This is a genomic window from Xenorhabdus sp. BG5, assembly GCF_015163665.1.
Classification (GTDB): domain Bacteria; phylum Pseudomonadota; class Gammaproteobacteria; order Enterobacterales; family Enterobacteriaceae; genus Xenorhabdus.
The window spans coordinates 1-57,671 of the sequence record NZ_JADEUG010000007.1 but is presented as its reverse complement, the minus strand read 5'-3'; the positions used below and the strand labels follow the sequence as shown (position 1 = coordinate 57,671).

Here is a 57,671-nt window from a genome sequence, read left to right as displayed (position 1 = left end):
CTCCATCCCCAATACGACAGGCAACAAGAAATATGTCCAGAAAATCAGCATAATGACCGGAATAGCGCGAAAGAAACCCAGTATTGCTGCCAATAAATTGGCCCAAAAACCGCGCAACATCGCCAGAGCAACGCCACCCAGAATACCCAATACGATGGAGATCGTCCCCGCTATGATGCTGATGACTAGCGTCAATGCCGCCCCTTCCAACGGCCCATCGGGAAAGGTTCCTAATAACAAGTAACGCCAGTTTTCTGCAATAACAGTAAAGTCCATATCAAGACCCTCTCGCCAATGTTCTCTGTTGGCGCCATTGTCCCCAGCCTTCCATCACAACAATAATGGCGATGTAGAGTACTGTCGCCACACCAAATGCCTCAAAGGTTTGTAAGGATTGGGTTTCCACCTGACGAGAAGCATAGGAGAGTTCTGCCACACCAATCGCCATGGTTAATGATGAATTTTTGACAATATTCATGTATTGCCCCAATAAGGGTGGCATAGCTATTTTCAATGCCTGTGGCAATACAACGTGACGCATGGCCTGCCAGCCCGTTAAACCCAATGCATGGGCGGCATATTTTTGCCCGCGTCCGACTCCCTGAATGCCCGCACGCAATTCTTCTGCAACAAACGGAGCTGAATAGAGAGTGAGTCCGATGAATCCCGCCAGAAATTCAAAGGATGGCCATTCCAGCGTCAAACCGAAAATTATTGTGTCGTGGGGCGTGTTCAGCCATATCATCGCCGCTTGTGGCAAAATTTGCCCGGATGCGAAGTACCAGAAAAACAGCTGTACCAACAAAGGCGTGTTACGAAATACCGTAGTGTAAGCCGTAACCAGCCAGCGCAGTGGCTTGATTTGGCTATCCCGTACCGCCGCAATCATAAAACCCAGTAAAGTGGAGGAGATAATGACACAGGCAGAAAGCCACAAGGTGATCAGAAATCCCTGCCAAAGCCATAGAAGATATTCAGGAGCCAGTAAATGCTCGGTAATAAATTGCTCAAACATATCATTCACCGCATAAACAAACAGCAAAGCCCCGCAATAACGGGGCTAATCAATTGGTGTTCTTAATTGGAAGCACTAAACAAACATTACTGTTTTGCCTGATCTGCTAACGGAGCAAATTTAAAATCACCCCGCGGTTGAGCGGATTTCGTTTCCGGGCCAAACCAGCGGTTATAGATTTTCTCTGCTTCACCCTCTTTTTCCAATTTCAGTAAGGTTTGGTTAACCGAATCAACCAATCGTGTTTCCCCTTTGGCGGCCGCAACTGATTGATATTCACGAGTAATGCTAAAAGGCGAAATTTCAAAATCGGCTTTCTGTGCTTCCGGTACGTTTGCCAGCAAGCCAACCAGTTTCGCATCATCCTGGGTGATCGCCTGGACATTGCCATTTCTCAGAGCCGCAAATGCCAACGGTGTATCGTCATAAGAGATCACTTTGGCTGTTGGATAACGCTCACGTAAGGTGATTTCCTGTACCGTTCCCTTGTCTGCACCAATACGCAATTTGGCAATATCGTCCGGTTTAGTCAAAACACCTTTGCGGGCAATGAATTTCTGACCAGTCGCAAAATAAGGGATGGAAAAATCAACTTGTTTTGCACGTTCACCAGTGATCGTGAAGTTAGCAGCAATTAAGTCAATTTTTTTGGAAGAAAGCAGAGGAATTCGGTTTGCTGGATTCGTTGGCCGCAGCTCCAGCTTCACGCCTAAATCTTTGGCAATCGCATTGGCGATATCGACATCATAGCCTGCCAATTTTTTCGTTTGAGGATCGATAAAACCAAATGGTGGGTTACTGTCAAATACCGCAATACGTACCGTACCAGCTTTTTTAATGTCATCAAGTTTATCGGCTTTTGCCACTCCTGAAACCAATGCCAAGCTGGTCAGCAGAGCAGTAACCGCTACGCGAGATTTGTTGCCAATCTTCATTGTACACCCCTGTTGGTTATTAATTTTTATATATCAACAAAAGCTATCAATTTAGATATAGCACCTGAAATAATATAAAGTACTATATTTATTCGATTTTAGAATAATAACTATTCTTTTTGAGTCAGTAATTTTTCCAGATTGTCACCACCAATATGGCGAAAGTCCTGTCCTTTGACGTAATAGAAGATAAATTCACAAATATTCTGGCAACGGTCACCAATGCGCTCAATAGAGCGGGCACAAAAGAGCGCCGTCATGACATTCGGAATGGTTCTGGGATCTTCCATCATGTAAGTCATGAGCTGGCGAATAATACTTTCGTACTCCTGATCGACTTTTTTGTCTTCACGGTAGATACGGATGGCTTCTTGCAGATCCATACGGGCAAAAGCATCCAACACATCATGCAACATTTGGATTGTATGGCGCCCCAGTGATTCCAGGCTAACCAGCAAAGATTGCTGTTGATGTGAAAATCTTTCAAGCGCAGTCTTGCAAATCTTATTGGCAACATCGCCAATGCGCTCCAGTTCAGCAATGGTCTTTGAAATAACCATGATCAGGCGCAGGTCACTGGCCGTCGGTTGGCGTTTTGCAATGATGCGAACACACGCTTCATCAATCGCCACTTCCATCATATTGACCTTCTGGTCATCCTCAATCACTTGCCGTGCCAATATTTCATCCTGGTTGTGCATCGCCAGAATCGCCTTACTGAGCTGCTCTTCCACCAAACCGCCCATTGTCATCAATTCTGTACGAATATGTTCCAACTCAGCAGTGAATTGACCAGAGATATGTTTGCTGAGATTCAGATTGTCCATATTATGCTATCCCCCGTATTAACCGTAACGGCCAGTAATATAATCTTCGGTCTGTTTCATCTTTGGTGTGGTAAACAATCTATCGGTATCGCTAAATTCAATCAGTTCACCCAGGTACATAAATGCGGTGTAATCCGAACAGCGAGCCGCCTGCTGCATATTGTGGGTGACGATCACGACGGTATATTCCGATTTCAGTTCACTGATCAACTCTTCAATGCGTCCTGTCGAGATGGGATCAAGTGCCGAACAAGGTTCATCCAACAGCAAGATCTCTGGACGAATGGCAATACCACGGGCGATGCACAGACGCTGTTGCTGGCCACCAGAAAGGCTATGCCCACTCTGGTGTAATTTATCTTTGGTTTCATTCCACAATGCCGCTTTGGTCAATGCCCATTGGACTCGTTCATCCATCTCTGTTCTGAGCAGTTTTTCAAACAGGCGTACCCCGAAAGCAATATTGTCGTAAATGGACATCGGGAATGGTGTCGGTTTCTGGAAGACCATCCCAACTTTAGCACGTAGTAAGGCAACATCTTGCTTGTCTGTCAGGATATTAGTGTCATCCAGAATAATTTCACCTTCAGCGCGCTGATCACCGTATAATTCATACATTTTGTTGAAAGTACGCAATAATGTGGACTTGCCACAGCCCGATGGCCCGATGAATGCCGTTACCTTATTTTGTGCGATATCCAGCGTAATATTTTTCAGTGCATGAAACTTGCCATAATAGAAATTCAGATCACGTACCTGAATTTTACTTTCTGTGATTTTGTTTACTGAAATAACGTCATTAGCTTTATTCATCAGTATTTGTCTCTTTAATACCTTCTGCTTTTATTCCGTTGAAACAATATTAGTGCTTTTTCTTCGCAAACAGCGCACGCGCCACAATATTAATGAGCAATACACACAGGGTGATCAGCAATACCCCCGCCCATGCCAACTGCTGCCAATCAGAGAATGGGCTCATGGCAAACTTGAAAATAGTGACAGGCAAGTTTGCCATCGGCTGGTTAAGATCGGTACTCCAGAACTGATTGGAAAGCGAGGTGAACAACAATGGCGCCGTTTCACCCGCGATACGCGCAATAGCCAGTAACACACCGGTCATAATGCCTGATATCGAGGCTTTCAACGTAATGGCAGAGATCATTTTCCATTTCGGTGTTCCCAAGGCATAAGCGGCTTCACGCAAGTTATCCGGCACTAATTTCAGCATATTTTCCGTCGTGCGAATCACAATAGGGATCTGCAACAGTGCCAGTGCCATGACTCCAGCCCACCCCGAAAAGTGTTGCATCTTCGTTACCACAACGGTGTAGACAAATAATCCGACAACAATCGAAGGGGCTGAAAGCAGGATGTCATTAATAAAACGGATGATCTCTGCCAGCCATGAACGGCGACCATACTCCGCCAGATAAATGCCCGCCATAATTCCCAATGGCGTACCAAACATTGTCGCCCAGAAGATCAGCAAGCCACTACCCACAATGGCGTTTGCCAATCCACCGCCTTCGGTATTGGGAGGTGGTGTCATTTCAGTAAACAACGCCAACGACATACCATCGATACCTTTAGTGACGGTGGAGATCAAAATCCAGCCCAGCCAGAATAAACCGAATGCCATCGTCATCATAGATAGCATCAGCGCCAGCCAATTTTTCTGACGACGCCATGACTGCATACGGCGACGGCTTTTCATCTCCGCTTCGTTTACTGTATCGACGAAATATGAAGGTTGCTCATTGATGGTTGTCATCTCAGCGCTGCCCCTCATTTTTTGCCAGACGCATAATCATTAATTTTGACAACGCCAGAACAATAAAGGTGATGACAAATAAAATCAGTCCCAGTTCCATCAATGCGGCAGTATGCAGGCCAGATTCAGCCTCAGCAAATTCATTTGCCAATGCAGAAGTAATACTGTTCCCCGGCATGTACAGAGACAAACTATCAAGTTGGTAGGTATTACCGATAATAAAGGTGACCGCCATTGTTTCTCCCAATGCCCGGCCAAGCCCCAACATTACACCACCAATCACACCATTCTTGGTATACGGCAAGACGATATGCCAAATCACTTCCCATGTTGTGCAACCGATGCCATAAGCAGACTCTTTCATCATCACAGGAGACTGTTCAAACACATCGCGCATGACCGAAGCGATATAGGGGATAATCATGATAGCAAGAATAACACCCGCCGCCAGAATGCCGATGCCAAAGGCAGGACCGGAGAATAGCGCACCCACGATGGGAATACTGGAGAGCACGTCACCAACGGGTTGCTGGAAATAGGTGGCAAACAGCGGGGCAAAAACAAACAGCCCCCACATGCCATAAACAATGCTGGGGATCGCCGCCAATAACTCAATCGCCATACCCAATGGACGTTTTAACCAGTTTGGTGATAATTCTGTCAGAAACAAGGCGATACCAAAACTCACGGGAACCGCAATAATCAGGGCAACTAATGAAGTCATCAATGTGCCATAAATCGGTACCAATGCGCCAAACACCCCTGCCGGTGCATCCCACTCTTTGCTCCATAAGAAAGCAAAACCAAATGCTTGTATACTCGGCCAGGAAGCAATGATCAGCGAAATGATAATGCCTCCCAGCAGAAATAAAGTTAACAGCGCCGCTAACTTAACCAAGGCGCTAAAGATAATGTCACCCTTTCTGCTCGGTGCTTTCAGTGCCGTTTTACGTTCGGCCATACGCTTCATTCTCATTTTAGGTTATTTCCCCTTAATAAAAGGGGAGATTGCTCTTCCATGCTGCACGCACCTGACTGACCACGTCTTCCGGCAGGGTGGCATAATCCAGATCTTTCGCCTGTTGTTTGCCGTTGTTATAAGCCCAATCGAAGAAGTTCAGCACTGCGATACCATTGTCAGCATTTGCCTGTTGCTTGTGGATAAGAATGAATGTAGTCGAGGTAATTGGCCACGCATTATCGCCTTTCTGGTTTGTCAGATCCTGCGCAAAACTGCGGCTCCAATCCGCACCTTTGGCCGCTGCACTAAAGTTCTCTTCGGTCGGCGCTAGCACGGCACCATCCGCTGAAACCAGTTTGGTATAAGCAAGGTGATTCTGCTTCGCATAGGCATATTCGACATAACCAATCGAACCCGGCAGACGCTGAACAAATGCAGCAATCCCATCATTACCTTTACCGCCCAATCCTGTTGGCCATTTGACGGTCGAGCCCGTCCCTACTTTTTGTTTCCAATCGCTGTTAACTTTGGACAGGTAACTCGTGAAAACGTAGGAAGTCCCTGAGCCGTCAGCGCGACGAATCACGGCAATGTTTTGTTCTGGCAGTTTGAGAGCGGGATTCAACTTTGCAATTGCCGGATCATTCCATTTCCTGATATTACCCAGATAAATATCACCAAGCGTTTTACCATCCAGAACCAACTGACCGGCTTTAACACCGGTAATGTTCACCGCCAGCACAATTCCACCGATGACCGTTGGAAACTGGAACAAGCCATCAGTCGTCAATTTTTCATCAGAAAGCGGGGCATCAGAGGCACCAAAATCGACCGTATTGGCAACAATCTGTTTTACACCACCAGAAGAGCCAATGCCTTGATAATTGATTTTGTTGCCCGTTTCTTTCTGATAAGAATCCGCCCATTGGGTATATATCGGAGCAGGAAATGTCGCACCCGCCCCCGTCAAGCTGGTGGCCGCGAATGAAGACAGGGATGTCATGGCAAATACAACAACCATGATACTCGCCACGGTGGTACGCATTAATTTCATACTATCTCCTGTTGGATTTCCTACTGGGATACGCATCATTAATGAAACACAAATGTCAGGTATCACTGACAGTCTGATTTTTAGGTAACAAAATGATTCAATAATGAAAATAGGCGAATTCAATGACAATAAGATGTATGAATGATGACATTTTTATGACAGGTGGTTTCGGCAGTGCCTTATTTTGCGTTCAATGATGTTCTCATCTTGCACTCAACGGAATATATACGCGAATGGACAACCCCTGTTTTTCACTGCTCCCCACCTGAATATCTCCCCCGTGGTTATCAATGATACGGCAGATGATCGCCAGCCCCAGCCCCACGCCACTATTTATTTCGCGTCTATTATTTCCCTGCATAAAAGGCTGGAATAAAACAGCGGCTTCTTCTTTTGTCATTCCAGTGCCGTTGTCCTCAACTTGAAACCAGCCAAATTTTTCTGTTGAACCACTACTGATGCGGATCCATCCATTGCCGTAACGACGGGCATTAGTAAACAAATTGACCAGTACACGTTTGATGGAAAAGGGATGGGCTAAAATAAAAATCGAACTTGTCGCTAAACGATTTTCAATATCGGTATCTGCTGCACAACGCTGCTCTGCTGTAATCACCTCTTCAAGCAACCCATTCAATTCACAGCATGTCATCGGCATCTCCTGCCCTGCCCGCTGATAATCAATGAATTGATCAATCATGGCATTGCACTCTTCAATGTCCTGATGGACAGATTCTGTCAGAAAATCATCTTTTCCTTCCATCATTTCCATCGCCAGACGAATACGGGTAAGTGGAGTACGCAAGTCATGGCTCACGCCAGCCATTAATACCGCCTGATCGCTCTCCTGTGATTTCAGCTCCGCCGACAATTGGTTAAGCGCCCTAATGACGGAACGAATAGCGGGCATTCCCCTTTCAGGCACTGATGAACCTCTTCTTCCTTTTCCCATGTCGATAACGGCTTTCTGCATGGCTTTCAATGAATGTTTCTGGACAGCAGAATATCGACCGAACACCATGAACACGGACAGTGCCACCGCAAAAACACTGATAAAGAGATAGGGAAATACCGCGTTAAAAGGGAGCGCTTCTAATACCACCAGCAGTAAGGTAACCAGAGAGCTGAACAGCAAGCTGCCCAGCACTAAGTACAGAACACGGAAAAACAAAGTACGCAGAGAAAGCCAAAACTTTTTCATTCCGGGCTTTTTCATACCTTGTTTCCATCAGGAACAAAAACGTATCCCAATCCCCAGACCGTCTGGATATAACGCGGACGGGCAGGATCTTCTTCAATCAAGCGACGCAGACGGGAAATCTGAACATCAATGGAACGCTCCATCGCACCGTACTCTCGTCCCCGCGCCAAATTCATCAATTTATCCCGTGATAATGGCTCACGTGGGTGAGAAACCAACACCTTCAACACGGAAAATTCACCACTGGTCAAAGGTAACAATTCATCTCGATGAAACATTTCACGCGTTCCAAGATCAAGTTTAAATTTCCCAAACTTGATCACCGCATTATCCGGCGTCGGCGCCCCCGGCAATTCCTTCGCCTGTCGCCGCAGGACAGCACGCATACGTGCTAACAATTCACGCGGGTTAAAAGGCTTGGCAAGATAATCATCAGCGCCAATTTCAAGCCCAACAATCCGATCAACCTCTTCCCCTTTCGCGGATATCATGATGATCGGGATCGCGTTATGCTGACTTCTTAGCCTTCGACAGATAGATAACCCATCTTCACCCGGCAACATTAAATCCAGGACAATCAATTGGATGGATTCTCTGGTCAATAAACGATCCATCTGCTCTGCATTTGCGGCACTACGCACCTGGAACCCTTGTTCGGATAAATAACGTTCCAGTAACGCCCGCAAGCGCATATCATCATCAACAACAAGGATTTTATAACTCTCTTGCATGTTTCAGCTCCCAAGATGCTCCATGCCCGCAACATCCATCACTTTCACAGAAAACCCATAACGCCAATAGAGATTTAACCACATGTATTTTAAGGCGATTTATGCCAGAGGTTGATAGCTGATTTCCAGTATCCAGTAAGTCACCACGCCATTTGGTGTCATCACTGTGATCTCATCATCAACCTGCTTACCCAATAATGCCCTCGCCACCGGAGAATCAATGGAGATCCACTTTTTAGCCGGATCGAATTCATCCGGTCCCACCAAACGAAATAGGTGTTCTTCCTCATACTCATTTTCAACTTTTACCCATGCCCCAAAAAAGACTTTCCCTTCTTGTCGCGGGTCAGGATCGACAATTTGCAGGACATCCAGACGCTTGGACAAAAAACGCACTCGGCGGTCAATTTCCCTTAACCTTTTTTTACCATAAATGTACTCTGCATTCTCTGAACGATCCCCCAATGCAGCAGCATCTGAAACAGCTTGGGTCACTTTAGGGCGTTCAACTTTCCAAAGATATTTCAATTCCTGATCAAGTACATGCCAACCCTCTCGGGTAATATAGTGACTCTTGGCCATGAAAAACTCACTTGAGAAAAGATGATTAATGGCGCAGTACTATATCTTATCAACTCTCATCAACCCAATCCCAACTCAGAAGATATTTGATGAATTCTGCTGCAACATAATTGAAATATCGCGCTAAACTGGAAATTATCGCGCTCAGCACGTATAAATGGAGCCAGTTTGAACCATGCCGATACTGTTTCAGATGAAATTTGATCTTATCCGGCTCTGTCTGATGATGTCTCAGGATATCTACAGGCCCTAAAGAAGTTGAAGAAAACAGACCATGAATGAATCTTTAAGTCGAATCATTGCCGGTGAGCTACAGGCTCAACCACAGCAAATCCTAGCTGCCATCACCTTGCTCGATGAGGGGAATACGGTTCCCTTTATCGCCCGTTACCGTAAAGAGGCCACCGGTGGTCTGGATGACACACAGCTCCGCCAACTCGAAAGCCGACTCGGCTATCTGCGTGAACTGTCCAGCCGCCGTCAAACTATCCTGAAATCAATTGAGGAACAGGGAAAGCTAACCGTTGAGCTGGCAGAAGCGATTAACGCGACACTCAGCAAGACTGAGTTGGAAGATCTGTACCTGCCTTATAAACCTAAGCGCCGTACCCGTGGACAAACAGCCATCGAAGCCGGATTGGAGCCTCTGGCCGATCTGCTGTGGCAAGATCCACAGCAAGCGCCAGAACTGGCGGCGGTGGCCTATGTCAATGCTGACAAGGGCGTTGCTGATACCAAGGCAGCATTGGATGGCGCACGTTATATCCTGATGGAGCGTTTTGCCGAAGATGCAACCTTGCTGGCGAAGGTACGTGAATATTTATGGAAAAACGCTCACCTGGTTTCCAAGGTTATCGAAGGTAAAGAGGAAGAAGGCGCGAAATTCAGCGATTATTTCGATCACCACGAAGCCATCGCCACTGTTCCTTCCCACCGCGCCCTTGCTATGTTCCGTGGACGCAATGAAGGCATTCTGCAACTCTCTTTGAATGCGGATCCACAATTTGAGGAAGCGCCAAAAGAGAGCTACTGCGAACAAATTATTACCGATCACCTGAATCTGCGCCTGAACAATGCACCGGCTGACAATTGGCGCAAAGCCGTGGTGAGCTGGACATGGCGCATCAAGGTGCTGCTACATCTGGAAACCGAACTGATGGGCACCCTGCGTGAGAAAGCCGAAAACGAGGCGATTAACGTATTCGCCCGTAACCTGAATGACCTGCTAATGGCTGCGCCTGCGGGTATGCGCGCGACAATGGGTCTGGACCCAGGTTTGCGCACAGGAGTAAAAGTCGCCGTTGTTGACGCGACAGGCAAACTGATTGCCACCGATACCATTTATCCGCACACCGGACAGGAAAACAAAGCGGCTGCCATCGTCGCAGCGCTGTGCACCAAACACCAAGTGGAACTGGTTGCGATTGGCAACGGCACCGCATCCCGTGAAACAGAGCGTTTCTTTGTCAACGTTCAGAAACAGTATCCTGACGTTACGGCACAAAAAGTAGTGGTCAGCGAAGCGGGAGCTTCTGTCTATTCCGCCTCTGAATTGGCTGCACTGGAATTCCCTGATCTGGATGTTTCTCTGCGTGGCGCTGTCTCCATCGCTCGCCGCTTGCAAGATCCACTGGCTGAGCTGGTGAAAATCGAACCCAAATCCATCGGTGTTGGTCAATATCAGCATGATGTTAGCCAGACTTTGCTTGCCAAAAAACTGGATAACGTGGTCGAAGACTGTGTAAACAGCGTCGGTGTTGACCTGAATACCGCCTCTGTCGCTTTGCTGACTCGCGTTGCTGGCCTGACGCGCACTGTTGCTCAAAATATTGTTAACTGGCGCGATGAAAACGGTCGTTTCGACAACCGTAATCAACTATTGAAAGTGACCCGTCTGGGGCCAAAAGCCTTCCTGCAATGCGCGGGCTTCCTGCGCATCAATCAGGGTGATAACCCGCTGGACGCTTCAACGGTACACCCAGAAGCCTATCCAGTGGTTGAAAAGATCCTGGCAACAATCCAGCAAACCCTGCCTGAACTGATGGGCAACCCGGCTAATTTGCGTAACTTGAGCGCCCAGGAGTTCACGACCGAAAAATTTGGGATCCCGACCGTCACCGATATCCTGAAAGAGCTGGAAAAACCGGGTCGCGATCCGCGTCCTGAATTCAAGACCGCCACATTTGCCGATGGGGTTGAAACCATGAACGACCTGCAAGCGGGCATGATCTTGGAAGGTACGGTAACTAACGTGACCAATTTTGGTGCATTCGTGGATATCGGTGTCCATCAGGATGGCCTGGTTCATATCTCCTCCCTCTCCGATCGCTTTGTGGAAAATCCACACACCATCGTTAAGACAGGTGACATCGTGAAAGTGAAGGTGATGGATGTTGACCTCAACCGTAAGCGTATTGCATTGACCATGCGTCTTGATGAGCAGCCCGGTGAAACCCAAGCACGCCGTAGCGCCCAAGAAGGCAACCGTCAGGATCGCAATAATCGTAACGGCAATGGCAGAAACCGCCCTGTTTCGCGTTCCGGTTCTGCGCCTTTAGCCAACAGCGCCATGAGTGATGCATTGGCCGCTGCCTTTAGTAAAAAACGTTAATTAACAAAAAACGTTAGATGTCTTAAATAATGTCCTGAACTGGCCTAATTGTGCCAGTTCAGGATTTTTTAATATCCAAAAAATCGATGATTTTCATCATAATGATTCTGTTTATTGCTGACGTTATAAATTTGGATAAGTGATGACATCGGCATATTTTAATTAATTCTTCATTAATTTGATTAATATCAATTCATTTCCATATTATCCAATATAGATAACCAAAATCGCAGTTGCGTATTATTATCATTAACAACTATAATTCAGAGAAATTACCCTACTTTTTTCTTGTGGTTCTTCCGTTATTGAGGATAATAATTCTTATAATCACTTATTTTTTCAGTTAGAGTGGAGATTTATATGGTTCTTATTCCAGAACGTAGATATAAAATTCTGGGATTTTCTCCAAAGATTACCCCAGCTTACCGACAAAAATTATTGTCACTCGGCATGTTACCTGGCTCAACATTTCAGGTCATTCGCTTCGCTCCATTGGGCGACCCAATACAAATTGAAACACGCAGAGTTAACCTTACCCTTCGTAAACAAGACTTGGCATTTCTCATGTTGCATGAAGATCTGAATTAGCAAGGCCCTAAGTCAATTTGGTACTGAAAATATAACTCAGGTACGAAATTCACTTTCCTGATTGGCAGAAAGTATGATGAAACAATTAACCATTGGCCTGATTGGTAATCCCAATGCCGGCAAAACAACGCTTTTTAACCAGCTTACTGGCTCTCACCAACGTGTGGGAAACTGGGCTGGCGTTACCGTAGAACGCAAAACCGGCCACTTTACCACCAATAACCATCAGATCGAACTTGTCGACCTCCCTGGCACTTATTCGCTTACCACCATTTCCGAACAAACTTCCATTGATGAGCAAATCGCCTGCCACTATATCCTCAGTGGTGAAGCAGATATGCTGATCAATGTTGTTGATGCGTCTAATCTGGAACGTAACCTTTATCTCTCACTGCAATTGATTGAACTGGGTGTTCCCTGCATCATTGCACTAAACATGCTGGATATCGCCCAAAATCAACGCATCAATATTGATATTCCTGCACTGGAAAAACGCCTTGGCTGTCCGGTCATCCCGCTGGTTTCAACCCGTGCCACGGGGATAGATACGCTAAAAAAAACCATCGACAATTACCCACAGCATACCAGCCCTGTACAGGTTAATTACCCTGATGCGTTATTGCAGGAGATTTCCCACCTTTCCAGCCAGATCGCAGAAAAATTTACCCCACAACAGCGCCGCTGGCTGACTTTGCAAGTCCTTGAAGGGGATATTTACAGCCGTGGGGTATCCAACCTGACTCACACACAATTGGCTGAAAGCAAAGATCGTTTGCAAAAACAACAAATTGAAGAACCTGACCTTATCATCGCAGGCTCACGCTATCAAACCATCAGTGAAATTTGCCTGGCGGTTATTGATACCCGCGCAGCCACACCTAACAAACTGACCCAAGCGTTAGATACCGTTATCCTAAACCGCTGGTTGGGCCTACCTATCTTCTTGTTTGTCATGTACCTGATGTTTGTGCTGGCTATCAATATAGGGGGAGCTTTACAGCCTATCTTTGACGGCGCTTCCTCCGCCATTTTTATTGATGGAATGCAGTGGCTTGGCCATACTCTCCATTTCCCGCATTGGTTAACGGTGTTTCTTGCTCAGGGAATTGGTGGGGGCATCAATACAGTCCTGCCGCTGGTTCCCCAAATTGGCATGATGTACCTGTTCCTCTCCTTTCTGGAAGATTCCGGCTATATGGCACGGGCAGCATTTGTCATGGACAGGCTGATGCAAGCCATAGGATTACCAGGTAAATCCTTTGTCCCCCTGATTGTTGGCTTTGGTTGTAACGTACCTGCCGTGATGGGATCAAGGACGCTGGATGCCCCTCGTGAACGCTTGATTACCATCATGATGGCGCCGTTTATGTCCTGCGGGGCAAGGTTGGCGATCTTTGCCGTCTTTGCTGCGGCTTTCTTCGGCAAAGAGGGAGCCAGCATCGTTTTCTCCCTGTATATCCTGGGGATTGTCATCGCCATCCTGACAGGGCTGCTGCTGAAATTCACGCTAATGCGCGGTGAAGCATCGCCATTTGTTATGGAACTGCCGGTCTATCACGTTCCCCATGCCAAAACTCTGCTGCTCCAGACATGGCAGAGGCTGAAAGGTTTTGTCATCCGCGCTGGTAAAGTGATTGTCGCCGCGAGCATGTTGATTGGCGCCCTGAACAGTTTCTCCTTCTCCGGCAAGACCGTGGATAATATCAACCAATCGGCGCTGGCCTCCGTCAGTAAAGTGCTTACACCTGTGTTGCAACCTATCGGTGTGCATTCCGATAACTGGCAAGCCACCGTCGGGCTTATCACTGGCGCGATGGCAAAAGAAGTGGTCGTAGGAACCCTAAATACCCTCTATACCGCAGAAAACCTTGCTCAAGAGCCCTTTAATTCCGATGAATTTAATTTACTGGATCAACTAAAAGATTCGGTCGCAGAAACGTGGGATAGCCTGAAAGAAACCTTCACGTTGAGTGCGCTTTCTAACCCGATTGAAGCCAGCAAAGGTGATGGCAACATGGATCGCAGCTCTATGGGAACCATGAGCGCTAAATTTGGCTCTGCCATTTCCGCTTACAGTTACCTGATTTTCGTGTTGCTGTACGTGCCTTGTGTTTCCGTGATGGGTGCCATTGCCCGTGAAACCAGCCGTGGCTGGATGACATTCTCGATTCTGTGGGGATTAAACGTCGCTTATTCTCTGTCAGCACTGTTTTATCAAATCACCACGTTTTCAGCTCATCCACAAAGTAGCTTGATCACCATTCTGGCCGTGATCCTGTTTAACATTCTGATAGTGATTGGTTTACGCCGCGCACGCAGCCGAGTCACGGTGACATTCAGTAATGCCGCTGACCGCAGTTGCGAATGCTCAAACAATAGTTGTCACTAGCCGGAGCCATTGAGGAGCCATAAATGATTAACCTGCTGAAAATCAGAGATGCTGTTGCCCTCAACGGGCGTACCGATGCCAGATCATTGAGCCATCAGTTTTCAGCACCGCTGGCAATGGTGGAAGCCATGCTCAAGCAGCTTGTCATAATGGGTAAACTGGAGGAAGTGGATGCTTCCTCCTGCCTCAGCGGGGGTTGCAAGCAGTGCCCGGAAACACAAAAATGTGATACTAAAGCCTATCAGCTTGCCCTAAAAAAATAAGGAATTCCCTACGTTATCGCTATAATTACCTTGAAAGAGAATCCCTTCTAATAAGCGTTTAAAAAGAATACATAGATTAATTATCACTCTCTCTTTATTATCTGGGATGCGGTATCCCTATATTAATAACCTGAGGATAGTAATATGCCTAAAGCGTTATTCACTGCAACAGTTGAGTCAGTTAGCAATCTCAAAATGAAATGCTCATCGCGAGATTTTACCTTCCATATCGACGAACCCAAAAGCCTCGGTGGAACCGATGAGGCGATGAATCCAGTAGAAGCGTTACTTTCTGCATTTGGTGCATGTCAGTGCATTGTGGCAAAAAGCTTTGCCCGCAAGCACAAAATCAATTTGATCGATATTCAGGTTAAAATGGAAGGAGAACTGGATACCGATGGCTTCACAGGTAGAAATAAAAACGCCAAAATGGGATTTTCAAAAATCACCTCCAAATTTTATATTAAAGCCGATAATACCGAACAAGAGATCCGCGATTTTATTACTTTTGTCGAAAGTAATTGCCCTATTCTCGATACTATCGTCAATACGCCGGAAATTGTGACTGAGGTTTATCCGAATAAATAAATAGTTATAACAAGATGGTAAGCGTTTTTATTATCGATTGAATTACATCAAGAATGGAATAAACATATCAGTTGTGCAGTTTATTCCATTTATTGGTCAGATAGCAGAGTTAGTCATTAATAGACACATTAAGACCCCAGCTTTTGTTCCACCCATTGTGCGACCCGTTGTGCATCTCTGGCTGCACCAAGTAATAATTCAGAGCCACGGCTACTGAGCCATTTTCTGCCTACAATAAACAACCCTGGATAGGCTGTTTTTCCTCCATTAATATGACCACTTTCGCAGATAAAACCTTGCGAATTGCTAACGCCAGGCAAGGTTAACCAATCCGTGACTTCCTTATACCCTACACACCAAATCAATCCATCAATGTGATATTTTTTACCTTGTTGGTCATACAATGTTTCGTTTTCAGCCCTTACTAATTTTGGCGCTATCTGTACATTAAGCGCAGACAAACGCGGGTTATTAAGCTCACCACATGGAAGTGGATTACGTCGTTGTACTATTTTACCGACCAGGCTCGATGTATTTGCATACAATATCCTTGACTTATGCAGCCACCAGAACAAATCCTTACCCATAACCCGATTGGGTACAAGCGGGCGAGGGGAACCACAGAATAATGTCACCTTCATCGTGGAAGAAAGTTCTTGTGCTATCTGTCGGCCACTGGCGCCATCACCTATGACAGCAATCCGTGACCCCGCCTGAAATTGCTCGGGGTTCTGATAACGATCAGCCGTCAGTTGCTGGACAGAGGGAGATAAATCGCTCGCCATCTCAGGGATAATTGGTACTTGGTTAGCACCAGTGGCATTAACTAAACAAGGAGCAGAAAACTGCTCCCCTTTTTGCGTGGTCAGAGTAAACACCCCATCTTGATGTTTTACACTGATCACCTGCATGCCCGTCAATACGTGTAGATTATGATGATGTGCGTAACGTTCCAGATAATCCGCTATCTCATCCTTACCCGGATAGCCATCAGGAGAACCTGCCAAAGGAAAATCAGGCAGCTGGCTCATCATACGGGAAGTAAATAACAACATATTGTCAGGGCGCCGACGCCAAACATCACCAATACGCTGGTCTCGCTCCAGAATCAATGTGTTAATTTTTTTTTTGTTAAGGGTAACAGCCAGTGTTAGCCCCGCTTGCCCTGCACCAACGATTAAGCAATCGATTTTCATGGCGTCGGCTCCAATTGCAATATATGTTCAGCCAGAGCGTGGATAGTGGGGTATTCATAGCCAAGAATAGGATCCAATTTTCGCTGTAATGTTTTTTCTAACTGACTAATCAGTGTTACCCGGCTTGCAGAATCCAAGCCAAGGCTATCGAAAGAAACGTGTTCACCGATAGGAATATCATGGCGTTGGAAATAAGGTGTCAAATATTCAATCAGCCAGCCTTTTAACTCCAGCTCGGTCATATTAATGCTCCTTGAGTTTCGGTGGTAGACAGCACATCGGCTAACTGTAATTTGCCTTGCAAGTAAAGCGAACGGCAGAGTTTTCGTTGTACTTTTCCACTGCTAGTTGTAGGCAATTTATTAGCTTGAATAAACACTAAGTCAGCGATATCGATATCGAACGCTGCATTGAGTGCCTGAATTACATTTCGTTTCAATTCTCTGAAATTGTGTTCTTGTTCCACATTTTTTTGCAGCTCGATGGCGACAACAACCCGCTGTCCCAGTTCAAATGCAATTGCTTTTCCTGGACGAAAGGATGTTGATTGCATAGTGGCCGTGTACTCAATATCCTGTGGATAGATATTCCGCCCTCGGATAATAATCAAATCCTTCAAACGGCCGGTGATCAACAAGTGGTGTTGGTACAGACAACCAAGATCACCGGTACGGAGAAAAGGCCCTTCTCCAGTGGTCGTATAAGCCATGAAGTTTTGTTGGGTCTGTTGCGGATTATTCCAATATCCTATGGCAATACTTGGTCCTTGGACCCAGATCTCACCGATTTCATCAGGCTCACACAATACTTTTGTGTCGGGGTTAACAATCACGACTCGGTGATCAGGTGCAACTTGACCACAAGCTTGCATTACAATCCCACCGGGTTTTAAGGCAAGTTTCCCTTTTTCCAGATTGCCGTTGCAAAGCGTTAAACTCAGTGGCGGATCTTCACTCGTGGATGAACTGATTACCAGTGTTGCTTCAGCCATACCGTAACAGGGTATTTGGCTTTGATAAATAAACCCATATTCCTTAACTGCCTGATAAAAACGCATCAACGTTTCATTTCTGACTGGTTCGGCACCATTCCCCGCCCAACGCCAGCGGGACAGATCCAGATTAAGCCCAGAGCAATCTTGGTCAGCACATAAGTCGTAAGCAAAATTAGGGGCACAACAGAATTCTGCTTTATAATCATGCATCAACTGTAACCAACGTAATGGCCGTTGGATAAATGACAAGGGTGACATGAAGTTATATTGTCCACCGAGTGCCATGGTCATTAAAATATGTCCCACCAATCCCATATCATGAAACTGGGGTATCCAGCCTCCAATGACTAACCCTTCATGCAAGCCAAAAGTATTATTCATTGCCCGCAAGTTATGGATTAAGTTATTGTGAGTGACCACCACTCCTTTAGGAATATCAGTGGAACCAGAGGTATATTGTAGGAAGGCCAATTGTCCCGGACTGATTGAGGGAAGTTCCGTGCTTTCATCTACCGGCTGATTTTCCGAGTAATACATGATCCCCAGATCAGGAAATTCATTTGATAAAACCCTGCTTAACTCTGAGGTGGTCAGAATCACTTTCGCTTCTGAGTCATTCAAGATCTGAGTTAACCTTTGTAGATGGCGACTTCCCCGAACGACATTGGATGGAACAGCAATAGCCCCCGCTTTAAAACAGGCTAATAATCCGACAATAAACTCCAGACCAGCAGGGTACATCAGAATAACCGTTTTCCCTTGTTGTCCTCCAGCAACGAGGGCACAAGCAAGTTGATGGGAACGTTGTTCCAATTCTTGCCAAGTCAGGGTAACCGTCTCTGAATCTCCTGAAGGTAAAAAGCGATATACAATTTGATTTGGCTGCTGTGAAGCATAATGTTTAAAACAGCATAATAGTGTTTGAGCATGCTCCAACATCATCTTTTTTGTTCTCCTGCAATGGCCAATAAATGCCGTGTTTCCTGTTGTAAGGCATTAGCCAAGACACTCACTTCATGCCGCTCAGTAACATGTCCAAAGCTGATCCGCAATGCACTATCGATATAGTCATGAGGAGATTGCATCGCAAGTAAAACATGTGAACGCTGAGGTGAATGAGAGTTATTGCTACAAGCAGATCCCAGAGAAACAGAAATGCCATGGCATAAATCCAATCTGCTTGCTAACGCTTCTGCCCTAATACCAGGGAAACTGACATTTAATGTCCATGGAGCCTGATATTCAGGATTTATCTCACCATTTACGTGATAATTCACACCCAACTTATCTAATTGAGTAAGCAGGTACGTTCTCATTTCACGGCAGTAATCAATGCGTTGAACCAATTCTTCATAAGCTTCTTTTGCGGCAGCCGCTAATCCGGCTATTCCTAATGTGTTTTCTGTACCACTACGTAAGCCGTGTTCCTGCCCACCTCCATGTAGTAAGGGATTGATTTTTACTTGCTGGCTGTAATACAGCCCACCCACCCCTTTAGGGGCATAAAATTTATGCCCGGAAAAGGAAATAGTTAGTGGAATATCATCAAAACGGCTTATCGGCCATTTTCCTACCGCTTGTATGGCATCGAGATGAAGATGGATACCTTTTCCTTTCAGCCTGGAAGCAAGCTGATCGTAAGGTTGAATAACGCCAGTTTCATTGTTGATTACCATCAATGCGATGAAACACGTTTGAGGTGTGATAGCACGACATAAGGTGTCCAGATCAACTCTTCCTGTTTTACTCGGCTCAATGACAGTAAGCTTTAAGCCTTGCGCCTGGTACCAACGCAGAGGTTCCAGAATTGAAGAGTGTTCAATTGCGGAGCAGATGGCGTGATAACGTGACAATTGACCAACCGGAAGCTGGCTGAATACACTGTGCAAAGCCAGATTATTGCTCTCTGTCCCCCCAGAAGTAAAAATGATCCTTTCTGGCGAACCTCCCACTAATTGAGCGATTGACTCTTTTGCCTGATGAATCAACGTTACCAGATTTTGGCTTAAACGATATCTGCCGGAAGGATTGGCAAATTGATCCAACACGCCCTGAATTGCCGTCTTTGTCTTATGACTCAGTGGCGTTGTCGCATTGAAATCAAAGTACAACATTGTCATATATGCTCCCTTACCTGCTGAAAAAGAGCGTGCAACATTTCCAGACAATGCTGCTGTGAAGGTTGCAGCTTACCCAACATGCTGGCGATCTCTTGTGTGCTTAATTGGGCGATCTCTGCCAGAGTTCTTCCCTGAGCTTGGCGACAAAACTGGTTAGACATGGCTAAAGAAGTCGTACATCCCCAAGCTTGAAAACGGGCCGCACTGATGCGCCCTTCTTCACTCAATGACAAATCAATATTCACTGTATCCCCACACACCGGGTTACCCAACTTCAACTGAATATCAGAATTTGTCAGGCTGCCCTGAAAATCAGGATTACAGAAGTTATCAGTGATAATTTCATTAAACATGATTAGACCTCACTGAGTAACAGGGCATACATCCCTTTGTTCATCAGCAGACATTTTACTTTCCAGATTAACGGCACAGCAGCCGAACTCCGTTGCAGAAGGCGCCCGCATAACATATTGCATACGTTGCGAGTTACGCCCTGATGGATCACGATCAGTGCGCAGGTAAATCATGTCTTCAGTCAACAACATGCCCGGTGTTGAGCGTGCTATGGGATCAAAAATAACAAGCTGACCGGTTTCACCATCAGCCACTTCCCGGGATAAATTTTCCGGATCACGAACAGAGAAATGAATATAAGGCGGTATATGTTTTTGATTAAACTCATCCTCTATGGCCAAAAAGTTAGCTTCGACTAGCCCGTACATATCACGAACCTGGTTAGCTGGAATACCTAACCAAGTTTCCAGCTCCTGATTAAACTCGGTACGGGAGATCATGGCACCAGTGAAACGCTTCCAACCACCAAGTGTAATGATCATACTTCCGCTATCCAGTTCCAACTTAGTATTTGTCGCTTTTAAGAAGCTGATAAAGCGATGAATAAGGAATGGAGGCCCTATCAGATGGCGGGTAAATTTTCCTTGCCATTCTTTTAATTGACTGACAGCTTCTTCCGGGACAAAACGCTCTTCCTTAACCATAAAACGATTTGTATCCAGCAACCCGGCCAGCCAATTGAATGCTTTTATCATTCCCATTTCAGGAATTTCCTCTGTGGAAGGACATAAACAAAGTCCCGCGCCACTGGAGAGTTTAAGCATGTCACGAAATGAGTTATAAAGACCTATGGTAGTGTAGTCCATTGTTTCATCACATCGACGGGCAACACTCGGGATCCCACTAGTGCCTGTCGAACGCATCTCATGTTCAATGCTGGAAAGAGGTTTACTCAAAAGACGATGGCTATTTGCAGATTTAAATGTGGATACAGGAATAACTGGGATATTGACTAAATCTGTGTAATTTTGAATATCACTGGGTCTTACCCCTTTCTTTTCACATTGTTCACGGTAGTAAGCATTATTTTCAAAATGGTATTTAAAGGCATCTCTAATAATATGGGTTTTTAATTCTTGTTGTTCTTCAGTTGAGAGACTATAAAAAAAGTTATTACTTGTAATTAACCATTTTATAGCGTCACTATTTACTTCTTTTATTTTCTCATACAGCTCAGTCGATTTGAACATGTAATCTATCCTAATAGTTATTATATATTTTTTAACTGCTTTCCGGCAGTTGTGTCAGATCATATGTATAAGCAATTCGTGTAAGCACTTTTTGCAAAAGCAAATTTAACTATCGTGTTTTTATTTTGCTTGAATAAACTGGCTATTTTTATTTACTTTGTAAATCACTCACATACGTTCCTTACCTGCCCCGCCATAATTGCATAAATTTTATTTAACATTCAACCACTTCCACATCAGCCAGATTATTCAATCCAATCATGTTATTAAGTTATAAAATGAATATACCGAATACCATCAAGGTATTAGCGGGCATAACACCTCAGTATGGAATTCATTCCATGCAAGTCACATGAAAAATAGGGATGCCTGGCGGTAGCATATCAGTATAAATTTTGAATATGCTTATTAATTTAATTAATCGGAGTCGAACATGGGAAATAATAAAGTTGAAACTATGCCTGAGCCACTACAAGGAGAAAAAAATAATAAAAAGCGAAAAATAATACTTTCTGTTGTTGTATTATTTTTTTTGTCCTCCGGTGCAGCTTACCTACTTTATTGGTACATGGTATTGCGTTTCTACCAATCAACAGATAATGCTTATGTTGTCGGTAATCAAGTTCAAGTTATGTCACAAACCCATGGCAGCGTAAAAAATATTTATGTTGATAACACCGATTTCGTTCATCAGGGTGACCTTCTGTTAACTTTGGATAGCGCTGATGCTGAAAATGCCTTCGGGAAGAGTAAACATGCGTTAGCCCAAGCCGTGCGTGAAACACAAGAAACTATCCTGAGTAATCCCAAGCTTCTGGCTAATGTGGAATTAAAACAGCTGACTTTAGACAAGTTAAAAAGTGATCTGGCAAGGCGGGAAAAATTAGGAAAGGTCAATGTCATTGCTGTTGAAGAGCTGGATCACGCTCGTAAGGCTGTTGATATTGCCAAAGCAGATTTAAAAGTCGCCATACAGCAGTATAAGATTAATCAGGCTTTGGTTATGGGAACACCGCTAGAGAAGCTGCCCAATATAGAAAAGGCGGTATCCAATTTACGTGAAACTTGGTTGTCCCTGCAACGTACTAAAATTTACGCGCCAGTCAGTGGGTATGTATCACGTCGTAGTGTTCAGGTCGGCGCCCAAATCAATCAATCTACACCCTTGATGATAATTGTCCCTTCTGACCAATTATGGGTTGAAGCGAATTTTAAGGAAGTCCAGTTTACTAATATGCGTCTGGGGCAACCCGTCAAGTTAATCAGTGATTTTTATGGTGATAGTGTGACTTATCAGGGACGGATTACGGGTATGGATATGGGAACTGGCAGCGCTTTCTCTATCCTCCCCGCTCAGAACGCGACAGGTAACTGGATTAAAGTGGTACAGCGCCTCCCTGTACGTATTGAATTAGATCCGGAGCAAATTGCCCGCAACCCATTACGAATCGGTTTATCAATGCATGCAACTGTTGATACGAGAAAAACAGAAGGTACAACTCTGGCTAACAAAACTCCGCAACGGATTATTTATCAGACTGATGTGCTCTCATTCGATAATAAAGAAGTAGATGAAATTATTGAACAAATCATAAAAAGCAATACCAGTCATGAAAATTAAGGATCACACAGCTATGGAACTTTTATCAGTCAGCCAGCGCTGGTGGCTAATCCTGTCCCTGGCAATTATCGCTTTTCTGCAAATCTTGGATTTGACGATTGCTAACGTAGCATTGTCAACCATCGCAGGTGATCTTGGATCATCTGTGTCACAAGGCACTTGGGTTATCACATCATTTGGTGTTGCTAATGCGATCTCTATCCCTTTAACGGGTTGGTTGGCAAAACGAGTGGGGGAAGTGCGGCTGTTTGTCATTTCGACCGTGCTTTTCATTATTTCTTCTTGGTTATGTGGCATCTCCAATAGCCTTGAAATGCTCATTATTACCCGAATTATACAAGGCGCGGTTTCAGGCCCTATCATCCCCTTATCACAAAGCTTGTTGCTGGCAAACTTTCCTAAGTCTCAACACAGTATGGCTTTGGCCATTTGGTCTATGACCGTCATTATAGCCCCGGTTTGTGGGCCTATCCTCGGTGGATGGATTAGCGATAACGTCCACTGGGGATGGATTTTCTTAATCAACGTTCCCATTGGTTTGGTCGCTATCTTTATTACTTACTTACTGTTAAATAAGCGCGAAACCAAAACTGAAATTATCCCGGTTGATAAAGTGGGCTTGGTTCTACTCGTTGTCGGTGTTGGTTGCTTACAACTTATGTTAGACAGAGGCAAGGAACTCGATTGGTTTAATTCCAATGAAATCATCACATTGGCTATCATTGCAACGATAGGTATCATCCTGTTTGTCATTTGGGAAATGACTGATGATAACCCGATTGTTGATTTATCCCTGTTTAAATCTCGTAACTTTACAGTAGGCACGATTTGTATCAGTTTGGCATTTCTATTGCATATTGGTGTCTTAGTCTTACAACCCCAGTTATTACAGACAGTTTTTGGCTACACCGCTACTTGGGCAGGGTTTGCATTAGCGCCTCTCGGCATCCTTCCCATTTTTCTAGCCCCGGTTATTGGCCGATTTGGTGCTAAAATTGATATGCGCTATTTAGTCACCCTCAGCTTTATTGTCTTCTCTTTCTGCTTTTTTTGGCGGGCGCATACTTTTGAGTCTGGGATGGATTTTTCCAGTGCAGCATGGCCACAGTTTGTACAGGGGATAGCGATTGCCTGTTTTATTATGCCACTCAACATGATTATTTTATCTGATATCCCCCAGGAAAAGATCGCTTCAGCAGGAAGCTTGTTTAACTTCTTTCGAACCCTGGCGATATCGATAGGTACATCGTTAACCAATACATTGTGGTCTCGACGTGAAGCTGTTCACCATTCTCAGCTCACTGAAAACATCACACAAAATAACGTTCTTGTTGACTTAGCTTATCAAGATATCAAGCTACTGGGATTATCTGACCTACAGGCAACCATTTTTCTTGCGAAGAAAATTACTAACCAGAGTTTAATTCTGGCAGCTAACGAAATTTTCTGGCTCTTTGGTTTTATTTTTCTGGCACTCATTTTGATTCTTTGGTTGTCCAGATCAAATTTATCGCCTAAATGATTCGGGGATTTGTTTCTTTTTCATGATGGCTTTGTCTCTCAGCAATATTATGTATTGCTTGTTTATTGATGTTATAGAGACATTGCGCAGTGTTACAGTTGAACTGTAGATTTTGTTGGATTATATGTTTAAGGTCAGAAGGACGTATTCCATATGCCATTTTGCATGTCCGGCTAAAATGAGCTGTATCAGAAAAACCGCAGTTATTAGCAACCAATGTTAAAGAATCGGTCATATAAATTTCTTCAATAGCATCACTTAAACGTAACCATAGCAAGTAAGCGCGGAAATTAATTCCCACTTGATCGCGAAAAAGATGTAAAAAACGGCTTTCAGAAAGGTAAATTTTATCAGCGACCTGGCGGGATGAAATCCGCTTTACTGATAACGATTCAATAAACGTAACCGCTTTTAAAATACGTTTATCAAACTGGCAGTGGCATGGCGGGTATGGGCTCAGTAACAAGTAAATAGCAAATGTGTCAGGTTTTTCACCACAAAGAAACGACTTAATGAGATAATCCGTTACTGCCACAATGTCATCATACCCCAGCGAAATGACTGCCAGATCCTCTGTGAGATGGCTGAATAAATGGTAGTGCTCATCGATAGGTTCAATGAGCAATGTAATGCTACAAGTATTGGACGAATCCAACTTATGCATCACATTTGAACGAATAAGAAAACCATGAGAGGAGTGAGTCTTATCCTGTATTGATAAGGCGAGCAACTCATGGCTATGTAAAGATAGGCTGAGTTGAATACAGGGATGTTGGTGCCATTCAGTTGATACATTGTAAATAAAGTTTAATTCACTAGTAGCATGTTTATATTGCCGGATAAACTTAGGGGCAGCTGGAATATTTGATAGCATAGCCTCAATCCTTATCAACAAAGCAGTGAGTGAATATAGTCTACCTTAACTTGCAATGCACGCTAGATTAATCGTTTAGCGGGTATGACGTCAACCAACAGCATTAGCAATTAGCAAGGCCAATAGTGCTATTCAAACAGGGTTATTTTCCTGTTTAGACGCTTGAGTATTATCACCCTGCCAATCCGTTAAGGAGAATGTACAAAGTAAAGTTTATACGAGAAATTAGAGTAAAAAAATTTATCATTTACCCTTAGAAAATGCTTTTTCAGTACAAATTCACTCACTGTTTAAATATAATTAATATTATTCCCTAGCACTAAATTTTATTACTTCTATTAAAATTGAAAACTAAAAAATAGTTCCTTATTATCTGGGTTGCATTTCTATCATTATTAATAACCTAAGGATAATAATATGTCTAAAGAGTTATTTATTGCAACTGTGGAATCTGTAGGTCCTCTGAAAATGAAATGTTCCTCACGAAACTTTTTCTTTCATTTAGATGAACCGGAAAGTTTGGGAGGAAAAAATGAAGCCATGACGCCTGTAGAAGCATTGCTTTCCGCTTTCGGTGCTTGTCAGGGGATGGTGGCGAAAAGCTTTGCCAGTGCCCATAAAATAAATCTGACCGATATCAAAATAGAACTAGAGGGTGAATTAGATCTTGATGGCGTAAAAGGTATAAATAAAAATGCCAAAATTGGTTTTTCCAAAATTACATCAAAATTCTATATTAAAGCAGATAATACTGAACAAGAAATACGAGATTTTATTGATTTTATCGAGAGAAACTGCCCTATTCGCGACACCATGGTCAATACACCTGAAATTGTAACTGAAATTTATTCTTCAAGATAAATTATCGATTACCCATAACAATTAATGCTATGGGTAATTATCAATAATGACAAATCAATTGACTACCCTGCCACAAAATTCGTTAACACTTCAACAAACTCCTCAGGATGGGAAATAAAAGGCGCATGAGCAGCGTTGCGCATAATAACCGAGTGCGTATGTGGCCATGCCTTGTCAAGCTGTGAAGCAATCTTACGCGGTACTAAACCATCAAGATAACCATATAGGCGCAGGAAAGGTAATTGAAGTTGGGACAATTCCTCCCTTAGATCATCAGTGCGCAGGATTTCCAAACCGGCATTAAGTACCTCAACTGTCGGCATCGGCTGGTTCAGTATCACTGATTTCAGTACACGAGCATCCTGGCGTGCACTGTCCGTCCCCAAAGTCTGCAAAGCCAGAAAACGTTCGACCGTCTTTTGAAAATTAGCACTCAATTGATGCTCAAATGCCCTCAAGACTTCTGGCTTAATCCCCGGCCAGTCGCCATCAGCACTAAATCTTGGCGAAGAAGCTACGGTTATCAAACCCGCAACGTGTGCCGGGTGATCCAAAGCAATCCGGCTAGCCACCAATCCTCCTAAAGACCAACCTAGCCACAAGGCATTTACTGGTGCTTGCTGCCAGACAATCTCTGCCATATCCACCAATGACATAGCCGAATACGCTTGGCTACGCCCATAACCCGGCAAATCCACCAGATGCAAACGAAAATGCGAAGCCAATCGCGTTTCCACTGAGCGCCAAACCTCAGCGTTTAGACCCCATCCGTGCAGCATCACAAGATCACGTGGTGCATCGCCAATTGTCTGCCAAAACAACTGATTCATTGTTATTCTCACTTTATTTGTCACCAAGGAAGGAAACTATGCTAACAATGGTTGGATACTGTTGGCTATGCCAGCAAAATTTGTATTTTGCCCATCATGGGATTTGTTATCTCTGCCACCGTCACTTAAGGCGGTTGCAACATGTCTGTCCACGCTGTGCACTGCCTGCTGAATCCGGCAACCTTCCCTGTGGGCGATGCGTAAAGAATCCCCCTGCGTGGCAATATTTGATCGCCATTACGGATTACACCCCACCATTAAGTCAGCTTATTCAACGCTATAAATATAACAATACCCCACAACTCGCCTCCGTGCTGGCGCGTTTATTCCTGCTGCATTGGTTGCAGGGCTATCGTGAAGGCCGCTGGCATAAGCCAGATCGCATATTAGGCATTCCTCTGCACCGCAGAAAACGCTGGCAACGTGGCTTCGATCACATTGAACTCATTACCCGATCCCTATCAGGTTGGCTGCAATGTCCATATCAACCGGATTTTTTACGCCGCTCACGTGCTACACTCACGCAGCGGGGCTTATCTGCCGCCCAAAGGAGAACCAATCTTAAGCAAGCCTTTCAATTACAGGGCGATTTTACCGATCAACATGTCGCTATTTTCGACGATGTGATCACCACGGGCACAACACTGCATGAGGCTTCACAGTTGATAATTCGTGCTGGTGCTCGTTCTGTACAGGCTTGGGCAATATGCCGAACCTTGTAGTTCCTTTATAAATGGGCGTATTATAACCAACTAGAACAGTCAACTATTGAGCAAATGACATGATTAATATTACTGAAGCAGCGCAAGCACATTTTGCCAAGCTACTGGCAAATCAAGAACCGGGCACACAGATCCGCGTCTTTGTTATTAATCCAGGAACACCAACCGCTGAATGCGGTGTTTCCTATTGCCCACCGGATGCTGTTGAAGCCACTGACACCGAATTGAAGTTCGATCAACTCTCTGCTTATGTTGATGAAATTAGTGCACCTTTTCTGGAAGAAGCCGTCATTGATTTTGTGACCGATCAATTGGGTTCCCAACTGACCCTGAAAGCCCCGAACGCTAAAATGCGTAAAGTGGCGGACGATGCCCCACTGATTGATCGTGTTGAATATGTCCTGCAATCGCAGATCAATCCACAGCTAGCAGGGCATGGTGGCCGTGTCAGCCTGATGGAAATCACCGATGAAGGTTATGCTATTCTGCAATTCGGCGGTGGATGTAACGGCTGTTCAATGGTCGATGTCACTCTGAAAGAGGGGATCGAAAAACAGTTATTACAGACATTCCCGGAATTAAAAGGTGTGAAAGATCTGACTGAGCATCAGCGCGGTGAACATTCATATTACTGATTTTTCATTCTTATTTTGACAATTTTTAACCATTTTTCTGTTTCTAACATTTTCTATCTCTAGATTTCTATGCCTTCCCAATGGCGATATTGGGAAGGCAGTCAGGTATGACCTGACGACTATTCAGAAATGAATATATTAAAAATGAAAATTTTAGAAACTACATTGAGTATTTATGGACCATTTTCGAACGATAACTCCTGAACAGGCTTACCAACATTGGCTCGATAAAACCGCAGTCATGGTTGATATCCGCGATCCACAAAGCTTCCATGCTGGACACGCAACCGGAGCGTTTCACCTGACAAATGAAACACTCAATAATTTTCTACAGGAAGCGGATTTTGACCAACCGGTCATGGTGATGTGCTACCACGGCCATAGCAGTCAAGGCGCGGCACAATACCTGATCAATATGGGTTTTGAGACCGTTTATAGTGTCAATGGCGGTTTTGAAGTCTGGCAAAAAGACTATCCTCACGCTGTTCATACTCAATAAACCCTTAACGCGCTGATTCTAATGCAATTAACTCCAGTGCAATTAACTTCAACTTAAGGCAGAGATAAGACGAGCAATGATCCATATAACCGCAATATCTAATCCTCGGCTGGCTCAGGCCTTTATTGATTATATGGCGACGCAGGGCATTCATTTGACCATGCGGCCCACCAATGAGCCACCATTAGTTGAACTCTGGTTAGAGGATGATAGCCAACTCAGTCGGGTTGAAGAGGAACTTCGCCACTTTGCTCACGATCCACTCAATGAACGCTATCAAGCGGCCAGTTGGCAAACAGGCAAATCTGTCAGCTTCTTCAAATATCATAACAACCTGAATTTGAGTACGCTCAAAAGTCAGTCTGGCCCCCTGACTATTGCGATAACCCTGCTCTGCATCCTCGTTTACCTCTGGGTGGCAATGGCAGGCATACCGGATGTTATGAACTGGTTAGCATGGCCAGCTAACAGTGATCAGTATCTGGAGTTATGGCGCTGGATAAGCCCAGCTCTATTGCATTTCTCTCTGACACACCTGCTCTTTAATCTTGCCTTATGGTGGTATTTCGGCAGCCAGGTAGAGCAGAAGATTGGGGGCTGCAAACTGTTTGAAATCACGATAGTGTCAGCCATTTTCAGTAGTTGGGCACAATCATTATTCAGCGGATCTGATTTCGGGGGATTATCCGGTGTCGTCTACGCACTGATCGGGTATGTTTGGCTAACCGGTGAAATCTCTCCAAAACGAGGGATCAGTGCTCCCAGAGGGTTAATCGCTGTCTCTGTCATTTGGTTGTTGGTGGGCTATTTCGATCTATTTTCGTTAAACATCGCCAATGCCGCCCATGTTGCAGGATTAATCATCGGGTTATTAATGGGGTTATGGGATAATTTGCGTAAACAAAAAAACCAAAAAATGCCAAATAAGTCCCAATAGGTTTCAGCATCGGCTTGAAATAGAAGGGAGATAATTTTGGTCAACGATAATCCATCTATGCATATATTAGGGGAATTTTGTGAAGCAAACTCAGCGACATGATGCAATAATCGAGCTGGTGCGCATTCAAGGTTATGTCAGCACTGAAGAGCTGGTTGCACATTTTGATGTTAGCCCGCAAACTATTCGACGTGATTTAAATGATCTCGCAGATAAAAATAAGATCCAGCGTCACCATGGCGGTGCCGCGTTGCCATCCAGCTCGGTCAACACCGCCTATCATGACCGCAAGATCATGGGATCGGATGAAAAAGCTCGAATTGCACAACAAGTTGCCACCCAAATTCCAAACGGCGCAACGCTGTTCATCGATATTGGAACAACGCCAGAGGCCGTAGCACATGCTCTGCTCAACCATCGTGATTTACGAATTGTCACCAACAATCTCAATGTCGCAACCCTATTTATGGGCAAAGAAGATTTTCGCCTAATTTTGGCAGGGGGTGAAGTACGCTCCCGCGATGGCGGTATCATTGGCGAAGCAACGCTAGACTTTATTTCCCAGTTCCGCCTTGATTTCGGCATTCTTGGGATCAGCGGCATCGATAGTGATGGTTCACTGCTGGAATTCGATTACCACGAAGTTCGTACCAAACGTGCCATTATCGAAAACTCCCGCTGTGTCATGCTGGTTGCCGACCATTCAAAATTCGGCCGCAATGCTATGGTTAACCTCGGTAACATGAACCTGATTGATTTTTTGTTCACGGATAAAGCCCCCCCTTCCGGCATTCAAAAAATTATCGAGCAACACAGTGTTAAGTTGGAATTGTGCTAATCACTTTTTAGGTAAAAGTGCCATGATAATGTCCCACCAGATATTCTGGTGGGGGTTAGCTCCTACAAATATTCCCCCTCAAATTTGTATCCCACAAAAACCTTATTAATCTTATGTATAAGACAAGATTTTGTTACCTGTATCACGTGAATATGTTTTTTCTGAGTTAATAGTTGGCGATTGATGAATTTTTAATTACAATCCTTGAGCGAAAACGAACATTAAAGAACTGTTTCGAACATTTCAGAGGGGATGCAATGGAAACCAAAGACTTGATTGTAATAGGCGGCGGAATTAACGGCGCTGGTATTGCGGCAGATGCTGCTGGCCGGGGGCTTTCAGTCCTACTGTTGGAAGGTCAAGATTTGGCCAGTGCAACTTCATCTGCCAGCTCCAAGCTGATCCATGGCGGTTTACGCTATCTGGAACATTATGAGTTTCGTTTGGTCAGTGAAGCACTGGCAGAACGTGAAGTGCTTTTAAAACTGGCTCCCCATATTGCATTCCCGATGCGTTTTCGCCTGCCACATCAACCACACCTACGTCCAGCGTGGATGATCCGTATTGGGCTGTTCCTGTACGATAACTTGGGCAAACGCGTTAGCTTACCAGGCAGTAAGGGGCTAAAATTTGGCACAAATTCGGTATTGAAGCCATCTATCACCCGTGGCTTTGAATATTCCGACTGTTGGGTTGACGATGCGCGTCTGGTGGTTCTAAACGCACAAGAAGTGCAGAAACACGGCGGTGAAGTACATACCCGCACCCAGGTAACTCGTGCATGGCGTGAAAATGGCTATTGGATGGTTGAAGCCACAAACCTCAAAACTGGCGAAACCAACACATGGCGCGCGAAAGGTTTGGTTAACGCAACTGGCCCGTGGGTGAAAAATTTCTTCGATAACGGGCTGCAACTAAAATCACCTTATGGCATCCGTCTGATCAAAGGCAGTCATATCGTTGTGCCTCGCGTTCACGATGAGCCGCAGGCTTATATTCTGCAAAATGAAGATCACCGCATCGTATTCGTCATTCCATGGAATAACGAATTTTCGATTATCGGCACAACGGATGTTGAATACAAAGGCGATCCAAAAGAAGTCAAAATTGACGATAAAGAGATCGACTATTTGCTGAAAGTCTATAACGACCACTTTAAGAAACAGCTTGGTCGCGATGATATTGTTTGGACTTACTCTGGCGTTCGCCCCCTGTGTGATGATGAATCCGATTCACCACAAGCGATCACCCGTGATTACACGCTGGATGTGCAAGATGAGCAAGGCCAGATGCCATTACTGTCCGTATTTGGCGGTAAGCTAACAACTTATCGCAAACTGGCTGAACACGCTATGGATAAACTGGCGCAGTACTACCCTAACGCGGGCAATGCATGGACCAAAAATGGCAAGTTACCAGGCGGTGAGCTGGAAGGCTGTGATCGCGATGGTTATGCGCGCCTGCTACGCCAGCGTCATAACTGGCTGCCTGAAGGTGTGGCACTGCGTTATGCCCGTACTTACGGCAGCAACAGCCAATTCATCCTGCAAGGCGCAGAAACGTTGGCCGATCTCGGCGAATGTTTCGGCCATAATTTGTATGAAGCGGAACTGCGTTATTTGGTTAAATGCGAATGGGTAACCGAGCTAGATGATGCTATCTGGCGCCGAACCAAACTGGGTATGTGGCTCACTGATGAACAAAAACAGCGTGTAGCTGACTGGCTGGCACAAAACGCCAAAGCCGCTTGATTGCAAGATTGATTTTGAAAATGGCGATAGAAATTATCGCCATTTTTCATTTTTTATTCGTGTCATATCAGTTTATTCCGCTCATCGAACCCACAAACGAACATAAACTTTCGAAATCAATCATCCCTATTTTCTATCGCAATTTCTATTCCCGCAATCTCTGATTCGTAAATCAAAAACCTGGACCGCAGATCCTGAAACTCCGCCGATTTTTCCTCTGGGGATAGAAAAGAATATTGGATGCTATTAAATACGGTTTTTTTGATCTCTGCATAAGATGGCTTGTAGTTTGTGGCAAAGATGACAAATTCATGAGTCAGGTCACCACGAGAAACTCCTGGGTCATCGCTTGATATCACAAAAGGCACTCCATAACGTTGATAAAGTTTTATCGGATGCTTATTTCCTCTAACACCAAGAATAAAGTCATTACTCGTCAGGTTAATTTCGACAGGAATTTCCTTTTCTCTCAGTACCTGGAGTAATGCAAAGGCCTTCTCTTCTCTGGCAATATCAACACCGTGGCCGATCCGATTTGCCCCTGCAATATCAACGGCATATCGAATGTGATTTGCCAAATCTTCTGGCGGAACCATTCCACTCACTAATTCCCCCGCATGTAGCGATAAACGAACATCGGGGAAAAGCCTTTTTAGATACCGGAACATCAGCATGTGCAACTTATAGTCACGAATGGCTATATAACCATTTTCCGGCCCAACAATATTCACACCGACAATCTTTTTGCTCATATGTGCCGCCGAAAATGCCGAATACAAACTTGAGAATACAGTCGCGCGTGACGCATTACGAACAACATAAGATTGGAGCCGAATCCGAAACTCATCATCGTCTATCCCGGAAACCGCCGCTTCTTCAGTTTGGATATAATCAGATATACCTTTCGTAACAAGTGGGTCCTTAACCATAAAATCCGCATAGGGCGCCAATGCTGCGAAAACGGTATTTTCATCAGCATCTGGGTCTAACGCATCAAGTTCTTTAGCCAGTTCTGGGTACTCAAAAGAAGGTGCTCTGTTTAACATTATTTCCAGATACTGAACATTTTCATTTTTGGCCCGATTTTTTAATTTAGTTATCCCATCCGTTAAAATTTGATGTGATAATGGGCTGAAATAACTAAAGGTATCAAAAAATTGCTGGTCCGGAGCCTTCTGCATGTGATAATGGTTATGGAAATCCTTGTTTGACCATACCTTCAATAGTTTTCGGTAGAAAGCATTGTTTGCAATAACCGCACTCTTTTCGAGACAAAATGGCTGATTCTTGTTTGGGAGTAGGCTTTTCTGACGTGTTTCTATTCGAAAAATTTCGATTTTAAGTCTCGGATCGGTCCGATCATAAATGCAATAGCCCTTATCACCAACCCAATCAAGATAGGTTTCTGCATATATTGCACCAGAATAGTGAATATGGATATCTGCACCTTTAGGCATCATTTTCAATGCCATTGTTAGCTCTGCAATATTTGGATCGTTGGTTTCAATCAGCTTACTGAAAAAACGTGCTGTCGCTGTTTCATTTTCCTTGGCTAAAACTGTATTTACTTCACCAGCATTGACCAGACAAGGAAGTAACATCAATAAAATGATTACAATGGGTAAAGTATTCATAACCCTTTTTCCTAGTCTCGATATTTGTTAAGCGCTATAAGCTATAAGTGGTACTAAGGGAAGTGATACCACTAATATGACTTGTATTCAATCCGGGCAATATTTTGATTTATATATTTCATCTTTCAAAAAACAATCTTATGTCCCAGGAATTCCAAAGTTATTAGGCATATATATGCGTTACCTTTCAAGTTGCTCATTATAAGACAACATAACTCTTTGTTTCTCCCTGCTGCGCAGGGAAATATAAGGCCTCGCCTCATCTTGCGGATTGCAACTTGAAGTTTATTGAGTATATAAATAAGAAAATGAAAATATAATCATATAATAAACCTGCTTTATTGTTGGCTATAACAACAGAAAAAGCTAAATTTTAATGATCTTAAATAAAATACATTCCATAAGATATTTTATTGATCCATACAAGAACAACGTGCAGAATATAGCCTAATTATTCTGTGGCGTGATAAATAGTATAGCAAAAATCACCATCGATACAGAAAAACACAGTGAGCGGGCATAGATAATACCCTCACCGGCCCTATATTCTCCCATGATGGCAATTTTTATATCTTCAATGCAAAATTGAAATATATATTCAAAATATTGATAATATTAAACTTTATCATTTTTTAAATTTTCATTTTTTTTGTAATTGTGATATTAATCCCTTTTCTTTAATTCGCTTATTGCGATTTATGTTCAATTTTATGAATATAAATAGGAATGGATAAGAACTTGTAATGATGAGTCAAACATTCATTAAGAAAGAGGGGATCGCGCAGTCATTTCTGGCTCGTTATCTCCTCTCTGAACAATGTGGTAATCGCCTGAAAACCATAGAAGTATTGGCTAAAGAATGTGGATTGTCCGTGGGTTTGATGCAAGCAGCATTAAAATCTCTTGAACAGGCGCAGGTGGTTGGAATTAAGCGTCGTGGTCGTAGTGGTAGCTTTCTTGCACAGATAAACCACAAATTACTGTTGCAGTATGCCGATATTGGCAATGTGGTTTGTGCGATGCCACTCCCATATACCCGTGCTTATGAAGGGCTGGCCAGTGGTTTAAAAGCATTGTGTGCAAGTGTTCCCTTTTACTTCGCGCACATGCGTGGCTCAGATATCCGCATTGAATGTTTACTGAGTGGTGTTTACGATTTAGCGGTAACATCAAGACTTGCCGCAGAACAGCACCCAGAAAATAAAGATCTATATATTGCGCTTTCACTAGGGACACAAAGTTATACAGACAGGCATAGGTTAATCTTTCGCAATGGCGAAATGGAATCAATTCGTCGCGTTGGATTAGATAGCACCTCAGCAGACCAAAAAATAATGACAAAGCAATACTTTGCTGACAAAGAGATTGAATTGGTCGAGGTCTCCTATCATGAATGCCTAAATCAAATCATAAAAGGTCACATTGATGCGGCCATTTGGAACGTTGGACAAGGCCATGAACTCATAGCACAAGGTCTGATGACCCAACTCCCTGACAGCAGTGAGTGTTTTATCAAGGCTTCTGAAGCCGTTATCCTTATCCGTAAGGATAATATCCCTATCCAGCAACTCCTGCATACTATGGTTGATAGGGATCTATTGCTGACCCATCAACAAAACGTAGTAACAGGCATCATCGAACCCGTTTATTGAACCAAAATAAGCGGCTGATTAACACCTGCGTATAACAAAAAGCAATGATAGAACAACGGCTAACTATCCTGCTACAAGGTGGCGTTATCGATCAAGATATCTACGATAACATGCTGGAAGTTGTGCATGTTCTGGAAGATATCTGGCACATCCCTATCCGTCATCCGCAAGGCGAAATGGCGCTTACCCATATGGCAAGTGCTTTCATGCGCTCACGCCGTGGTGAAATAATAGCCCCATTGGATAAAGAAATATTGGCAAAACTCGAGCAATCTGAATACTACGAGCACTTACTCACAATTCATCACTCCCTAATCGAAAAATTTGCCGTGACCTTGCATCCCAGCGAGGAAGGCTATCTGTTGGCAAATTTATATGGTTTAATATTTTCACTCGCAAGAGGTTAGTTTTTGATTCCCATAAAAATATTCAAAAAAATGAAAATTTACCTGTAAAAATGTTGATTTCACACAGCTTTGCTGCTTTGCAGCGATAAAGGGAGTCCTATGTTTATTGAGGCATTAAAAAAACAGAACCCCAAATTGATTGAAGTTGCAAAAAACCTTTGGCAACAAGGTGCAATCTTGCCAGATACCTATATCATCGACGTCGATCAGGTTTTGGACAATGGCCGGCGCTTGCTGCAAAGCGCGGAGCAATATGACATTGAGCTCTATTTGATGACCAAACAAATTGGACGTAACCCCTGGCTAACCAAGAAATTGATTGAACTCGGTTATCGCGGTGTCGTGGCTGTCGATTTCAGGGAAGCTTATAGCCTGAGCCAGCATGGTATTCCACTGTGCCACATCGGCCATTTGGTGCAGATCCCAACACATTTAATAGAAACCATGCTCAAGCATAGTCCAAGTATCATTACCGTATTTTCCCTTGAAAAAGCCCAAGCCATTTCGGATATTGCGGAGAAACTGGGGCGAATTCAGCCCATCATGCTGAAAATATTTGATAAACGAGATATCACTTTTCCTGGCCAAGAAGCCGGTATCACCTTCAATGAACTAGACACCGTTGTCGATGCCTTAAAGCTCATGCCGGGCATCAAATTGAGCGGGTTGACGCATTTTCCTTGCCTGGCATGGGATTCCCGCTATCAGATAACCTTACCCACCAACAATTTGCTCACCCTCATTCGGGCACGAAACCGACTGGAGCAACTCGGCATCAAACTTTCACAAATCAATGCGCCGGCAGCTTCAAGCTGTAACACCATACCATTACTGGCCAAATACGGCGCCACCCACCTGGAACCAGGCCATGCCTTGACCGGAACCATCCCCGCTAACTTCAGTGGCCACGAGCCGGAGCATATTGCAATGGTTTATCTCACAGAAATTTCCCATCATCACGATGGTCATAGTTACTGCTATGGTGGCGGCTATTATAAACGCGGGCATATGAAACATGCATTGGTTCTTCCTGAACGCACCATCCCTCCTGGCATCACCCTGGCTAAAAAAGTACGCATACTGCGTCTGGGTGAACCCTGCATTGACTACCACCTCCCATTAGCAGGCACTCATCCTATTGGTAGCCCAGTGATCATGTGTTTTCGCCCTCAGATTTTCACAACGCGCAGCGATGTTGCCCTTGTTTCAGGTATTCAATCTGGCTCTCCAAAACTTGAAGGGATTTATGACAGTCAAGGAAATTGGAAAAATAGTGGTTATTCTAACTAATCCCCCAACAAGGTTATTACAAATAAGATCACTCCATCATTAAATAATATTATTTTCGCTATAACGGAATTACCGCATGATCCGGCCGTTTGGCAACAAAGGCAAATAACTTGATTGATGTTTCAGGCTATACCTATGTACATGAGCACTTGCATATCGATCTCTCTGATGTGAAAGGAAACCTGGATTGTCGATTGGATCAATACGATCTGATCGCAGGAGAACTTCGTCACCTCTACATCCTTGGGGTAAGAAACATCGTGGAGATGACCAATCGTTACATGGGGCGCAACGCCGCTTTTCTGCTGGATCTGATGCGTGATACCCGTATCAATATCATTGCCTCGACGGGCTACTATAAACAACCATTCCTCCCTGCTCATTTCAGAGAGTTAAGTGTACAGGCTATCGCCGATGACATGATCACTGAAATTGAAATTGGCATTGATGGCACCGCATTAAAAGCAGGGATAATTGCAGAAATTGGTTCCAGTCTCGATCAAATCACGAAAGATGAGCAAAAGGTGTTCACCGCTGCGGCATTGGCACACCAGGCTACAGGCTGTCCCATTTCCACCCACACCACATTAAGCACAATGGGATGTGAGCAGTTGGCACTGCTAAAGGCGTTTGGCGTTTCCCCTGAATATGTGGCTATCGGTCATTGTGATCTGAGAGATAATCTGGACACCATTATTCCGCTGCTAGAGGCCGGAGCATGGGTACAATTCGATACAATCGGCAAAAATAATTACTATCCCGACAATCGACGCATTACCATGTTGCAAGAACTTGCCAAGCGTGGACTGCTTGATCGAGTCATGCTTTCCCAAGATATCACGCGTCGATCTCATTTGAAAAACAATGGGGGAAATGGCTTTGATTACTTGCTAACCGTATTCGTTCCCATGTTGCTGGAAGCGGGTTTTTGCCAAAAACAGATAGACCAAATGCTGCGTGATAACCCTGCACAATTTTTCCAAGGCAAGATTAAATAAAAAAATAAATCTATAAAACAGAAAGTTAAAATAAGTTCATTCTAAAAACATAGCTTTTTCAAAAAGCAATCCGATATGAAGATACAAAGAGAGGGATAACAACATGAGATTTGTCGTTGGTGGACAAATAGAGAAACAAGCAATAGCCGAAGGTATTCGTCAATGGGCAGGCAATAAAGCCACCGCCATTACCATCATGAATGATATTGACGCGGCAATGGCAATTAAAAATGGCGAAGCAGATTACTATTTTGGCGCGTGCAATACGGGTGGAGGAGGTGCGCTGGCAATGGCAATTGCGCTTATTGGACTCAATCAATGTGCCACCGTCGGAATGCCGGGAAAAATCTTATCTAATGACGAAATCATCGCCCATGTGAAAGCCGGTAAGAAAGCATTTGGTTTTACCGGCCAGGATATTGATATCGTCCTGCCTGTGATCATCAATACCATCATCTCACTGTAAGGAGTCAATCATGCAACATTTCCATGATTTCCTCCTGAGATTGATGGAGGTCGATCCTTTTAAAGCAGGGCTATTGGCAGCCATTGGCGCCATTGCCGCGATGATGGCAAACCGTGGTATCGCCGTTTTCCACGATGGCCTGCGCCCACTTTTGCCGGAATACCTTGAAGGTCGCATGAGCCGCAAAGCGCTTGCCGCAACCAGTTTCGCCCTGAGCATTGGTTTGGTTGTCGGTTTTGGCATTCCCTTTTCACTCACCGCCCCCATTGTCTTGGTTCACAGCCTGTTACTCGGTACAGACATGATCGGGATTTGGTGTGCCAACAGCCGGAGAGGCTTTATCGCCTCTGGTGTCATTGGTGCCTTATATGCCATCGCATTGCTGGCTGGGCTGCGTTCGGTGGTGGAACTGTTTGCCATGTTGCCCGTCAATTTCACCGATGACCTCAAGAAAGTGGGCGATCCGATTGTGGCCTGTTTTGCCCTGTTTCCTGCGATGGTCGTCGGCTATCAATATGGCTATCGCAAAGGGCTTTTGGTCATGTTCACCGCGCTGGTCGGCTATCTGGCAACCAAGGCCATTGGCCCATTGAGCTTTGGAGGGATGATCGAAAAACCCGTCAGCATTGACCCTAACGGCGCTGCACTATTACTGTCGATGATTGCCATGTTCTACTTTGCAATGCGTGAACGCCCAACGCAGACAGCGGAGCAAAAAGGTGCCAACGAGGTCTTAATCGGCCTGTTTTCCACCCGTATAGAACGTATCCAGAAAAATAAATGGCTGCTAATCCTGTGCGGCGGCCTGACCGCCAGTGCCGCCACCATGTCTTTTAGCCTGCTGGCGGAAGGGCCTGTTTCCTTACAACTCATGGCGCAAGGTGAACAGACCAACGCATTGCTGGTAGCACTGGCACGTGCCATCAGCTTTATCCCATTAGTGGGCACGACGGCTATAGCCACAGGCGTTTATAGCCCAAATGGCATGAAATTTGTGTTTGTGGCAGGGTTGGCAACCAACAATCCGTGGATTGCCTTTGTCGCAGGCGGCATCACCATGTTCATTGAAATCCAGCTACTGGCAAAAATCGCTATCTGGTTGGATAAATACCCTGGGGTGAAAGCATGCAGCGGACATATTCGTACCGCGATCACCAAAATGCTCGAAGTTGCTTTGCTGGTTGGTGCGATGATTGCCGCCAACGCTATTCTGCCGGGCATGGGCTTTATGATCGTGGCGGGTATCTATCTACTTAACCGTACATCCAAACGTCCTTTAGTGGAAATGGCTATCGGCCCAATCGCAACAATCATTGTGGGCATTCTGGCAAACTTGCTCTTTCTGCTGGGAATAAAATAAGAAAATGAAAACCTATCCATTGCAAAGCATGACGATGGCACAAGCGCAACAGCAACAATTCAGGCTGGTTGATATTATCTGTCGTCACTTTCCTGGTGCTGATTTTCTTTCGCAAGGTGATCTGGGCTTGGTCCCAGATCTCCACCAACCACGGATGACTCGACGCATTGAAGCGGTGATTGCGGAGTTTTTTAGTGCTGAGACCGCCGCTTTTGTCAATGGAGCAGGAACGGGCGCATTACGCGCAGGGCTGGCCGCGTTGGTCAGCCCTAATTCAACGTTACTTGTGCATAATGCACCGATTTATCCCACAACCCAGGCATCAATTGAACAAATGGGGCTTCGTGTCGTTCAGGCAGATTTCAACCACACAGAGCAAATTATGGCCGCCATTGAGCAATACCAACCCGCAGCCAGCCTGGTCCAACATACACGCCAGAAAATGTCTGACCGCTACTCCCTGCAAGAGGTTATCAGCACCCTGAATCAATATGACATTCCTTCATTAGTCGATGATAACTACGCGGCGATAAAAGTAGCGCATATCGGTTGTCAATATGGCGCAACCCTGTCCACGTTCTCTTGCTTCAAATTATTGGGACCACAAGGCGTTGGGTTAATTGTAGGAAAGCAGGCAATCATTGATAATCTACGCCACAGTATGTACTCCGGTGGCTGCCAGATACAAGGTTATCAAGCAATGGAAGCCCTACGTGGTATGGTATTCGCGCCGGTTATGCACGCAGTACAGGCCGAAGTGAATAACGAACTGGTGACGCGCTTGAACCAAGGGGAGTTGCCACAGGTAAAACAAGCCGTCCTTGCCAATGCACAATCAAAAGTGTTACTCGTAGAATTTCACGCTCCCATTGCAGAAAGAGTACTCGCCACAGCTCACACACTCGGTGCACTACCTTATCCGGTAGGTGCAGAGTCAAAGTTTGAAATCCCACCCCTGTTTTACCGCATTTCCGGCACCTTCCGTCAGGCAGATCCCACCCTGGAACAACGCATGATCCGCATCAATCCCAACCGTAGCGGTGCAAATACCGTAATGCGCATTTTACGGGAAAGCTGCCAGTTGAAATAAAAAAACGCAGCTTAAATGGTTAATAGCATACATTCAAAAAATATTAGACGTAATTAGATAAATATTACTTGACCTCAAGTTATCTTGAGGTTTTATAGTGTGCTCATTAACCAGGGAAAATAAATAATCAGAATACATATAACCAATGCCTTTCAATTTATTTAAAAAATTGAATAAGGAGAATAATAATGTCATTGGAAATAGTTACTGCCTATCGTAAATCGAATGCACTATTTGCTTTTGTAGATAGTAAAGCACCATTATATTTAAGTACCCAAGATGGTAAAACCGTGGAACAAATTGCTCAGCGATGTCATGTTTATCAAGACAGATTCCATAGGTTATTGAATTATATGCAAACACTTAATGTGTTAACCAAAAAAGAGGATAAATTTTACCTTACTGAACAATGGGCATCACTCAGTGATCCAAACAGCTTTGAAACATTATATATAAAGTTCGAATTAGATCCTGCCTTCTGGAACGCTTGGTCACAATACAGTGCCTCCTTAAGTAAAACGAATAAAAAATCTGCTTTTGAACTTACCCATCATGAGCCATTTTTTGATTATCTCAGTCATGAAAAAAATAAAACTATCAAAACAGTTTTTGATAATTTATTGGCAAAAATGACCGATAAGATGAATGAACATATTATTGAACATATCCCTCTAAATGGCATTTCTTCATTGATTGATATCGGGGGTGGGGTGGGTTCTTTGGCAAAAAGTATAAAAATGCACTATCCACATATCCAATGCCACGTCATGGATCAATATGATTTTATCAGGCAAGAACCAGAAGGGATTACTTTTATCAATGGTAATTTCTTTTCTACTATTCCAGCAGGATATGATGCCTACAGCATAAAAAATGTTTTAGATGATTGGCCAGATAATCAAGCTATTGATATTCTCAAAAACTGCCATAAAGCCATGCGGGAAGATTCCGTTTTATATGTTATCGATATGATTAAAGAGCCAAATGAAGCAGTGTCATTTGATTTATATATAGATACTCTTCTGTTAGGCAAGAAACGATATCAATCAGAATTTGAATTTATGGCAAAACAAGCGAGTCTCTCTATCACAAATATCTACAGCATGAATTTTTCCACGGAAAATGGCAACTACTACATTATCGAAATGAAAAAATGAATTTACACTAAAGTGACTGCTGCGGGGCTGGATTATGGCCCCAACTAAGGCTCATACAAAACCTACAGTTAACTTAAGGCCAATAGATATGGCGAAAGATCAAGATATTGATTTTCATAGAGACTTAACTATCGGAGAGGTATCAAAACGTAGCGGAGTTGCTATATCTGCCCTCCATTTTTATGAATCGAAAGGATTAATCAAAAGTTCACGCAATCAAGGTAACCAACGCCGTTATTCTTCGATTGTATTACGCTATATTGCAATCATTAAAATCGCACAAAGTACAGGTATCTCTCTGAAAGAGATAAAAAAAGCACTAGACCAGTTCCCACCTGATAGTAAATTAACCGCCGAACAATGGCTAACATTTTCCTTACAATTGCAAGATATATTGGCTCTACGCATCAAAAAACTCGTCCGGTTGCGTGATAATTTAGGTCGTTGTATTGGATGTGGATGCCTTTCGTTAGAGGAATGTCCTTTACGTAATCCGAATGATGTTTTTGGACAAGATGGGACTGGCCCAAGAATTTTAGAAAAGGATTAAACACGCTGTTCACTCGCATCTTGAGGAAGTCCTCCCCATTTTGTCGGCAGGCCGCTCCGTTTGGCGAATAAACAGGCCGCTTATCGTGATCTAAAACGAGTTATCTGCGAGCGACATTAGAAGAATTATTCCGAACGTTACAACTCACATATGCTACCGATAAAATTCAGCCTGAATTTAAACTTTAATAAACAGCCTGAGGATTACCGCTGCCCCTTGCCTTTGACAAATACCCTCAGGCTCTTGCTTATCCTAAGCCATAAAATCCCCTTGCTGCCGCTCTACTAAAGTCAGGATGCTATAAAGCGCCACTGGCTGTTGTTCCTGATTCAACACCTGCACATCCCACATCACCACACCATGTGGTTTATCTTCTGGCGTCTTCTGGACTTTCTTAATCTTCTTCTTGCAGGTCAAACGAACTTGAATGGTATCGCCAATCTTGACCGGCTCAATGAAACGCAAATTTTCCATACCATAGTTAGCCAGCACCGGCCCTACCGCACCATCAACGAACAAGCCCGCAGCTGCCGATACGACAAAATAACCATGTGCCACACGCTCGCCAAACAAAGATTCAGCCGCACCGATTTTATCCACGTGGGCGTAAAAATGATCGCCACTCAGACAGGCGAAATTCACAATATCCGCTTCCGTCACCGTCCGGCGAGCAGTCAGTAAACTTTCACCTATTTCAATTTGCTCAAAATATTTGCGGAATGGATGAATCGGTTCTTCTTTCACTTTCGCGCCACGAACCCACTCACGACCAATCGCTGCCAGCATACTTGGACTGCTTTGAATCGCTGTGCGCTGCATATAATGTTTCACGGCACGCAAGCCACCTAACTCTTCGCCGCCACCGGCACGCCCTGGGCCACCATGTACTAACATAGGCAGCGGGGAACCGTGTCCCGTGGATTCCGCAGACGCCGCTTCATCCAACACTAACATTCGGCCATGCGCACAGGCTGTCGCCCGGATCACCTGTACGGCAATCTGCTCATCTGCCGTCACCAATGACCCCGCCAAACTCCCCTGCCCCATCATCGCCAATGCAATCGCCTGTTCGGTATCCTGATACGTCATTAACGTGGCAACCGGCCCAAAGGCTTCCGTGCTGTGTACCACCTGATTGGTCATTGGATCTGCACAGTAGAGTAATGTCGGCGGGTAGAAGGCACCATTACGGTTGCTATCACCTGTCAGCACCAATTTATCCAGTGAACCACCACATAAAACCTCGCAACCACTAGTGCGCAATTCGTTAACTTTCGCCTGCACCTCGTCACACTGTTCCCGATTAATCAACGCCCCCATGCGCACTTCTGGCAACGTAGGATCACCAACAGCCACACCAGACAGCCGCTTAAGTAGCGCTTGTTTAACCGCTTCCATTTGGCTGGCAGGCACAATAACGCGTCGGATAGCCGTACATTTCTGGCCGGCCTTCACCGTCATTTCGCGTACCACTTCTTTGATGAAAACGCCAAACTCCGGCATATCTGGTGTCACATCCTCACCTAAAATGCAGCAGTTAAGCGAATCCGCTTCCATCGTAAAAGGAATGGATTTTTCTATCAGTCGAGGATGGACACGCAACTTCCGTCCCGTTTGTGCCGAGCCGGTAAACGTCACGGCATCCTGATAATCAAGATGATCAAACAAATCACCAATGCCACCACAGATCAATTGCAGTGCCCCTTTCGGCACCAGGCCGCTATCGATGATCATTCTCACCATCGCCTGTGTCAGTTGGGCAGATGCGGTGGCAGGCTTGATAATCGCTGGCATACCTGCCATCCACGTTGGTGCCAATTTTTCCAGCATTCCCCAACAGGGAAAGTTAAACGCATTAATATGCAGTGCAACACCGGGGCGGGAAGTCAGCACATGGCGTGCCACAAACTGGGATTGTTTAGACAGTGGGATCATCTCATCTTCCGGCCACAAGGTATCATCCGGCAATTCTCGCCCTGCTAATCCTGCATACGAGAACAGTGTTGCTACGCCCCCCTCAATATCCACCCAACTATCCGCACGGGTTGCACCTGTTTCCGTGGAAATGGCATACAGTGCTTCTTTGTTGGCGAGCAGGTGTTTTGCAACGGCTTTCATCATCTGCGCACGCTGTTGGAAGGTCATCGCAGCCAGTGCCTTTCCCCCTTTTTCACGGGCGTAGACTAAACTTTCTGCCAATGGCAAACCTTCTGAAGATACCTGATACAAAGCTTCGCCGCTTACTGCATGATGAATGGTTCTGGGATCACCTTGCCCATAAACCCAGGCACCACAAATGTAACTCGTTAACTGTTGCATTTTTTTCTCCACCGATTTAACCAATGAAACAATCATTAAGTCATGTAATTCTATTTATGTATCACATATATGATTGACAAAACCACCCATATAATTAACAAAATACAAACATTTTCACCCAATCACTTGTTAATATTTGTCCCTCCGCTAAATAAAAATAATTAACTAATTGTTTTATAAAAAATTAAAATTAACATTGTGACATGAACAACAAATACACAATTTTTGTGTTTGCTATTTTTGTTATCAGTTTGTAGATTCATGGTTATAAAAAGTGATTCATCTTTATTTCTTATATCAAAAAATAAGAATCATAATGGAGTCGCATATGACAACTGATCCACTTCAGGCGAGCTTTGAGGCAAAAATAGCCGCAGATCTCTCTATTGAGGCCAAAGATTGGATGCCCGAAGCCTATCGCCAAACCCTGATACGCCAGATCGGTCAACACGCACATTCAGAAATTGTCGGCATGTTACCGGAAGCCAATTGGATCACCCGTGCCCCTACCCTGCGGCGCAAGGCCATATTGCTGGCGAAAGTCCAGGATGAAGCCGGGCATGGACTGTATCTCTACAGCGCCGCTGAAACATTGGGCTGTTCCCGTCAGGACATCTACCAAAAGTTGTTAGATGGCAAGATGAAATATTCCTCGATTTTTAACTATCCCACCCTCAGTTGGGCAGATGTTGGCGTGATTGGCTGGTTAGTGGATGGCGCAGCGATTGTCAATCAGGTTGCCTTGTGCCGTGCCTCTTACGGTCCCTACGCTCGCGCGATGGTCAAAATCTGCAAGGAAGAAAGCTTCCACCAGCGGCAAGGTTATGAAGCAGTCACAGTGCTGGCGAATGGCAACGAAGCCCAACGTGCCATGTTACAAGATGCCATTAACCGCTTCTGGTGGCCGACATTGATGATGTTTGGCCCCAATGACAGTGACTCTCCCAACAGCGCCCAAAGCATGGCATGGAAAATCAAGCGATTCAGCAATGATGAACTGCGGCAAAAATTTATCGACAACACCGTCCCCCAGTTGGAAGCTTTGGGTATGACAGCGCCCGATCCTGAGCTGGCTTGGGATGAAGCAACAGGGCATTACCGTTTTGGTGAAATCAATTGGGATGAATTCTATCAAGTGCTGAAAGGGCAGGGGATATGCAACCACGAACGTCTGCAAGCCAAACGCCAGGCCTGGGAAAACGGAAGTTGGGTACGGGAAGCGGCTTCTGTTCACGCCAGAAAAATCGCGGCCAAAAATCGCGCTGCTTAATGCTTTGCGTGACCTGAACAGCATCGGAAGGAGGAGTCAATGAACGATACCGATTGGCCACTGTATGAAGTCTTTGTTCGCAGTAAACAGGGGTTAGCGCACCGTCACGTCGGCAGCCTCCACGCAGCAGACGATCAAATGGCGCTGGAAAATGCACGCGATGCCTACACTCGGCGCAATGAAGGTTGCTCTATCTGGGTGGTGAAGTCCATCTATCTGGTGGCTTCACAACCGGAAGAACGTGGCGCTTTTTTCGAGCCATCGGAGGACAAGATTTACCGTCATCCGACTTTCTACGCCATTCCTGATGGCATCAAGAATATGTAGGGAACCGGAATATGAATATACCCAGCATTTCATCCCCCAATCATTCCCGGTTAAACCACGCTCTGTTCAAATATGTACTTCGTCAGGGAGATACCCCACTGATTCTGGCACAGCGCTTGTGCGAATGGTGTGGACATGCACCAGAACTGGAGATTGACCTCGCCCTGTCCAATATCGGCCTCGACCTATTGGGCCAAGCACGCCATTTCCTCAGTTATGCCGCCACCCTTTCAGGAACAGGGCAGGATGAAGATCATCTGGCGTTTTGGCGTCATGAGCGCGAATTCTGCAATCTGCTGCTGGTGGAACAACCTAATGGCGGCTTTAACGATACTTTGGTACGCCAATTTTTTATTGATGCCTATCATGTCTTACTGCATCAGGCGCTGGGACAAAGCCGTGATCCCCAGTTGGCGGCCATTAGTGCCAAGTCGTTGAAGGAAGTGGAATATCACCTGCGCTTTAGCCGAGGCTGGATGATCAGATTGGGGGATGGAACGACACTGAGTCACGAAAAAATTCAGCAATCGATCAATCAACTGTGGCGCTTTACCGGCGAACTGTTCTATTGCGACGAAATAGAACAGCAACTGGCAGAAGAAGGCATTGCCATTGATCCGCGCACCCTGCATGAACCATGGCTGCACATCATCAACGAAACGTTCACCGAAGCTACGCTAGAAATGCCACAGGAAGCCCCTTACCGGCAAGGAGGAAAACAAGGACTACATACGGAGCATTTGGGATACCTGTTGGCAGAAATGCAATACCTGCAACGTACCTACCCCAACAGCAACTGGTAACAAAACGGATAGAAAACAGAGGGTAATGGGAGGTGATCATGGAACAGCAATACAATACTCGCTTTTACTCAGAGATACAGCCGCCGGAAGTTCATCAAATCTGGCAATGCCTGCACCAAATTGCCGATCCAGAACTTCCTGCTCTCTCTATTACTGATCTCGGCATGATACGGGCCGTCACCCCATTACAAAACGGCTGGCGGGTGACATTTACCCCAACCTATTCCGGCTGTCCTGCGACGGAATACCTGATCGAAACCATTCAGAAAATACTGGCACAAGCCGGCTTCTCTCCCATACATATCGAAGTGAGCCTGCACCCTGCGTGGACCACCGATTGGATAAATGCAGATGCCAAACAACGTTTGCGAGCATCCGGTATTGCTCCGCCTCAAGGATTAGTTTGCGAAAAAACGGCGGATATGGAACCCATCAGCTGCCCGTACTGTGGCAGCCATGCAACAGAAAAAATCAGCGAATTCGGTTCCACTGCCTGCAAAGCGCTCTACCGCTGTCGGGATTGTTGGGAACCATTTGATTATTTCAAATGCATTTAACGAGGACGCACTTAAGAGGAACGTAAGATGTCCACTTTGCATCAAACACGCTCACATGGCTTTCACCGCTTAAGCATTGCCGCCATTGAAAGAGAAACGCCAGATGCTGTAGTCGTTACCCTGCATATTCCCGATGAGCTGAAAAAACAGTTCTATTATCACCCCGGCCAACACCTGACACTCAAGGCGAAAGTGAATAACGAAGAACTACGCCGCTGCTACTCCATCTGTAGCTCACCATTGGATGATGTATTACAAATTGGTGTCAAAGCCATTCACCAAGGCCGCTTTTCGACCTTCATCAACCAACAATTAAAAGTCGGGGATGAGCTGGAAGTTATGCAACCACAAGGCAATTTTGGCCATCACCCCAATCAAGGCCAGCAGGGACATTATCTGGCTATCGCCGCCGGTTCGGGTATTACGCCCATTTTATCGATTATCAAAAGTACGCTGGCATTAGAGCCTAATAGCACTTTTACGCTTATTTATGGCAATCGCACCAGTCGCTCTGTCATGTTCAAAGAAACGCTGGCCGATCTCAAAAATGGCTACCTGAGCCGTTTTCAGGTGCTGTACTTGTTCAGTCAGGAATCCACTGATAGCCCATTATTTAACGGACGTATTGATACTGAACACCTAAACCACATTGGCAAAACCCTGCTCAATTTTACCCAATTTGACCACGCTTTTCTCTGTGGACCCGAAGCCATGTTGGATGAGGCCCATTCTGCGCTGGAGCAAGCGGGGATACCGGTTGAACGCATCCATAGTGAACGTTTCAATACCGGACAAGCCACAGTAAATTCCCGCCCTGCCAATCTTGCAGAACGCAGTGAGACCCGCGTTGAGATCCACCTGGATGGCCGCACCCTCAACATTGCCATGCACGCCGAAGATGACAGCATCCTCGATGCCGCATTACGCCAGGGCGCAGATTTACCCTACGCCTGCAAAGGCGGGGTATGCGCTACCTGTAAATGCCAGCTTAAAGCCGGTGACGTGGATATGAGGGTGAATTACAGCCTCGAACCCGATCAATTGGCTGCCGGTTATATCCTAAGTTGCCAGTCATGGCCGAAAGGCGATGGCGTCGTTGTCGATTTTGATGTCTGAGGAGCCACCATGAATCAGGAATGGATTTTATGTCAGGAGCAGCAAAGGGTACGCATCTTAACCCTAAATCGGCCAGAAGTACGCAATGCCCTCAGTAATGACTGTCTGGAACAACTCGTACAGCAATTGGAACTCGCCGATGCGGATAACGATACAAGCGCCATTGTTATTACGGGATCACAACGCTGTTTTGCCGCAGGTGCCGACCTGAAAGAACTACAGCAACAGAACGTTGCAACAGCCATGACTGATCGCCGTCCACAGCTATGGCAACGTTTAAATAATATCAGTAAGCCTCTGATCGCTGCCGTTAATGGCTACGCACTTGGCGCTGGCTGCGAACTGGCATTGGCTTGTGATTTGGTGATTTGTGGAGAAAACGCCCGCTTTGGCCTGCCAGAAATCACCTTGGGGCTGATGCCAGGGGCGGGGGGAACGCAACGGCTCATCCGCAGCGTCGGCAAGGCATTGGCTTACCAGATGGTATTAACCGGCGAAGCTATCGATGCTCATCGCGCCCTGGAAGCGGGGCTGGTCAGCGAAGTTTGCACTGATGCTCTGACATTAGAACGTGCAGTACAGATTGCACAACGCATCAGTGAATTTTCGCCCTTAGCCCTGCGGGCGGCCAAGGCAGCGCTCAAAACCGCACAAGAAACCAGCCTGTCACAAGGATTACTCGCCGAACGCCAGCACTTTGTTACGTTGGCAGGCACAACCGATCGTCAGGAAGGCATCACCGCCTTTCTGGAAAAACGTAAACCAACCTTTAAGGGGTTCTGATCGATGGAAAACATGTCAACGGTACTGACCGATATACAAGCAGGTGTCCTTAGCATTACTCTCAACCGTCCAGAATGCCTCAATAGTTTTAACGAGGAGCTGCACCAGCAATTAAGTTTGGCAATGGATATTGCTGAACAAGATGAGTCTATACGTTGTGTCCGGCTCACCGGAGCCGGACGCGGTTTCTGTGCTGGACAAGATTTAAATGATCGCAATGCCATCATTTCTGATGGCGATATCCCTGATCTTGGCAAATCCGTTGAACGCTACTACAACCCGCTAATCCGGCGTATGACTTCCCTGCCTAAGCCCATTGTCTGCGCCGTCAACGGTGTAGCGGCGGGTGCCGGTGTCTCCCTTGCCCTGGCCTGTGACATCGTTATCGCCTCCCGTACCGCCAGCTTTATTCAGGCTTTCTGCCGTATTGGCCTGACACCCGATTCTGGCGGTAGCTACTTCCTGCCTCATAAGATTGGGCTGGCGCGAGCGATGGGGATGGCACTATTAGGCGACAAAATCAGCGCCGAACAAGCACTGGATTGGGGCATGATCTGGCAAGTTGTTGAACCTGAAGAATTGGAAGACAAAACCCAGAAACTCGCCCGACACCTTGCTACCCAACCTACCTTAGCCCTTGGCTGCATCAAGCAAGCCACCTATGCAGCCGCAACCAATACGCTGGAACAACAACTTGATCTCGAACGAGATTTACAACGCCTGTGCGGGCATAGCGAAGATTTCCGTGAAGGCGTCAATGCGTTCATTGAAAAACGCCAGCCAACGTTCAAGGGGAAATGATCATGAACACACCTCACCTTCACGGCCCCATAGCCGTTATCGGTGCGGGAACAATGGGCATCGGCATTGCCCAGGTTGCGGCTCAGGCAGGACATTCCGTCCTGCTGTTTGACATCAACGGCGAAGCGGTCAGTCAGGCGCTGGATAATTTACGCACCCGCCTGTATCAACGTGTAGCAGCAGGCAAAGCAGAAGCCAACGCAACAGAAGCCCTGTTACAGCGCATTACTCAGGCAAATTCGTTACATGCGTTAGCACCGTGTGGACTGGTGATTGAAGCCATTATCGAACAACTGGCAGCTAAACAGGATCTCTTCCAGCAACTGGAATCCATCTGTTCACAGCAAACCCTGTTTGCCAGTAATACTTCATCCTTGTCGATTACCGCCATTGCCCGCGTCCTGTCTGCCCCACAGCGCATGGCTGGGTTACACTTTTTCAACCCAGCTCCTCTAATGAAGCTGGTGGAAATCGTGCAAGGTCTGGAAACTTCCCCCCAAACCGTGACAACACTCAAAACCCTCGTGACTGGCTGGAAAAAACAAGCTGTGATTTGCCGTTCTACGCCGGGGTTTATCGTCAATCGCATCGCCCGTCCATTCTACGCTGAAGCCCTGCGTGCACTGGAAGAACAAGTTGCAACTCCCGCTACACTGGATGCCATTCTCAAAGAATCTGGCGGTTTCGCTATGGGGCCATTACAACTGATGGATTTGATCGGCCATGATATTAACTACACCGTGACGGAATCCCTGTTCCATGCCTTCCATTGCGATCCCCGCTTCCAACCTTCGCTGCTACAAAAAGAGCGGGTGGATGCCGATCATCTTGGACGCAAACGCGGTCGTGGTTTTTACGCCTATGACATAAAAGGAAACGGTGGAAAAAAAGAGCCTCAGCCGCAACCCAAACTAGAGCCGAAACACACCAAAGCACAAAAACAACCGATGCGGATCAAGGCGACAGGAAATTGGGTGGCATTGCCGCACTTTGTTGCCCTGTTACAACAACCTAAGTTACAGCAATATGGAATCACCTTCGAAGAAAGCAAAAATGACCGATTCCACTCCCCGACCTTGCAGATTGATGACATTCTCTTGATTCTGACCAAAGGGAGAACCTGCGCCCAGATTGCCGACGAAGTCAGGGCACCCGTGGTGCAATTTGACCTTTCTGTCAATCACCAATCGGCTTCTGTCATTACACTCAGTGCTGCTTGCCAGAATACGCCTCAACAAACCGCAAAGGTGATCGGTTTTCTGCAATCCCTCGGTAAACAAGTCATTCTCTTACCAGACTATCCCGCTTTGTTAACCATGCGTACCGTTGCCATGCTGTGTAACGAAGCACTGGATGCCTTTAATAAAGGCATTGCCAACGCTGAAGATATCGATTTAGCGATGTGCCACGGTGTGAATTATCCCATCGGACCGCTGGCATGGGGTGAACAGTTGGGTTGGAAACATATTCTCAGTACGCTGGAAAACTTGCAGAAGTTTTATGGGGAGCCCCGTTACCGCCCAGCGCCTTTACTGCGCCAACTGGCGGCGGGACATACTCAACTCCCTCTCCAACAGCCCCAAAAACACAAAAGGGGATGACCATGCAAAATAATGCTAACGCAGCTCGCCATCACGTCGAAGCCATGTATGTCCAGGATGCCTGTGCCCAAAATATGGGGATGCAGATTGAACATATTGATATCGGGTTCGCTCGACTCAGCATGAAGATCGTGCCCAATATGCTCAACGGTCATCAAAGTTGTCACGGTGGCATTCTGTTCAGCCTGGCGGATACGGCTTTCGCCTATGCCTGTAACAGCGAAGGGAAAGCCGCCGTCGCTTCCAGTGGCAGCATTGATTTTATCCGTCCGGCATTGGTGGGTGATCAACTGATCGCCACCGCTTCTGTTCGGCATCAGGGCAAAAATACGGGCCTGTATGACGTGGAGATCATCAACCAAAACGGTAAAGTTGTAGCTTTTTTCCGTGGTTACTCCTATCGTCTCAGTCATCCTATTTCTGACAATATGCTGAAAAAGAACCAGCCAAACCGTCAGGGAGAGCAATCATGAACCATGCATTTATCTGTGATGGTATCCGCACACCTATCGGCCGTTATGGTGGTGCGCTATCCAACCTGCGGACTGATGATCTGGCTGCCCTGCCGTTACGGGCATTGATGACGCGTTATCCCGCGTTGGATTGGGAACAAATTGATGACGTGATCCTTGGCTGCGCCAATCAGGCTGGAGAAGATAATCGCAACGTCGCACGTATGGCACTATTGCTGGCAGGGCTACCCAATTCAGTCTCTGGTACGACAGTCAACCGGTTATGTGGCTCAGGCCTCGATGCACTGGCCTTCGCCGCTCGCAGTATTAAATCCGGCGACGCTCAACTGATATTGGCAGGTGGCGTTGAATCGATGACCCGCGCTCCTTTTGTGATGGGCAAAGCAAACAGCGCTTTCAGCCGGCAGGCTGAGATCTTTGATACCACCCTTGGCTGGCGCTTTATTAACCCGCTGATGCAACAGCAATTTGGCACAGATTCCATGCCAGAAACGGCAGAAAATGTCGCCGCCCAGTTTCAAATTAGCCGTGATGACCAGGATGCCTTCGCCCTGCGCAGCCAGCAACGTGCCGCCAGAGCGCAACAACGTGGCCTACTGGCCGAGGAAATCCTCCCTGTTACTCTGCCTCCCGCCAACAGAAAAGGCGTAGCTCCGGTCATTTCACAGGATGAACATCCCCGCCCAGAAACGACGCTCGAACAATTACAGCGGCTCAAAACCCCATTCCGTGCCGGCGGCACCATCACCGCAGGTAACGCTTCCGGTGTCAATGATGGTGCGGCAGCACTGATCATCGCCTCAGAAACGGCAGTCTTACGCCACGGGCTGACACCACGGGCGCGTATCATCGCAACGGCAACATGTGGTGTTGAGCCACGTATCATGGGGATCGGGCCACTGCCTGCGACTCTCAAGGTACTGGAACTCACCGGCTTAACCCTAAATAAAATGGATGTTATTGAACTGAATGAGGCTTTCGCTGCACAAGCACTGGCTGTGATGCGCCAACTGGGTTTACCAGATGATGCAGAACACCTGAACCCGAATGGAGGCGCGATTGCACTGGGGCACCCTCTGGGTATGAGCGGAGCCCGCCTTGCGCTAACTGCCACCCTTGAACTGGAGAGACGTGCCGGACGTTACGCCTTGTGCACCCTGTGCATTGGCGTAGGACAAGGCATCGCCATGATTATTGAACGTGTTTCATAGCCGCTATTTTCACAACGATCATTTTTACAACGATCATTTTTACAACAACAAACTGATACACAGTGACCTGACTTAACCAACATCTGCATATCACTACGTGCACATAACAACAAAAGCAACCTGTTACAAACAAATCAACAAAAGGACAGGAGACTATGAGCAACAACGTACAAAACCTAAAAAAATCCTCTGAACAGCCTCTGGACGCCATTGAATTTGCTTCACGTGATGAGATTCAGGCGTGGCAATTTAACCAGATGAAATGGACCCTCAACCACGCCTACAGCAACGTTCCCATGTACCGCCACAAATTTGATACAGTCGGTGTCCATCCAAGTGATTTCAAGCAACTCAGTGACATCACCAAATTTCCTTACACCACCAAGCAAGATCTGCGGGAGCATTATCCTTTTGATGCCTTCGCCGTCCCAATGGAACAGATAGTTCGCATTCATGCTTCATCCGGTACAACAGGACGCCCAACCGTGGTGGGTTATACCCAACAGGACATCGACAATTGGTCAGCGCTGGTCGCCCGCAGCCTGCGATTTGCCGGAGCAAGTGCCAAAGACAAAGTTCACGTCGCCTACGGTTACGGCCTGTTCACGGGAGGATTGGGAGCGCACTATGGTGCCGAACGACTAGGAGCGACCGTCATTCCGGTATCTGGCGGTAACACCATAAGACAAGCGCAACTGATTGCGGATTTCAAACCTGACATCATTATGATGACACCTTCTTACTGCCTGACTTTACTGGATGAACTGGAGCGCCAGATGGGTGGAGATGCCAGCACATGCTCCTTACGTATTGGTATTTTTGGCGCAGAACCGTGGACAACCACCTTGCGTACTGAAATTGAAACACGTATGGGCATCAAGGCCTTGGACATCTACGGCCTGTCCGAAGTGATGGGGCCAGGCGTTGCCATGGAATCACTGGAATACGCCGACGGCTCTACTATCTGGGAAGATCATTTCTACCCGGAAATCATTGATCCTGACAACCTGAATAACCTGACAGATGGCGAAACCGGAGAACTCCTTCTCACTACCCTGACCAAAGAAGCCATGCCCGTGATCCGCTATCGCACCCGCGATCTGACACGCTTATTGCCCGGTACGGCGCGTAATATGCGTCGCATGGACAGGATCACCGGACGTTCCGATGACATGCTGATTATCCGTGGCATCAATGTCTTTCCATCACAGATAGAAGAACAGATCATGCACATCAAGGAACTCTCACCGCACTACCAATTAGAAGTCAACCACGAAGGCAATCATGACTGCCTGTCAATCAAAGTTGAACTGAAAGAGCCAGATCTGCTGAACCATGAACAACGTTGCAACCTCTGTCATCAATTGCGCCATCATATAAAATCGGTAGTAGGGCTTAACACCGATGTCAGCATTGTCAACTGTGGTGCTATTCCGCGCTCAGAAGGTAAAGCGGTACGGGTAATCGACAACCGACCACGCGAATAACCTTTTGCCACCGCAAGTTAAATGATATGAAACTGCGGTGGCACCCTTTTTTAAGGGTATTTTTCCCAACAGTATGTTGTTCCGACGGGTTTTCTCTCAGCGTATCGATTAAGCTCATCGATACAGTTATGCTAACGTTATGACACACTTTTGAACAAATCACAGAAACTATGGCACACAAACTCGACGATTTTATCCGACACGCCCTCAATTCACACCCTGTCAGCGGAACATCGCTGATCATCTCCTTATATGGGGACGCCCTGAATCACCGTGGCGGTGAAGTTTGGCTTGGCAGTTTGAGCCTCTTGCTGGAACCGATGGGGTTTAGTGATCGTTTCGTAAGAACATCCGTATTCAGGCTGCAAAAAGAGGGGTGGCTTACGGTAGAAAAGCTAGGGCGACGCAGTTATTACCGCATCGCTGAGCGGGGCATGCATCAATTTCGTCATGCAGAAGATAAAATCTATCTCAGTGAGCAGCCAGAATGGGATGGCAAGTGGGATCTGCTGCTACTGGAAGGCACCGCCAAAAACGAGCGTACCCGCCTGAAAAAAGAGCTGGGCTGGCTCGGATTCGCACAATTTAACCGTACCCTGATGGCCGCACCAAGTCATTCCCAAAGAGGCATTCCCTCTCTGTTGGGGGAACTCAACGCCAGCGATTCTGTCATCTATTTCCGTGCTGATTACCCTTACCCGCGTTCGGAACAGAGCCTGAAAGAACTCGTCTCTATCAATTGGTCACTGGAACAGATATCACAGCATTATCACGAATTTATTGTTTCCTTCCGCCCGTTGATGACACTGCTACGGGATTGTCATGAGGCCGACCTGACTCCAGAACGCTGTTTCCAGTTGCGTCTTCTGCTCATCCACTTTTACCGCCGTATCGTTCTGCGCGACCCACTGCTACCTGATGCCCTGCTGCCCGCACAATGGGAAGGGCAAATTGCCCGTAATTTGTGTATAAATATTTATCAACACATTGGCCTTGCTGCGACACGCTACGTCAGTGAACGTTGCGAAACGACCATTGGCCAATTACCTCAACCCACCGCCGCGTATTACCGACGTTTTGGTGGGTTGTACAGTGAAATGGATACCTATTAGGAAGTTTATAAAAGCCCCAAGTTTTTATACGACGTTAATCCTGACATCTTCTTCATCGTTTCGGTTTCGTAATGAGTCGTCGTCATGGCAATTTCTTGACTACGCTGTTGGGGATTGAGGTTTCGGAGCATCAGATCTCTTTCATTCATTTTACGATTTGCCATGACAATTTTAACGCGATGCTCGACTTTCGAGGTGAGTTGAAATGACATAGCCCTGCCTTTATAACCTTAAGTTGCGAAACAAAGAGCAATAAAGGAGCAAAAGGCTATGTCACAGCAGGATTTTATCATTTGGGTATTTTGTTGGGTAGATGAAAATTTAGCAGAATTACAGCAAGGTACACGATTCAGAAGCCGAGGATTTCCACCTAAGTTGAGCGATGCCGAAGCCATCACGATGGAAGTCGTGGGTGAATTTTTAGGATTTTCAACCGATAAAGGCATTTGGGCATACTTTAATAACCACTGGCGCGAGGGGTTTCCGGGGCGGGGTTCACGTGCTAATTTTGCTAAACAAGTTTCGAACCTTTGGGCTGTGAAACAACAACTGCAAGAGAAACTGGCGAGATTATTGGGTGCGTTCGACAGGCCAGTACATATTATTGATGGATTTCCTCTGCCTGTTTGCCTCTTTATGTAGCGGTCAAGAAGTTTCGGACACATTTCTAGCCTCTTCCCACAGTCTTTCATATTCAGCGGGAGAAATTCCCCCATTAAAGCGATGAGGACGGATGTCATTGTAATA

58 protein-coding genes (1 of these 58 running past the window's edge) are annotated in these 57,671 nt (G+C 45.7%); 36 read left to right on the top strand and 22 right to left on the bottom strand.

What is annotated here, in order from left to right; translation table 11 throughout:
- The 11 genes from IQ209_RS05780 to greB form a co-directional block, all read right to left on the bottom strand.
- Positions 1–276, bottom strand: the beginning of a protein-coding gene (locus IQ209_RS05780; RefSeq protein ID WP_193849821.1) for an amino acid ABC transporter permease. The gene continues 438 nt to the left of window position 1, outside the view; 276 of the gene's 714 nt are visible here — the first part of the coding sequence; the start codon lies at positions 274–276; the stop codon falls past the left edge of the window.
- 1 nt (position 277) lies between these two features.
- Positions 278–1,015, bottom strand: coding sequence for an amino acid ABC transporter permease (locus tag IQ209_RS05775; protein WP_193849819.1), 738 nt, complete (start codon positions 1,013–1,015; stop codon positions 278–280).
- Positions 1,016–1,101: 86 nt separating this feature from the next.
- On the bottom strand, positions 1,102–1,950 hold the full coding sequence (locus tag IQ209_RS05770) for an ABC transporter substrate-binding protein (RefSeq protein ID WP_193849817.1): 849 nt from the start codon (positions 1,948–1,950) through the stop codon (positions 1,102–1,104).
- A 110-nt stretch (positions 1,951–2,060) separates the two neighbouring features.
- A complete protein-coding gene (gene phoU, locus IQ209_RS05765) occupies positions 2,061–2,777 on the bottom strand; it encodes a phosphate signaling complex protein PhoU (RefSeq protein WP_193849815.1) in 717 nt (238 codons plus the stop codon).
- Between the two features lie 18 nt (positions 2,778–2,795).
- Positions 2,796–3,590: a phosphate ABC transporter ATP-binding protein PstB gene (gene pstB, locus IQ209_RS05760; RefSeq protein ID WP_193849813.1), complete on the bottom strand. Its 795-nt coding sequence runs from the start codon at positions 3,588–3,590 to the stop codon at positions 2,796–2,798.
- Positions 3,591–3,639: 49 nt separating this feature from the next.
- Positions 3,640–4,548 (bottom strand): phosphate ABC transporter permease PstA, encoded by a 909-nt coding sequence (pstA, locus tag IQ209_RS05755; protein WP_193849811.1) that lies wholly within the window; start codon positions 4,546–4,548, stop codon positions 3,640–3,642.
- Position 4,549: 1 nt separating this feature from the next.
- Positions 4,550–5,509, bottom strand: a complete 960-nt coding sequence (gene pstC, locus IQ209_RS05750) for a phosphate ABC transporter permease PstC (RefSeq protein ID WP_193849954.1) — start codon at positions 5,507–5,509, stop codon at positions 4,550–4,552.
- A gap of 31 nt (positions 5,510–5,540) precedes the next feature.
- On the bottom strand, positions 5,541–6,563 hold the full coding sequence (gene pstS, locus IQ209_RS05745) for a phosphate ABC transporter substrate-binding protein PstS (RefSeq protein ID WP_193849809.1): 1,023 nt from the start codon (positions 6,561–6,563) through the stop codon (positions 5,541–5,543).
- Between the two features lie 202 nt (positions 6,564–6,765).
- Positions 6,766–7,779 (bottom strand): ATP-binding protein, encoded by a 1,014-nt coding sequence (locus IQ209_RS05740; RefSeq protein WP_228005741.1) that lies wholly within the window; start codon positions 7,777–7,779, stop codon positions 6,766–6,768.
- Entirely contained in the window at positions 7,776–8,495 is a 720-nt protein-coding gene (ompR, locus tag IQ209_RS05735; RefSeq protein ID WP_193849807.1) for a two-component system response regulator OmpR, read from the bottom strand. The genes IQ209_RS05740 and ompR overlap by 4 nt, the downstream gene beginning before the upstream one ends.
- 99 nt (positions 8,496–8,594) lie before the next feature.
- Positions 8,595–9,077 (bottom strand): transcription elongation factor GreB, encoded by a 483-nt coding sequence (gene greB / locus IQ209_RS05730; RefSeq protein ID WP_193849798.1) that lies wholly within the window; start codon positions 9,075–9,077, stop codon positions 8,595–8,597.
- 274 nt (positions 9,078–9,351) lie between these two features.
- On the opposite strand from greB, the gene IQ209_RS05725 reads away from it, so the two are divergent.
- The 5 genes from IQ209_RS05725 to IQ209_RS05705 all read left to right on the top strand — a co-directional run bounded on the left by IQ209_RS05725 (position 9,352) and on the right by IQ209_RS05705 (position 15,516).
- Positions 9,352–11,688, top strand: coding sequence for a Tex family protein (locus IQ209_RS05725; protein WP_193849796.1), 2,337 nt, complete (start codon positions 9,352–9,354; stop codon positions 11,686–11,688).
- A gap of 360 nt (positions 11,689–12,048) precedes the next feature.
- Positions 12,049–12,276: a ferrous iron transporter A gene (gene feoA, locus IQ209_RS05720; protein WP_047766405.1), complete on the top strand. Its 228-nt coding sequence runs from the start codon at positions 12,049–12,051 to the stop codon at positions 12,274–12,276.
- A gap of 76 nt (positions 12,277–12,352) precedes the next feature.
- Positions 12,353–14,665 (top strand): Fe(2+) transporter permease subunit FeoB, encoded by a 2,313-nt coding sequence (gene feoB / locus IQ209_RS05715; RefSeq protein ID WP_193849950.1) that lies wholly within the window; start codon positions 12,353–12,355, stop codon positions 14,663–14,665.
- 23 nt (positions 14,666–14,688) lie between these two features.
- Complete coding sequence (locus tag IQ209_RS05710) at positions 14,689–14,928, top strand: FeoC-like transcriptional regulator (protein WP_193849794.1); 240 nt, start codon at positions 14,689–14,691, stop codon at positions 14,926–14,928.
- A gap of 144 nt (positions 14,929–15,072) precedes the next feature.
- Positions 15,073–15,516 carry an OsmC family protein gene (locus IQ209_RS05705; protein ID WP_193849793.1) on the top strand — a complete coding sequence of 148 codons (444 nt, stop codon included), beginning with the start codon at positions 15,073–15,075 and terminating at the stop codon, positions 15,514–15,516.
- Between the two features lie 128 nt (positions 15,517–15,644).
- Here the strand turns inward: IQ209_RS05705 and IQ209_RS05700 are convergent, their stop codons facing one another.
- From IQ209_RS05700 to IQ209_RS05675, 6 genes are read right to left on the bottom strand one after another with little or no spacing between them, the layout of a single operon-like run.
- On the bottom strand, positions 15,645–16,712 hold the full coding sequence (locus IQ209_RS05700; protein ID WP_193849791.1) for an NAD(P)/FAD-dependent oxidoreductase: 1,068 nt from the start codon (positions 16,710–16,712) through the stop codon (positions 15,645–15,647).
- Positions 16,709–16,954 (bottom strand): acyl carrier protein, encoded by a 246-nt coding sequence (locus IQ209_RS05695; protein ID WP_189759709.1) that lies wholly within the window; start codon positions 16,952–16,954, stop codon positions 16,709–16,711. The genes IQ209_RS05700 and IQ209_RS05695 overlap by 4 nt, the downstream gene beginning before the upstream one ends.
- Complete coding sequence (locus IQ209_RS05690; RefSeq protein WP_193849789.1) at positions 16,951–18,648, bottom strand: fatty acyl-AMP ligase; 1,698 nt, start codon at positions 18,646–18,648, stop codon at positions 16,951–16,953. Before IQ209_RS05690 ends, IQ209_RS05695 begins: the two co-directional genes overlap by 4 nt.
- Complete coding sequence (locus IQ209_RS05685) at positions 18,645–19,826, bottom strand: cysteine desulfurase family protein (RefSeq protein ID WP_193849787.1); 1,182 nt, start codon at positions 19,824–19,826, stop codon at positions 18,645–18,647. Before IQ209_RS05685 ends, IQ209_RS05690 begins: the two co-directional genes overlap by 4 nt.
- Complete coding sequence (locus IQ209_RS05680) at positions 19,823–20,179, bottom strand: iron-sulfur cluster assembly scaffold protein (protein WP_193849785.1); 357 nt, start codon at positions 20,177–20,179, stop codon at positions 19,823–19,825. Before IQ209_RS05680 ends, IQ209_RS05685 begins: the two co-directional genes overlap by 4 nt.
- 9 nt (positions 20,180–20,188) lie before the next feature.
- Positions 20,189–21,370: a LuxE family acyl-protein synthetase gene (locus IQ209_RS05675; RefSeq protein WP_193849783.1), complete on the bottom strand. Its 1,182-nt coding sequence runs from the start codon at positions 21,368–21,370 to the stop codon at positions 20,189–20,191.
- 433 nt (positions 21,371–21,803) lie between these two features.
- Between IQ209_RS05675 and emrA the strand changes: the two genes are divergently transcribed.
- Together emrA and IQ209_RS05665 are read left to right on the top strand one after the other, a co-directional pair.
- Positions 21,804–22,991 carry a multidrug efflux MFS transporter periplasmic adaptor subunit EmrA gene (gene emrA, locus IQ209_RS05670; RefSeq protein ID WP_193849781.1) on the top strand — a complete coding sequence of 396 codons (1,188 nt, stop codon included), beginning with the start codon at positions 21,804–21,806 and terminating at the stop codon, positions 22,989–22,991.
- A 13-nt stretch (positions 22,992–23,004) separates the two neighbouring features.
- Entirely contained in the window at positions 23,005–24,513 is a 1,509-nt protein-coding gene (locus IQ209_RS05665; protein ID WP_193849779.1) for a DHA2 family efflux MFS transporter permease subunit, read from the top strand.
- Here the strand turns inward: IQ209_RS05665 and IQ209_RS05660 are convergent.
- Positions 24,506–25,387 (bottom strand): AraC family transcriptional regulator, encoded by an 882-nt coding sequence (locus tag IQ209_RS05660; protein ID WP_193849777.1) that lies wholly within the window; start codon positions 25,385–25,387, stop codon positions 24,506–24,508. The two genes, IQ209_RS05665 and IQ209_RS05660, sit on opposite strands and share 8 nt — an antisense overlap.
- A 417-nt stretch (positions 25,388–25,804) precedes the next feature.
- Between IQ209_RS05660 and IQ209_RS05655 the strand changes: the two genes are divergently transcribed.
- Complete coding sequence (locus IQ209_RS05655; RefSeq protein ID WP_193849775.1) at positions 25,805–26,248, top strand: OsmC family protein; 444 nt, start codon at positions 25,805–25,807, stop codon at positions 26,246–26,248.
- A gap of 62 nt (positions 26,249–26,310) precedes the next feature.
- On the opposite strand, the gene bioH is transcribed toward IQ209_RS05655, so the two are convergent.
- Positions 26,311–27,078, bottom strand: coding sequence for a pimeloyl-ACP methyl ester esterase BioH (gene bioH / locus IQ209_RS05650; protein WP_193849773.1), 768 nt, complete (start codon positions 27,076–27,078; stop codon positions 26,311–26,313).
- A 38-nt stretch (positions 27,079–27,116) separates the two neighbouring features.
- Between bioH and gntX the strand changes: the two genes are divergently transcribed.
- The 6 genes from gntX (at position 27,117) to glpD (ending at position 32,460) form a co-directional block, all read left to right on the top strand.
- Positions 27,117–27,800 carry a DNA utilization protein GntX gene (gene gntX, locus IQ209_RS05645; protein WP_193849771.1) on the top strand — a complete coding sequence of 228 codons (684 nt, stop codon included), beginning with the start codon at positions 27,117–27,119 and terminating at the stop codon, positions 27,798–27,800.
- Between the two features lie 59 nt (positions 27,801–27,859).
- Positions 27,860–28,435, top strand: coding sequence for a Fe-S biogenesis protein NfuA (gene nfuA / locus IQ209_RS05640; protein ID WP_189759719.1), 576 nt, complete (start codon positions 27,860–27,862; stop codon positions 28,433–28,435).
- 175 nt (positions 28,436–28,610) lie between these two features.
- Entirely contained in the window at positions 28,611–28,934 is a 324-nt protein-coding gene (gene glpE, locus IQ209_RS05635; protein WP_193849770.1) for a thiosulfate sulfurtransferase GlpE, read from the top strand.
- A 76-nt stretch (positions 28,935–29,010) separates the two neighbouring features.
- Positions 29,011–29,871, top strand: coding sequence for a rhomboid family intramembrane serine protease GlpG (glpG, locus tag IQ209_RS05630; protein WP_193849768.1), 861 nt, complete (start codon positions 29,011–29,013; stop codon positions 29,869–29,871).
- Positions 29,872–29,950: 79 nt separating this feature from the next.
- Positions 29,951–30,709, top strand: a complete 759-nt coding sequence (locus IQ209_RS05625; RefSeq protein WP_193849766.1) for a DeoR/GlpR family transcriptional regulator — start codon at positions 29,951–29,953, stop codon at positions 30,707–30,709.
- A 257-nt stretch (positions 30,710–30,966) separates the two neighbouring features.
- Positions 30,967–32,460: a glycerol-3-phosphate dehydrogenase gene (glpD, locus tag IQ209_RS05620; RefSeq protein WP_193849764.1), complete on the top strand. Its 1,494-nt coding sequence runs from the start codon at positions 30,967–30,969 to the stop codon at positions 32,458–32,460.
- Between the two features lie 116 nt (positions 32,461–32,576).
- On the opposite strand, the gene IQ209_RS05615 is transcribed toward glpD, so the two are convergent.
- Positions 32,577–34,094: an adenosine deaminase gene (locus tag IQ209_RS05615; RefSeq protein ID WP_193849762.1), complete on the bottom strand. Its 1,518-nt coding sequence runs from the start codon at positions 34,092–34,094 to the stop codon at positions 32,577–32,579.
- Between the two features lie 743 nt (positions 34,095–34,837).
- Here IQ209_RS05615 and yhfZ point away from each other — a divergent pair.
- The 9 genes from yhfZ (at position 34,838) to soxR (ending at position 43,064) form a co-directional block, all read left to right on the top strand.
- On the top strand, positions 34,838–35,746 hold the full coding sequence (gene yhfZ / locus IQ209_RS05610) for a GntR family transcriptional regulator YhfZ (protein WP_193849760.1): 909 nt from the start codon (positions 34,838–34,840) through the stop codon (positions 35,744–35,746).
- A gap of 44 nt (positions 35,747–35,790) precedes the next feature.
- Positions 35,791–36,153, top strand: a complete 363-nt coding sequence (locus tag IQ209_RS05605) for a PRD domain-containing protein (RefSeq protein WP_193849758.1) — start codon at positions 35,791–35,793, stop codon at positions 36,151–36,153.
- Positions 36,154–36,252: 99 nt separating this feature from the next.
- Positions 36,253–37,443, top strand: coding sequence for a YhfX family PLP-dependent enzyme (locus IQ209_RS05600; RefSeq protein ID WP_193849756.1), 1,191 nt, complete (start codon positions 36,253–36,255; stop codon positions 37,441–37,443).
- An 89-nt stretch (positions 37,444–37,532) separates the two neighbouring features.
- Positions 37,533–38,441 (top strand): phosphotriesterase-related protein, encoded by a 909-nt coding sequence (locus IQ209_RS05595; RefSeq protein WP_193849754.1) that lies wholly within the window; start codon positions 37,533–37,535, stop codon positions 38,439–38,441.
- Positions 38,442–38,544: 103 nt separating this feature from the next.
- Complete coding sequence (locus IQ209_RS05590; protein ID WP_193849751.1) at positions 38,545–38,907, top strand: DUF2620 domain-containing protein; 363 nt, start codon at positions 38,545–38,547, stop codon at positions 38,905–38,907.
- 10 nt (positions 38,908–38,917) lie between these two features.
- A complete protein-coding gene (locus tag IQ209_RS05585) occupies positions 38,918–40,267 on the top strand; it encodes a YhfT family protein (RefSeq protein ID WP_193849749.1) in 1,350 nt (449 codons plus the stop codon).
- A 4-nt stretch (positions 40,268–40,271) separates the two neighbouring features.
- Positions 40,272–41,357: an aminotransferase class V-fold PLP-dependent enzyme gene (locus IQ209_RS05580; protein WP_193849747.1), complete on the top strand. Its 1,086-nt coding sequence runs from the start codon at positions 40,272–40,274 to the stop codon at positions 41,355–41,357.
- A 188-nt stretch (positions 41,358–41,545) separates the two neighbouring features.
- Positions 41,546–42,514 (top strand): methyltransferase, encoded by a 969-nt coding sequence (locus IQ209_RS05575; RefSeq protein ID WP_193849745.1) that lies wholly within the window; start codon positions 41,546–41,548, stop codon positions 42,512–42,514.
- Positions 42,515–42,602: 88 nt separating this feature from the next.
- Entirely contained in the window at positions 42,603–43,064 is a 462-nt protein-coding gene (gene soxR, locus IQ209_RS05570) for a redox-sensitive transcriptional activator SoxR (protein WP_193849948.1), read from the top strand.
- A gap of 252 nt (positions 43,065–43,316) precedes the next feature.
- On the opposite strand, the gene paaZ is transcribed toward soxR, so the two are convergent.
- Positions 43,317–45,383 carry a phenylacetic acid degradation bifunctional protein PaaZ gene (gene paaZ / locus IQ209_RS05565; protein WP_193849743.1) on the bottom strand — a complete coding sequence of 689 codons (2,067 nt, stop codon included), beginning with the start codon at positions 45,381–45,383 and terminating at the stop codon, positions 43,317–43,319.
- A 328-nt stretch (positions 45,384–45,711) separates the two neighbouring features.
- On the opposite strand from paaZ, the gene paaA reads away from it, so the two are divergent.
- The 12 genes from paaA (at position 45,712) to paaX (ending at position 56,924) form a co-directional block, all read left to right on the top strand.
- Positions 45,712–46,653: a 1,2-phenylacetyl-CoA epoxidase subunit PaaA gene (paaA, locus tag IQ209_RS05560; protein ID WP_193849741.1), complete on the top strand. Its 942-nt coding sequence runs from the start codon at positions 45,712–45,714 to the stop codon at positions 46,651–46,653.
- Positions 46,654–46,692: 39 nt separating this feature from the next.
- The gene (gene paaB, locus IQ209_RS05555) at positions 46,693–46,980 is read left to right on the top strand and encodes a 1,2-phenylacetyl-CoA epoxidase subunit PaaB (protein ID WP_193849739.1); all 288 of its coding nucleotides are present in this window, start codon (positions 46,693–46,695) and stop codon (positions 46,978–46,980) included.
- An 11-nt stretch (positions 46,981–46,991) separates the two neighbouring features.
- Positions 46,992–47,783: a 1,2-phenylacetyl-CoA epoxidase subunit PaaC gene (paaC, locus tag IQ209_RS05550; protein WP_193849737.1), complete on the top strand. Its 792-nt coding sequence runs from the start codon at positions 46,992–46,994 to the stop codon at positions 47,781–47,783.
- Positions 47,784–47,821: 38 nt separating this feature from the next.
- Complete coding sequence (gene paaD, locus IQ209_RS05545) at positions 47,822–48,340, top strand: 1,2-phenylacetyl-CoA epoxidase subunit PaaD (RefSeq protein ID WP_193849735.1); 519 nt, start codon at positions 47,822–47,824, stop codon at positions 48,338–48,340.
- A gap of 27 nt (positions 48,341–48,367) precedes the next feature.
- Complete coding sequence (gene paaE / locus IQ209_RS05540; protein WP_193849733.1) at positions 48,368–49,456, top strand: 1,2-phenylacetyl-CoA epoxidase subunit PaaE; 1,089 nt, start codon at positions 48,368–48,370, stop codon at positions 49,454–49,456.
- 9 nt (positions 49,457–49,465) lie between these two features.
- Positions 49,466–50,239 carry a 2,3-dehydroadipyl-CoA hydratase PaaF gene (gene paaF, locus IQ209_RS05535; RefSeq protein ID WP_193849731.1) on the top strand — a complete coding sequence of 258 codons (774 nt, stop codon included), beginning with the start codon at positions 49,466–49,468 and terminating at the stop codon, positions 50,237–50,239.
- A 3-nt stretch (positions 50,240–50,242) separates the two neighbouring features.
- Positions 50,243–51,040 carry a 2-(1,2-epoxy-1,2-dihydrophenyl)acetyl-CoA isomerase PaaG gene (gene paaG / locus IQ209_RS05530; protein ID WP_193849729.1) on the top strand — a complete coding sequence of 266 codons (798 nt, stop codon included), beginning with the start codon at positions 50,243–50,245 and terminating at the stop codon, positions 51,038–51,040.
- A 2-nt stretch (positions 51,041–51,042) separates the two neighbouring features.
- Positions 51,043–52,641: a 3-hydroxyacyl-CoA dehydrogenase gene (locus IQ209_RS05525; RefSeq protein ID WP_193849727.1), complete on the top strand. Its 1,599-nt coding sequence runs from the start codon at positions 51,043–51,045 to the stop codon at positions 52,639–52,641.
- A complete protein-coding gene (gene paaI, locus IQ209_RS05520) occupies positions 52,638–53,114 on the top strand; it encodes a hydroxyphenylacetyl-CoA thioesterase PaaI (RefSeq protein ID WP_193849725.1) in 477 nt (158 codons plus the stop codon). The genes IQ209_RS05525 and paaI overlap by 4 nt, the downstream gene beginning before the upstream one ends.
- On the top strand, positions 53,111–54,325 hold the full coding sequence (pcaF, locus tag IQ209_RS05515) for a 3-oxoadipyl-CoA thiolase (RefSeq protein WP_193849723.1): 1,215 nt from the start codon (positions 53,111–53,113) through the stop codon (positions 54,323–54,325). The genes paaI and pcaF overlap by 4 nt, the downstream gene beginning before the upstream one ends.
- Positions 54,326–54,480: 155 nt before the next feature.
- Positions 54,481–55,812, top strand: coding sequence for a phenylacetate--CoA ligase PaaK (paaK, locus tag IQ209_RS05510; protein WP_193849721.1), 1,332 nt, complete (start codon positions 54,481–54,483; stop codon positions 55,810–55,812).
- Between the two features lie 170 nt (positions 55,813–55,982).
- Positions 55,983–56,924 carry a phenylacetic acid degradation operon negative regulatory protein PaaX gene (gene paaX / locus IQ209_RS05505; protein ID WP_193849719.1) on the top strand — a complete coding sequence of 314 codons (942 nt, stop codon included), beginning with the start codon at positions 55,983–55,985 and terminating at the stop codon, positions 56,922–56,924.
- A gap of 5 nt (positions 56,925–56,929) precedes the next feature.
- Here paaX and IQ209_RS18565 read toward each other — a convergent pair whose 3' ends face one another.
- Positions 56,930–57,055 carry a hypothetical protein gene (locus tag IQ209_RS18565; protein ID WP_255528757.1) on the bottom strand — a complete coding sequence of 42 codons (126 nt, stop codon included), beginning with the start codon at positions 57,053–57,055 and terminating at the stop codon, positions 56,930–56,932.
- 139 nt (positions 57,056–57,194) lie between these two features.
- Here IQ209_RS18565 and IQ209_RS05500 point away from each other — a divergent pair, with 139 nt between their 5' ends.
- Complete coding sequence (locus IQ209_RS05500; RefSeq protein WP_228005739.1) at positions 57,195–57,566, top strand: hypothetical protein; 372 nt, start codon at positions 57,195–57,197, stop codon at positions 57,564–57,566.
- Positions 57,567–57,671: the final 105 nt, after the last annotated feature.

Bases quoted from the DNA above. Each gene is read 5' to 3' on its own strand.
- pstB (WP_193849813.1), bottom strand. From the start codon at position 3,590: ATGAATAAAGCTAATGACGTTATTTCAGTAAACAAAATCACAGAAAGT.
- IQ209_RS05725 (WP_193849796.1), top strand. From the start codon at position 9,352: ATGAATGAATCTTTAAGTCGAATCATTGCCGGTGAGCTACAGGCTCAA.
- paaX (WP_193849719.1), top strand. From the start codon at position 55,983: ATGGCACACAAACTCGACGATTTTATCCGACACGCCCTCAATTCACAC.
- paaZ (WP_193849743.1), bottom strand. From the start codon at position 45,383: ATGCAACAGTTAACGAGTTACATTTGTGGTGCCTGGGTTTATGGGCAA.
- IQ209_RS05775 (WP_193849819.1), bottom strand. From the start codon at position 1,015: ATGTTTGAGCAATTTATTACCGAGCATTTACTGGCTCCTGAATATCTT.
- soxR (WP_193849948.1), top strand. From the start codon at position 42,603: ATGGCGAAAGATCAAGATATTGATTTTCATAGAGACTTAACTATCGGA.
- IQ209_RS05675 (WP_193849783.1), bottom strand. From the start codon at position 21,370: ATGTTCAAATCGACTGAGCTGTATGAGAAAATAAAAGAAGTAAATAGT.
- paaG (WP_193849729.1), top strand. From the start codon at position 50,243: ATGGAAAACATGTCAACGGTACTGACCGATATACAAGCAGGTGTCCTT.
- pstA (WP_193849811.1), bottom strand. From the start codon at position 4,548: ATGACAACCATCAATGAGCAACCTTCATATTTCGTCGATACAGTAAAC.
- IQ209_RS05740 (WP_228005741.1), bottom strand. From the start codon at position 7,779: ATGAAAAAGCCCGGAATGAAAAAGTTTTGGCTTTCTCTGCGTACTTTG.
- IQ209_RS05500 (WP_228005739.1), top strand. From the start codon at position 57,195: ATGTCACAGCAGGATTTTATCATTTGGGTATTTTGTTGGGTAGATGAA.
- IQ209_RS05680 (WP_193849785.1), bottom strand. From the start codon at position 20,179: ATGTTTAATGAAATTATCACTGATAACTTCTGTAATCCTGATTTTCAG.
- paaK (WP_193849721.1), top strand. From the start codon at position 54,481: ATGAGCAACAACGTACAAAACCTAAAAAAATCCTCTGAACAGCCTCTG.
- paaB (WP_193849739.1), top strand. From the start codon at position 46,693: ATGAACGATACCGATTGGCCACTGTATGAAGTCTTTGTTCGCAGTAAA.
- paaD (WP_193849735.1), top strand. From the start codon at position 47,822: ATGGAACAGCAATACAATACTCGCTTTTACTCAGAGATACAGCCGCCG.
- glpG (WP_193849768.1), top strand. From the start codon at position 29,011: ATGATCCATATAACCGCAATATCTAATCCTCGGCTGGCTCAGGCCTTT.
- IQ209_RS05710 (WP_193849794.1), top strand. From the start codon at position 14,689: ATGATTAACCTGCTGAAAATCAGAGATGCTGTTGCCCTCAACGGGCGT.
- IQ209_RS05615 (WP_193849762.1), bottom strand. From the start codon at position 34,094: ATGAATACTTTACCCATTGTAATCATTTTATTGATGTTACTTCCTTGT.
- IQ209_RS05580 (WP_193849747.1), top strand. From the start codon at position 40,272: ATGAAAACCTATCCATTGCAAAGCATGACGATGGCACAAGCGCAACAG.
- IQ209_RS05575 (WP_193849745.1), top strand. From the start codon at position 41,546: ATGTCATTGGAAATAGTTACTGCCTATCGTAAATCGAATGCACTATTT.
- feoA (WP_047766405.1), top strand. From the start codon at position 12,049: ATGGTTCTTATTCCAGAACGTAGATATAAAATTCTGGGATTTTCTCCA.
- IQ209_RS05525 (WP_193849727.1), top strand. From the start codon at position 51,043: ATGAACACACCTCACCTTCACGGCCCCATAGCCGTTATCGGTGCGGGA.
- IQ209_RS05655 (WP_193849775.1), top strand. From the start codon at position 25,805: ATGTCTAAAGAGTTATTTATTGCAACTGTGGAATCTGTAGGTCCTCTG.
- IQ209_RS05705 (WP_193849793.1), top strand. From the start codon at position 15,073: ATGCCTAAAGCGTTATTCACTGCAACAGTTGAGTCAGTTAGCAATCTC.
- bioH (WP_193849773.1), bottom strand. From the start codon at position 27,078: ATGAATCAGTTGTTTTGGCAGACAATTGGCGATGCACCACGTGATCTT.
- yhfZ (WP_193849760.1), top strand. From the start codon at position 34,838: ATGATGAGTCAAACATTCATTAAGAAAGAGGGGATCGCGCAGTCATTT.
- ompR (WP_193849807.1), bottom strand. From the start codon at position 8,495: ATGCAAGAGAGTTATAAAATCCTTGTTGTTGATGATGATATGCGCTTG.
- IQ209_RS05685 (WP_193849787.1), bottom strand. From the start codon at position 19,826: ATGACAATGTTGTACTTTGATTTCAATGCGACAACGCCACTGAGTCAT.
- gntX (WP_193849771.1), top strand. From the start codon at position 27,117: ATGCTAACAATGGTTGGATACTGTTGGCTATGCCAGCAAAATTTGTAT.
- paaI (WP_193849725.1), top strand. From the start codon at position 52,638: ATGACCATGCAAAATAATGCTAACGCAGCTCGCCATCACGTCGAAGCC.
- paaE (WP_193849733.1), top strand. From the start codon at position 48,368: ATGTCCACTTTGCATCAAACACGCTCACATGGCTTTCACCGCTTAAGC.
- IQ209_RS18565 (WP_255528757.1), bottom strand. From the start codon at position 57,055: ATGCTCCGAAACCTCAATCCCCAACAGCGTAGTCAAGAAATTGCCATG.
- pcaF (WP_193849723.1), top strand. From the start codon at position 53,111: ATGAACCATGCATTTATCTGTGATGGTATCCGCACACCTATCGGCCGT.
- IQ209_RS05660 (WP_193849777.1), bottom strand. From the start codon at position 25,387: ATGCTATCAAATATTCCAGCTGCCCCTAAGTTTATCCGGCAATATAAA.
- greB (WP_193849798.1), bottom strand. From the start codon at position 9,077: ATGGCCAAGAGTCACTATATTACCCGAGAGGGTTGGCATGTACTTGAT.
- nfuA (WP_189759719.1), top strand. From the start codon at position 27,860: ATGATTAATATTACTGAAGCAGCGCAAGCACATTTTGCCAAGCTACTG.
- pstS (WP_193849809.1), bottom strand. From the start codon at position 6,563: ATGAAATTAATGCGTACCACCGTGGCGAGTATCATGGTTGTTGTATTT.
- IQ209_RS05600 (WP_193849756.1), top strand. From the start codon at position 36,253: ATGTTTATTGAGGCATTAAAAAAACAGAACCCCAAATTGATTGAAGTT.
- IQ209_RS05665 (WP_193849779.1), top strand. From the start codon at position 23,005: ATGGAACTTTTATCAGTCAGCCAGCGCTGGTGGCTAATCCTGTCCCTG.
- IQ209_RS05700 (WP_193849791.1), bottom strand. From the start codon at position 16,712: ATGAAAATCGATTGCTTAATCGTTGGTGCAGGGCAAGCGGGGCTAACA.
- paaC (WP_193849737.1), top strand. From the start codon at position 46,992: ATGAATATACCCAGCATTTCATCCCCCAATCATTCCCGGTTAAACCAC.
- paaA (WP_193849741.1), top strand. From the start codon at position 45,712: ATGACAACTGATCCACTTCAGGCGAGCTTTGAGGCAAAAATAGCCGCA.
- paaF (WP_193849731.1), top strand. From the start codon at position 49,466: ATGAATCAGGAATGGATTTTATGTCAGGAGCAGCAAAGGGTACGCATC.
- IQ209_RS05605 (WP_193849758.1), top strand. From the start codon at position 35,791: ATGATAGAACAACGGCTAACTATCCTGCTACAAGGTGGCGTTATCGAT.
- IQ209_RS05690 (WP_193849789.1), bottom strand. From the start codon at position 18,648: ATGATGTTGGAGCATGCTCAAACACTATTATGCTGTTTTAAACATTAT.
- pstC (WP_193849954.1), bottom strand. From the start codon at position 5,509: ATGGCCGAACGTAAAACGGCACTGAAAGCACCGAGCAGAAAGGGTGAC.
- IQ209_RS05770 (WP_193849817.1), bottom strand. From the start codon at position 1,950: ATGAAGATTGGCAACAAATCTCGCGTAGCGGTTACTGCTCTGCTGACC.
- glpD (WP_193849764.1), top strand. From the start codon at position 30,967: ATGGAAACCAAAGACTTGATTGTAATAGGCGGCGGAATTAACGGCGCT.
- feoB (WP_193849950.1), top strand. From the start codon at position 12,353: ATGAAACAATTAACCATTGGCCTGATTGGTAATCCCAATGCCGGCAAA.
- IQ209_RS05695 (WP_189759709.1), bottom strand. From the start codon at position 16,954: ATGACCGAGCTGGAGTTAAAAGGCTGGCTGATTGAATATTTGACACCT.
- glpE (WP_193849770.1), top strand. From the start codon at position 28,611: ATGGACCATTTTCGAACGATAACTCCTGAACAGGCTTACCAACATTGG.
- IQ209_RS05590 (WP_193849751.1), top strand. From the start codon at position 38,545: ATGAGATTTGTCGTTGGTGGACAAATAGAGAAACAAGCAATAGCCGAA.
- IQ209_RS05585 (WP_193849749.1), top strand. From the start codon at position 38,918: ATGCAACATTTCCATGATTTCCTCCTGAGATTGATGGAGGTCGATCCT.
- emrA (WP_193849781.1), top strand. From the start codon at position 21,804: ATGGGAAATAATAAAGTTGAAACTATGCCTGAGCCACTACAAGGAGAA.
- phoU (WP_193849815.1), bottom strand. From the start codon at position 2,777: ATGGACAATCTGAATCTCAGCAAACATATCTCTGGTCAATTCACTGCT.